The following is a 56,841-nucleotide window of genomic DNA, read 5'->3' on the forward strand; positions in this document are numbered from 1 at the left end:
CGGAGCCGGTCCCCGCGCCCTCCACCCACGGCGTGCGGATCGACGTGGAGTCGCACCGGGCGTGGATGGGGGAGGAGGAGCTCCAGCTCACCGCCAAGGAGTTCGACCTGCTGCGCGTCCTCGTCCGGGACGCCGGCCGGGTCGTCACCCGCGACCAGCTGATGCGCGAGGTCTGGGACACCACCTGGTGGTCGTCGACCAAGACCCTCGACATGCACATCTCCTGGCTGCGCAAGAAGCTCGGCGACGACGCGGCGAACCCCCGCTACATCGCCACCGTCCGGGGAGTGGGCTTCCGCTTCGAGAAGTCCTGACCCGCGTCCCGCCCCGACCGGGCACCTCCGGTCCCCCGAGCTGGTAGGCAGACCCCATGCGCCGCCGTCTGATCAACTCCACGCTCGCCGTGGTCCTCGTCGTCATCGCCGTCTTCGGGGTCTCCCTCGTGCTGGTGGAGACCCGCACGATCAGCAGCAGCGCCCAGGAGAGCGTGGACTCCGAGGCGCTGCGGCTGGCCAGCATCGTCGACTCCCGGCTCGTGGGCGGTGAGCCGGTCAACCCCGGGATCATCGCCCAGCAGGCGGACATCACCCGCTACGCCGAGATCCGCATCCCGGGCCGCTCGCCCATCGAGATCGGCAAGCGGCCCACCGGCAGCGTCATCAGCGCCAGCGCCGAGGGGGAGCAGAACACCGAGATCACGGTGGAGGAGTCCAGCTCGGCGGTGACCCGCGAGGTCGCCAGGTCGCTGCTGATCATCGCGGCCGTGGCCCTGCTCGCCGTGGTGGCGGCCGTCGCCCTCGCCGTGCGGCAGGCCAACCGGCTCGCGTCCCCGCTGACCGACCTCGCCGAGACCGCCGAACGCCTCGGCTCCGGCGACCCGCGCCCGCGGCACCGCCGCTACGGCGTACCCGAACTGGACCGGGTCGCCGACGTCCTCGACGCCAGCGCCGAGCGGATCGCCCGGATGCTCACCGCCGAGCGCCGGCTGGCCGCCGACGCCTCCCACCAGTTGCGCACCCCGCTCACCGCGCTGTCGATGCGCCTGGAGGAGATCACGCTCACCGACGACCCGGAGACGGTGAAGGAGGAGGCGAGCATCGCCCTGACTCAGGTGGAACGCCTCACCGACGTGGTCCAGCGGCTGCTCACCAATTCCCGCGACCCGCGCATCGGTTCCGCCGTCGCCTTCGACCTGGACGAGGTCGTCAAGCAGCAGCTGGAGGAGTGGCGCCCCGCGTACCGCAGCGCGGGCCGGGCCATCGTGCACTCCGGCCGGCGCGGGATGCGGGCGGTCGGCACCCCCGGCGCCGTCGCCCAGGTGCTGGCCGCGCTGATCGAGAACTCGCTGATGCACGGCGGCGGCACCGTGGCCGTACGGACCAGGGTCACCGGCAACCAGGCGGTCGTCGAGGTCACCGACGAGGGGCCGGGCGTCCCCGCGGACCTCGGCGCGCGCATCTTCGAGCGGACCATCAGCGGCCGGAACTCCACCGGGATCGGCCTCGCCGTGGCGCGCGACCTCGCCGAGGCGGACGGCGGGCGGCTCGAACTGCTCCAGCAGCATCCGCCGGTGTTCGCGGTCTTCCTCAGCCGGGTGGCCCGCCGGCGGGGGGACGACAAGCCGACCGTGCGCTGAGCGGCCGCCCGCGACTCAGCGGCCGACCGGTCTCAGCGGCCGACCGGGTCCGGCTCGGCGGGCAGCTCCGCGGGCGTCCGCGGCAGGGGCCGTCCGACGGACGGGGCGACCGGCGGCACGGCGGGGGCGGCGGGCATCGCCCGGAACACCCAGGTGCGGTAGGACCAGAAGCGGAACAGTGTCGCTATCCCGATGCCGAGGAACTTGAAGACATTGCTCTGGAGCGGGGTGTCCCAGCCGAAGCCGTAGGTCGCCGCGTAGAGGATGCCGTTCTCGATCACCAGACCGGCCGCGCTGAACAGCAGGAAGAGCGTCATCTCCCGGGTGCGGCCGCTCTTGTCGCGGTCCCGGTACGTGAAGTAGCGGAAGCCGACGTAGTTGAACGCGATGGCCACCACGGTCGCGAGCACCGACGCCCGCACCACCGGCAGCTCGGTCAGATGCCGCACCACGTTGAACACGGCCAGGTTGACCAGCAGACCCGCACCGCCGACCGCGCCGAACTTGGCGACCTCGCGCGCGAGCTGCCGCACCCGGCCGCGCAGTCCTCCGCGTCGTTCGCTCATGGTGCGTGTCCAGCCTCGTCGGATCGGCGGTGTCGAGCGGCAGTGTCGACACCGTCATGCTATCCAGCCCGCCCGCCGGGCGCCCGGGGGTCGGGAGAAGGGTGTGACGGCCGCTACACCCCTTGTCGGAACATACGGGGGACGGGGCCACCTGCCTCGGCGGATACCCTGAAGGGGTGACGTTCCCCGTAGTCGGCATGGTCGGTGGCGGTCAGCTCGCCCGTATGACCCACGAGGCGGGCATCCCCCTCGGCCTGAAATTCAAGCTCCTCAGCGACACCCCGCAGGACTCCGCGGCCCAGGTCGTCGGTGATGTCGTCATCGGCGACTACCGCGACCTGGAGACGCTGCGCGCGTTCGCCCGCGGCTGTGACGTGATCACCTTCGACCACGAGCACGTGCCGTACGAGCACCTGCGCGCCCTGGAGGCCGACGGCATCGCCGTCCGGCCCGGTCCCGAGGCCCTCGTGCACGCCCAGAACAAGGGTGTGATGCGCGAGAAGCTCGTGGAGATCGGCGCGCCCTGCCCCCGGCACCGCATCGTGTCCGACCCGGCGGACGCCGCCGCGTTCGCCGAGGAGGTCGGGGGCTTCCCCGTCATCCTCAAGACGGTGCAGGGCGGCTACGACGGCAAGGGCGTGTGGTTCGTCCGCTCCCAGGAGGACGCCGAGGCCCCGTTCAAGGCGGGCGTGGCCGTCCTCGCGGAGGAGAAGGTCGACTTCGTGCGCGAGCTCGCCGCGAACATCGTCCGCTCCCCGCACGGCCAGGCCGTCGCCTACCCGGTCGTGGAGTCGCAGCAGGTCGACGGCGTGTGCGACACCGTGATCGCCCCCGCGCCCGGCCTCTCGGACGAGCTCGCCGGGCAGGCGCAGGAGCTCGCGCTGCGGATCGCCAAGGAGCTCGGCGTCGTCGGCCACCTCGCCGTCGAGCTGTTCGAGACCCGCGACGGCCGGATCCTCGTCAACGAACTCGCGATGCGCCCCCACAACTCCGGCCACTGGACCCAGGACGGCGCGGTCACCTCGCAGTTCGCCAACCACGTCCGCGCCGTGCTCGACCTCCCGCTCGGCGACCCCCGCCCGCGGGCCCCGTGGACGGTGATGTGCAATGTCCTCGGCGGCGACTACCCCGACATGTACTCGGCGTACCTGCACTGCATGGCCGGGGACCCGCAGCTCAAGATCCACATGTACGGCAAGGACGTGAAGCCCGGCCGCAAGGTCGGTCACGTCAACACCTACGGCGACGACCTCGACGACGTGCTGGAGCGCGCCCGTCACGCCGCCGGCTACCTGCGAGGAACGATCACCGAATGAGCGCTGTCGTCGGCATTGTCATGGGCTCGGACTCCGACTGGCCCGTCATGGAGCTCGCCGCGCAGGCCTTGGACGAGTTCGAGATCGCCTACGAGGTCGACGTCGTCTCCGCCCACCGCATGCCGCGCGAGATGATCGCGTACGGCGAGCGGGCCGCGGACCGCGGGCTCAAGGCGATCATCGCCGGCGCCGGGGGAGCCGCCCACCTCCCGGGCATGCTCGCCTCCGTCACCCCGCTGCCGGTGATCGGCGTCCCCGTCCCGCTGAAGTACCTGGACGGCATGGACTCGCTGCTGTCCATCGTGCAGATGCCCGCCGGGGTGCCGGTCGCCACCGTCTCGGTCGGCGGCGCGCGCAACGCGGGCCTGCTCGCGGCCCGGATCCTCGCCGCCCACGACGAGGAGCTGCTCGGGCGGATGCGCGACTTCCAGCAGGAGCTGAACGACCAGGCCACCGAGAAGGGCAAGCGGCTGCGGGCCAAGGTTCAGGGCGCGGAGTCCTTCGGCTTCGGCAAGCAGGGCACCGGGAAGTAACCCCGAATGACTTCCCCCACCCAGCCCACGCCTGCCGCCTCCGGCCATCTCGGCCGGGCGCGCGAACTGCTCGCCGCCCACCCGGTCGTCGACGGCCACAACGACCTGCCCTGGGCGCTGCGCCAGCACGTCCGCTACGACCTGGACCGCCTGGACATCGCGGACGACCAGCGGGGCCGGCTGCACACCGACATCCCCCGGCTGCGCGCCGGAGGCGTCGGCGCGCAGTTCTGGTCCGTCTACGTGCGCAGCGACCTGGCGGGCGACGACGCGGTCAGCGCCACCCTGGAGCAGATCGACGTCGTCGGGCAGCTGCTCACCCGCTACCCGGCCGATCTGGCGCGGGCGCTGAGCGCCGAGGACATGGAGATCGCCCGCGCCGAGGGCCGGATCGCCTCCCTGATGGGCGCCGAGGGCGGGCACTCCATCAACAACTCGCTGGCCACCCTGCGGGCGCTGTACGCGCTGGGCGTGCGCTACATGACGCTCACCCACAACGACAACATCGCCTGGGCGGACTCGGCGACGGACGAGCCCGGCGTCGGCGGCCTCTCCGCGTTCGGCCACGAGGTCGTGCGCGAGATGAACCGTGTCGGCATGCTCGTCGACCTCTCGCACGTCGCCGCGTCGACGATGCGCCACGCGCTCGCCACCTCGGCCGCGCCGGTGATCTTCTCGCACTCCTCCGCGCGGGCCGTCTGCGACCACCCGCGCAACGTCCCCGACGACGTGCTGGCGCTGCTGCCCGCGAACGGCGGCGTGGCGATGGCCACCTTCGTGCCGAAGTTCATCCTCCCCGCGGCCGTCGACTGGACCCATGCCGCCGACGACAACATGCGCGCCCACGGCCTGCACCACCTGGACACCACGGCCCGGGCGATGAAGATCCACGAGGAGTTCGAGGCGGCGAACCCGCGGCCGGTCGCGACGGCCGCCACGGTCGCCGACCACCTCGACCACATGCGGGAGGTCGCCGGCGTCGACCACATCGGCATCGGAGGCGACTACGACGGGACCGCCTTCACCCCGTCCGGCCTCGACGACGTCGCCGGCTACCCGAACCTCGTCGCCGAACTCCTCCACCGCGGCTGGTCGGACGCCGACCTGGCCAAACTGACCTGGCAGAACGCGGTCCGCGCCCTGCGCGCGGCGGAGGACGTCGCCCGCGACCTCCAGGAGACCCGCGGCCCCTCGAACGCGACGATCGACCAACTCGACGCGTCCTGACCCCCCGCCGGGGGTGTGTGCCCTGCGTTCGTGGCCCCGTCGGCCGGCCGACGGGGCCACGGTGCGTCCGCGGGGGGCCAGGCGGGGGCGGGGTCGCCACCCGCCCCGGGCCCGGGTGCCCGTGCTGCGCCGGGGTTGTGCGGTACGCCCCGCACGGAGGTTTCCGCCCACGGGGCACGAGCGGTCGCGCCCGTGGGGCGCACCGCCCCGGGCCGGTCGGGGTGCCGGCCCGGGGCTCGCGCGGGCCGCGCCCACGGCCCGTGGGCCACACGCCTGCGGCGCGGGCGGGCATGTCCCGGCCCGGGGCGCCCGTGCTGCGACGGGGCCCGTCGTGCCCGGCGTCTGCGGCACGCCCCCTTCCGGGAGTGTCCGCTCGAGGACTCCGGGCGGGGGGCAGTCCCGCCACGGGGCAGGCAGCCCCGCACCTGGGGGACCCCGGGCCCGACGCGGGGGCGTCCCGCCCGGCGCGCGGGCGGCGCGCCGAAGGCCGGGGCCACCTGTCCGGGCCGCTCACGCGGGCTCCGCCCGCGTACCCCCGAACGCTCCTTCCGCCGCGACCCGCCCCGGCCCCCGTGCCACGGTTGGCGTACGGCCTGCCGTGCCGCGGCGGGCCCACGCCAAGGCAGCGACCGGAGCACCCTCATGGCAGAACCGCAGGACGTCACGTCCTTCACCACCGCCGATCTGCGCGCCCTCGAAGCGATCGAGACCCTCGGCGGGGCGGACGGCGCCGCCGGCCCGGGACAGCCCGCCGCGACCTCGGACGCCGGCGCTCCCGTCCCCGGCGCTCCCGTCCCCGGCGACGTGCCGGACTCCCTCGCCCGTGCCGAGGCCCTGCTGCGCACCCACCCCGTGGTGGACGGACACAGCGGGCTGGCCCCCGTCCTGCGGAGCATGCACTTCCACGACCTCGAAGCGGGCGAGAGCCTGCTGGAGACCGACGTCCCCCGGCTGCGGCGCGGCCGGGTCGGCGCGCAGTTCTGGTCCCTGCACCCGCCGGCCGGCGGGGAGGCCGGCCTCGCGGGGGTCCTCGAACTGCTGGACCTCGTCCGGACGACGACGGTCGCCACCCCGGAGGGCCTGCTCCTCGCGACGGCCGCCGACGACCTCGTCGACGCACGCAACCGCGGCCGCACCGCCGTGCTGCTCGGCCCCGTCCCGGGCCCGGTGCTCGGCGACTCGCTCGCCGCGCTGCGGGCCCTGCACGCCCTCGGCGTGCGCAGCGTGACCCTGGCGGGCACCCGCTGGGCGGGGGAGCGGGGCCTGACGCCGCTCGGCCACGAGATGATCCGCGAGATGAACCGGCTGGGCGTCGTGGCGGACCTCTCGGGCAGCTCGCCCGAGACCGTCCGGCGGGTGCTTGCCGTCAGCCGGGTCCCCGCGTTCGTCTCCCACCCGCCGCAGCCGCTCCCGGACGACCTCCTGCGCGCCCTGCGCGCGGCCGGCGGCGTCTGCACGGTGCCCTGCACCCCCGGCACCCCCGCGCAGACCGCCGACGCGCTCGAACACGTCCGCGAGGTGGCCGGGCCCGAGACCGTGGCGCTGACCGGCGCCTACGACACCGGTCTCCCGCACGCCCTCGGTCTGGCCGACGTCTCCTGCTTCCCCCGCCTGATCGCCCATCTTCTGGAGCGCGGCTGGCCCGAGGCCGATGTGACGGCGCTGACCTGGTCGAACGTGATGAGGGTGCTGCGCGAGGCGGAGTTCGCCGCCCGCGCGGCGGCGACGCGCGAGGCGCCGTCACGCGCCACCCTCGACACCCTGGGATCCTGACCGGCCGGAGCCCGCACCCCCGCCGGACCCCGGCCCGCTCCGCCCCGCCGCTCTCAGCAGGCGCAGAGGCAGAACGGATGCCCCGCCGGGTCGGCGTAGACCCGGAAGCTGCGCGACCGGTCGTCCGTCTCCAGCGCGGTGGCGCCGATGGCCAGCACCTGCTTCTCGGCGGCGTCCAGATCGTCCACCGTCACATCCAAGTGGAACTGCTGCGACTCCTTCGCCGACGGCCACTTCGGCGGCTCGAACCCGGGCGCCGCCTGGAACGCGAGCGGCGCGGCGCCGCCCTTGAGGTCGACCCAGCCGCTGCCGTCGTCCTCGATCTCGCCGCCGAGCAGCTCCGCGTAGAAACGCGCGAGCGCGACGGGGTCGGGACAGTCCAGTACGACGGCTCCCAGCTTGGCGATGCTCATGCCTGCTCCTCCTGTGTCACCGGACGGTTCACTTGGTGCACGGCGTTACCGGTAGAAGGCTCCAACCGGTTACCGTTACTGCATGGTCCCGTAAAGGAGGTAACGTCGCAACCATGAACGACAGGGCATCCGCGCCCGGAGGGCTCGCGCTGATCGAGGCGCTGGTGAACACGCTGGACGTCGAATCCGGCGCGGACAGCCTCGGCACGCCGGAGAACCGGGAGCGCTTCGCCCTCGCGGAGCGGGACGTCGACGCGGCCCGCGCCCTGCGCGAGGCGCTGCGCGGAGCGTGCCTCGCCCACGCCGGACACGGCACGTCCGGCGCCCTGGACACCCTGCTCGCGGACGCCCCGCTGCGGGTCTCGGTCGCCGCGGACGGCACCGCCGCCCTGTGCGCCGCCGGTCCGGACGGCCTGCTCGGCAGGGTCGCCCTGGCGATCGCGGCCGGGGCGGCCGACGGCACCTGGGCACGCCTCAAGGCGTGCGAGGCGGAGGACTGCCGGTGGGCGTACTACGACCGCAGCCCGGCGGGCCGCCGCCGCTGGTGCTCGATGTCCGTCTGCGGCGCCCGCGCCAAGATGCGCACCTACCGCGCCCGCCGCGACACCTGAACCCGCCCGCCCCGCCGCGACCTCCCTGAACCCGCTCCCCTGAACCCGCTCCCCTGAACTCGCCCGCCGCGCCCAAGCGAGGAGCGAGCACCGCCGGAAGCACCGGCGCCCGACGCACCGACGCACCGACGCGCCGACGCACCGGCGTCCGACGCGCCGAAGCGCCGAAGCGCCCACGCACCGGGCACCGGCGCCCCACGCACCGGTGCCCGGGGCGCCCGCGGTGTGCGGGCGCCCCGGGCACCGGGACGGAGGGGGAGCGGTCAGGCCACCGGGCGGCCCATCGCGCGGTAGGTCCAGCCCGCCGAGCGCCACACCTGCGGGTCCAGCGCGTTCCGGCCGTCGAGCACGATGCGCTCGGACGCCACCTCGCCCAGCACCTCGGGGTCCAGCTCCCGGAACTCGCGCCACTCGGTCAGGTGCAGCACCACGTCCGCGCCGCGCACGGCCTCCAGTGCCGAGTCCGCGTAGGCCAGCGTCGGGAAGAGCCGGCGGGCGTTCTCCATGCCCTTGGGGTCGTAGACCGTGACCTGGCCGCCCTGGAGCTGTATCTGGCCGGCCACGTTGAGGGCCGGCGAGTCGCGGACGTCGTCCGAGTCCGGCTTGAACGTCGCGCCGAGCACCGCCACCCGCTTGCCGAGGAACGAGCCGCCGCCCACGGCCTCCCGCGCCAGCTCGACCATGTGACCGCGGCGCCGCATGTTGATGGAGTCGACCTCGCGCAGGAACGTCAGCGCCTGGTCCGCGCCCAGCTCACCGGCCCGGGCCATGAACGCCCGGATGTCCTTCGGCAGGCAGCCGCCGCCGAAGCCGACGCCCGCGCGCAGGAAGCGCCGCCCGATCCGCTCGTCGTGGCCGATCGCCTCGGCCAGCTTCACCACGTCGCCGCCGGCCGCCTCGCAGACCTCGGCCATGGCGTTGATGAACGAGATCTTCGTCGCGAGGAAGGAGTTCGCCGCCGTCTTCACCAGCTCGGCCGTCGGGAAGTCCGTCACCACGAACGGCGACCCCTCCCCGACGGGGGTGGCGTACACCTCGCGGAGCACCTTCTCCGCGTGCGCGCTGCCGACGCCGACGACGATCCGGTCCGGGTGGAGGGTGTCCTCGACGGCGAAGCCCTCGCGGAGGAACTCCGGGTTCCAGGCGAGCTCCACGTCGCCAGGGGCCTGCTCGGCGAGCAGCCGGGCGAGCCGCTCCGCGCTGCCGACCGGCACGGTCGACTTGCCGACGACCAGTGCCTGGCCCGCCAGGTGCGGGGCGAGCGAGGCGAAGGCGGAGTCCACGTAACTCATGTCACACGCGTACTCGCCGTGCTTCTGCGGAGTGTTCACGCACACGAAGTGGACGTCGCCGAACGCGCCGACCTCCTCCCAGGAGGTCGTGAACCGCAGCCGCCCGGTGGACCCCTCGATGCCCGCGACGTGCCGGCGCAGCAGGTCCTCCAGGCCGGGCTCGTACATCGGCACCCGGCCCGTGGACAGCAGCTCGATCTTCTCGGGCACGATGTCGAGGCCGAGCACCTCGAAGCCGAGTTCCGCCATGGCCGCGGCGTGGGTCGCACCGAGGTAGCCGGTGCCGATCACGGTGATCTTGAGGGCCATGCGTGCTCCAGTACTGATGCGCGGGCGAAGGTGCGCGCCCGAGCATATCCGCGCCCGCTCCGCGGTCGAATCCGGCCGTCTCGCGGGTACGGATCCACCTGTCGTCAAGCTCACGTATGCCGGGCGCCGGGCGCCCGTCTAAAATTGGGTTACTTAACGGTAGTTAGCATCAGCTTGGGGAGTGAGAGACCTTGGCAGGATCGGCCGACTTCGATCTGTACCGCCCGTCCGAAGAGCACGACATGCTCCGCGAGACGGTCCGCTCCCTGACCGAGGCGAAGATCGCACCCTTCGCCGCGGCGGTGGACGAGGAGGCCCGTTTCCCGCAGGAGGCGCTCGACGCCCTCGTCGCCTCCGACCTGCACGCCGTGCACGTCCCGGAGTCCTACGGCGGCGCCGGCGCCGACGCGCTCGCCACCGTCATCGTGATCGAGGAGGTCGCCCGCGCCTGCGTGTCCTCCTCCCTGATCCCCGCGGTCAACAAGCTCGGCTCCCTCCCGGTGATCCTCTCCGGCTCCGAGGAGCTGAAGAAGAAGTACCTGGGCCCGCTCGCCAAGGGCGACGCGATGTTCTCGTACTGCCTCTCCGAGCCGGACGCCGGCTCGGACGCGGCGGGCATGAAGACCCGCGCGGTGCGCGACGGCGACTTCTGGGTGCTCAACGGCGTGAAGCGCTGGATCACCAACGCCGGAGTCTCCGACTTTTACACGGTGATGGCCGTCACCGACCCGGAGAAGCGCTCCAAGGGCATCAGCGCCTTCGTGGTCGAGAAGTCCGACGAGGGCGTCTCCTTCGGCGCCCCGGAGAAGAAGCTCGGCATCAAGGGCTCCCCGACCCGCGAGGTCTACCTCGACAACGTCCGCATCCCCGCCGACCGCATGATCGGCGCGGAGGGCACGGGCTTCGCCACCGCGATGAAGACCCTGGACCACACCCGCATCACCATCGCCGCCCAGGCCCTCGGTGTCGCGCAGGGCGCCCTCGACTACGCCAAGGGCTACGTCCAGGAGCGCAAGCAGTTCGGCAAGCCGATCGCCGACTTCCAGGGCATCCAGTTCATGCTCGCGGACATGGCCATGAAGATCGAGGCCGCCCGCCAGCTCACCTACGCGGCCGCCGCGAAGTCCGAGCGCGTCGCCGCCGGAGGTGCAGAAGGGGACCTCACCTTCCAGGGCGCCGCGGCCAAGTGCTTCGCCTCCGACGTCGCGATGGAGGTCACCACCGACGCCGTCCAGCTTCTCGGCGGCTACGGCTACACCCGCGACTACCCGGTCGAGCGCATGATGCGCGACGCCAAGATCACCCAGATCTACGAGGGCACCAACCAGGTCCAGCGCATCGTGATGGCGCGCAACCTTCCGTAGCCCTGGTCTTCGCACCGCGGGGAAGCCCCGCGCGGCCCCCGGCACCTGCCGGGGGCCGCGTGCGTGGTGCGTCCACGCGGGCCGCCCCGGACGGAGCGCCCGCCGTGCCGGGCGTCATGACCCGAGTCGCCGGGAGTGTCCGCCCCCTGCTGTGGATGGGACGGATGGGGCCTGCGTGGCGCCATTGACGCGCGTAGCGAAGACCGCTTCAGTGGTCGGACGCCGACCGGCGTGAACGGTCCTGTCGCCCCAACTCCCGTACCACGGAGGCTCCGTGAGACACCATGCGGCACCGACACGGCACATTCCGGCGGTCCTCACCGCCGTACTCGGGCTCACCCTGACAGCCCTCGCACCCGCAGCCCAGGCGCGCACCGCGCCCCCTGCCCCGCCCACCGTGGCGGCCGCCTTCACGGAGGCCGCCGAGGAGTTCGACGTCCCGCGGGACGTGCTCGTCGCCGTCGGGTACGGCGAGAGCCGGCTCGACGGGCACGAGGGGCGGCCCAGCCAGGCCCGCGGCTACGGCGTGATGCACCTGGTGGACAACCCGCGTCAGCAGACCCTGCGCGAGGCGTCCAGGCTCACCGGCGTCCCGGTCGGGACGCTGCGCCGCGACACCGCCGCCAACATCCGCGGCGGCGCCGCCGTCCTGCGCGCCCGTGCCGACGCCGCCGGGCTCACCGGCGCCGAACGCGACCGCCCCGCCGCCTGGTACGAGGCGGTGGCGCGCTACGGGGGCTCCTCCGACGACCGCGCCGCCCGCTTCTACGCCGACGGCGTCTACGACCTGCTCGTCCAGGGCGTCCACGCCCGCGCGGAGGACGGCTCCGCCGTCACCGTCCGGCCCACGGCGGTCGAGCCCGACCGCGGCGCCTACGCCGACGCGGCGCCGCTGGTCGCCGCGCCCGACTACCCGTCCGCCCTCTGGGTCCCGGCCAGCACCAGCAACTACAAGGTGGGGCGCACCTCCGCGATCACGGCGGTCGTCGTGCACGTCACCCAGGGCTCGTACGCGGGCACCATCAGCTGGATCCAGAACCCCGCGTCCCAGGTCAGCGCCCACTACGTCGTCCGCTCCTCGGACGGCCAGGTGACGCAGATGGTCCGCGAGAAGGACACCGCCTGGCACGCCAGGTCCGGCAACCCGTACTCCGTCGGCATCGAGCACGAGGGCTGGGTCGACCAGCCGTCCTGGTTCACCGACGCGATGTACCGCTCCTCCGCGGCGCTCACCCGCTCGATCGCCGACCGCTACGGCGTCCCCAAGGACCGGGCGCACATCGTGGGCCATGTGGAGGTCCCGGGGAACGACCACACCGACCCCGGCCCGCACTGGGACTGGAACCGCTACATGCAGCTCGTGGGCGGCAGCTCGACGGCCCCGCCGCAGCTCACCTTCTCCTCGTACGCCACGCTGCGCGCCGGTTCGACGGGCGCCCAGGTCAGTGCTGCTCAGTGGCTGCTGAACGCCCAGGGCTTCAACGCCGGTGCGGTGGACGGCGACTTCGGCACCGGGACGGCCGCCGCCGTCCGCGCGTTCCAGACGGCGAAGGGCCTCGCCGCGGACGGGACGGTGGGCCCGAAGACCTGGACGGCCCTGCTCTCGGCCGGCGCCCGGCCGGTGCTGAAGCAGGGCTCCACCGGTGAGGCCGTGCAGCGCCTCCAGCGTGCGCTGACGGCCGCGCTGGCCCGGACGGTCTCCGCCGACGGCATCTTCGGCTCGGGCACCGCGCAGGCGGTCCGCGACTACCAGTCGGCCCGCGGCCTCACCGTCGACGCCGAGGTGGGCCCGGCGACCTGGGGCGCCCTCCAGGCCGGCCGCTGAGGCCCGCGCAGGCCACCGATCCACCGGCCCCGGCAGGGACGCACCGCTCCTGCCGGGGCCTTCGCGCGGGCCGCGCGACGACTTCCGCGCGTGCCGCCGCGACCTGACGGGGGGGCGGGGTGCTGTGCCGTGCGCGTGCGCTGTGCGGCGACCCAGCACGGCAGGGCGCCGTATCGGCGACCGGTCCCGGGGCGCAGCGTGGCGCAGAGTTGCGCGGCCTCGATGGAGGACGCCGGGTACTGGATCGTCGTGCACGGCTTCTAGGCTTCGCGATGCCGGACGACGAGGGAAGCAGGCGCTGTGAGCAGAGGGATCCATGGCTTCGAGCCGACGTTCCTGGTCGGGATCGAGGAGGTGCGGCGGGCGCACGGGCCACGTCTGGCGGCGCTCGCCGGGCGGCGGCTTACGGGGTTCGCCGTGGTCCGGTTCGTCGAGGACGGGGACTGGTTCGCCGATCTTCCGATTGTGCTGGACTTCGACGGCGTCCGGGTGGAGGTCTGCCACTGGAAGCTCGACGAACTCTCGATCGGCTGGAACGAGATCGACACGACGGCGGCCGTCACGGGGTGGGAGTGGTCCGAGTTCACTCCTCGGTGGTCCGGCGACCACGAGTGCCTCGAACCGCTCGTCGGACGTGTCCTGACCGAGGCCCGGCTGCTGGAGTGGCGGCCGAGGCCACCGGGGCGCGACCTGGCGGCCGGGACGGTGGCCGTCGAGTTCGCCTTCGGCGAGGACGTCCTGCGGATCACCAACGGGCTCGACGAGAACTTCCTGGATACCGGTGCGGCGCATCCCGACTACGTCCGGCACGAACTGATCCGCTGAGCGGGGACCCTCGTCGCCGGGGCGGAACACCTGCGGGCGGGATCAGGCGGGCGGCTTGGTGTCGCCGACGAGGCGCAGGGCCGCCGGGCGTTCGACGGCGAACTCGCCGATCTCCAGGGCCGCTTCCCGCCAGTGCCCCGCGAGGTAGTGCAGGTACTCGCTGTCGTGGCGGTAGTCCGGCGGCGGGGACTCCGGTGTGGTCGGCCAGAGCATGGTGACGGCGAAGCGGACCGCGTGCAGGGCCGACCCGACGTGCGGGTCGGCGCCGTTCTCCAGACGCACCAGCAACTGGAGCCGGCTGGCGATGTCGGTGAGCTCCTCGTAGGCCTTGGCGCGCTGGCGCACGCGGGCGGCCTCGATGTCGGCGTTCACGGTGTCTCCCGTACTCGATGGGGCGGTTCGGTGGGGCGGACGGAGGGGCCGGCTCTGTCGGGCGGACGGTTCACGCGGCCTCGGCCCGGGTCGCCTCGGCGGCCAGTCGGCAGTCGCGGCAGGGGCCGGGTTCCGCCGCGCGGATGACGCGCTTGCAGGTGCCGGTGCAGTCGTGCATGGGGTGGACGACCTCGGGTGGGGGCAGGTCGGGGAGCCGCGGAGGCAGGTGGACGGTGAGGCGGTGCGCGAGGAGCGCCGCCGGGCGTCTCACGGGGTGCGGCAGGCCGCCGGTCAGGGTGTGGCGGACGGTCTCGGGGGTGATCCCGCGCTCCAGCCAGGCGGCGACGGCGGGCGCGAGACGCCGGACGTCCGTCTCACCGAGGATCAGGCGGGGATCGTCGCGCCGGAGGCCGGCGAGGAGGTCGGCGGCCGTGCGGTGGATCTCCGGGGCGAGGGGCTGAGGGAGCGGGGGCCGCAGTGGCGCGGGTGCGGGTGCGGGTGCGGGTTCGCGTTCCGGCTCGGCTTCGCGTTCCGGTGCGCGTTCCGGCTCGGGTTCCGGTGCCCGCCGGGGTACCGGCGCCGGTGCGGGCTGCGGCGGCGGTGCGGCTTCCCGTGGCGGCTCCGGGGCGTCCGCGGGCGGCTCCGCCGGTACCGGCGTCCGCTCCGGCTCCGCCGGGGGCTCCGGGGCCGGGGGCACCGAACCGGCTGCCGCGTCCGGGTGGTTGTGCGACACGGTGCGGGTGACCACCCGTCCGCCGGGCAGGCGCTCGACCGTGCGCGCCAGGTAGGAGTGCGCCTCCAGCTCGCGCAGGGCGGCGGCGATGCGCGCCTCGCTCTCCGGGAAGCGGTCGGCGAGCACCTTGATGCCGACCTTCGCGCCGTCGGGCAGCGACTGGATGTGCACGGCGAGCCCGATCGCGGTGAGTGACAACGCGCCGTGCTGGGCGAGGTGGTTGCCGACGATCGTGAAGCGGCTGGTGTGGATCGCGTTCACGTGGATCACGCCGAAGGCGGTGACACGGCGGCGAACGCGGTACTGGGCGCGCGAGGGCGCGCTAATCTGCTCGGTATCCATCGGGAAGCCCTAACTTCCTCGGTGGTCAGGCCCTCGATCGGGATGCCAGTCCCGGCCGGGGGCCGACGCATGTCTGCGGTTGTCGCCGCGAGCATATGCCCGTCAACCCACCCGAAATCCAGCCCGATCGGGCAAAGTCACCCGTGCGAGTGACGAAGCGTCAGGTGACGTCGGTGAGGGTGGGGAGGGGTGGTTTCCCCGGTTCTTTCCGGAGTTCTTTGATCTTCTTGCGTCCCGGGCGGGCGCGTCGCGGCACACCGCGTCGCAGTCCTCCGCGACCCGGTCCGACCTGCTACGGGACGAGGTCCAGCTCCGCCCAGACGGTCTTGCGGGGCGCCGGTCCGAGGGCCACGCCCCAGCGGTCGGCCAGCGCCCCGACGATCAGCAGGCCCCGGCCGGACTCGTCGTCGGCCGGCGCGAAAGGGGCGCCGGAGGCGGGCGGGAGCCGGTCGTCCCGGGTGTCGGTGACGGCGATCCGCAGAAGCTCCCCGTCGTCCCGGACGGCGAGCTCCAGCCGGAAGTCCCGGCCGGGTAGGCGGCCATGGGTCGCCGCGTTGGCCGCCAGCTCGGCGACGATCTGCGCGGCGGCCTCCGATGGCAGCCCCCAGGAGTCGAGTCGGGCGCAGGTCAGCAGGCGGGCGAGCCTGGCACCCCGGCGGGTGGGGGAGAGCAGCACGGTGAACTGCCGGTCCGGAGCGGAGGTTTCGGTTCGGGTGATTTCCTGATGCACGTCACTCAGCGTGGCCGCCCGGTGTCTACGCTGACCACAGCGGCACGTGTACGGACAGTGACTGTCCCGGTGGTGTACGGACGTGTCCACCCGGTACGGCGGACCGCTCACGACACGGTACGGGCGGCGGGCGGAGGCGGATGTCGCGATGGTGGACGAGGGTGCGGACGAGGCGGACCGGGACGTCGAGCTGGAGGACGACGACTCGGGAGCGGTCATCGCGGCCGTGGGGCGGCAGGTCAGGCTGTGGCGGGAGGCGGCCGGCCTGCGCGCGGCCGAGCTGGGCGCTGCCATCGGATACGGCGAGAACCAGGTCTACAAGGTCGAGGTCGGCAAGCGGATTCCGAAGCCGGAGTTCCTGGACAGGGCGGACGAGGTCCTCGGCGCGGGCGGGAAGCTGGCCGCGATGAAGAAGGACGTGGCGGAGGCGCGGTACCCGAAGAAGGTGCGGGACCTGGCGAAGCTGGAGCGCGAGGCGGTCGAGCTCGGCTCGTACAGCAACCACAATCTGCACGGCCTGCTCCAGACCGAGGAGTACGCCCGCGCGCTGTACGAGATGCGGCGGCCGGCGTTCGGCGCGGACCAGATCGCCCGGTACGTGGCGGCCAGGATGGCGCGGCAGGAGATCTTCGGCGCAGAGCCCCTCAGGATGCTGACCTTCGTTCTGGAGGAGGTCACGGTCAGACGGCCTCTCGGCGGCCGGGCGATCGCGCGCCGCCAGCTCGAACGCCTGCTGGATGTCGGTCGGTTGAGGCATGTGGAGATCCAGGTGATGCCGACGGACCGGGAGGACCACGCGGGCATGGGCGGCCAGTTCCAGCTGCTGAAGTTCGACGACGGTACGGCGGTGGCACACTGGGAGGGCCAGCTGTCGAACCGTCTGATCTCCGACCCCAAGGAGGTCCGGATCATCGAGCTGCGGTACGGAATTGTCCGGGCCCAGGCCCTCACTCCGCGGGAGTCCCTGGCCTTCGTCGAGAAAGTGCTGGGAGAGACATGAGCCGCAGGACCGCAGACGGCGACGGCGCGACGCCGGAGTGGGTCAAGAGCAGCTACAGCAGCAACGACGGCCCCGAGTGCGTCGAGTGCGCCGCCACCCCCGGTGCGATCCGCGTCCGCGACTCCAAGGACCCCGCCGGGCCCGAGCTCGGCTTCGCGCCCGGGGTGTGGGCCGCCTTCGTGGTCTACGCGTCCCGAGGCTGACGCCTCAGCGCCCGGCGCCCCACTCGGGGGCCGGGTCCTCGTCGAGGAGTGGGCGCAGGGCGCCCACCACCGCGCCGATGCACACGTCGCGCAGTTCCTCGCGGGTGCAGGTCTCCTCGACGAGCCAGTCCAGGCAGAGGACTTGGACGAAGACCAGCCAGCTCTTGAGCACGCCCGAGACGGCTGCCCGGTTGCGGGCGTCGGTGAGCGGCAGGGCGCCCAGCAGCTTCTCCCGCAGGGCGTCCAGCTCGTCCGTGATGATCGTCTGGATGAGGCGGTCGCCCGCCAGGAACCGGTTCGCGGCCAGGACGGTGTGGCGGTTGGCGGCGAAGTAGCCGATGTGGGCGTCCAGGCCCTCGGTGAGCTGTTCGGTGAACGTCTCCGCGGGGTCGACCCTGGTGCTGGCCAGCAACTGCCCGGCGACCTGGGCGTAGAGCGAGGCGAACAGCTCCCGCTTGCCGGGGAAGTGGCGGTAGAGCAGCGCGCGTGACACCCCCGCCCGTTCGGCGATCTCCTCCATCGTCACGTCCTCGTAGGGCTGTGCGGCGAAGAGGGTGGCGGCGACGTCCAGGAGCTGGGCGCGCCGCTGTTCGGGCGTGAGGCGCTGGCGGGGCATCCGCCGATCCTACTTGACACGCGTCTACTAGCGGCGGAGTCTGGTTGACACACGTCTACTAGTGCGCTTCCGGCGGAGGGCGGCAGGTCATGGCGAAGGCGAAGGCACTGCGGGGGCTCGTGCTCACGATGGGGTACGCCTGTCTGGCGATCGGGCTCGGGCACGTCCTGCTGGGCAACGCGGTCGTGCCGGGCGCCGAGGACGCCGGGCCCACCATGGACAGCCTGGGGCGCTTCTTCGGCGCGGTCTTCGCCGGCTACGGGCTGGCCTGGCTGCTGGCGGCCCGGCGCTCGCCGATCCCCGCGTCCGCCGTGCGCTGGCTCACCGCCGTCTTCCTGCTGGGGGCGGTCGGGCGGCTGCTCTCGCTCGCCGCCGAGGGGCGCCCGCATGTCTTCCAGCTCGTGCTCACGGGCATCGAACTCGCCCTCCCGCCCGTGCTGTTCCTGCTCGCGGACGCCGACGAGAAGGCCGCGGCCGGGGCCGCCCGCGTCACGGGCGCGGCCCCCGCACAGGCCCGCTGATCAGCTCTCCGCCCCGGCCAGGTGCTGCTTCGCGTCCTCGTAGGAGGCGTCCTCGGCCGGCGCGGCGGGCCCGTAGTGCAGGTCCAGCACCCCCAGATCCAGGGGCGTGGAGGAGAGCAGGGTCAGCGGCACGGTGTCGGAGCCGTCGCGGAAGAGGCGGTCTCCCTTGCCGACGGCGATCGGGTGCACCAGCAGGTTGAGGTCGTCGAGCAGCCCCGCGGCCAGCAACTGCCGTACCAGGGAGACCGAACCGCTCACCGCGACGTGGCCGTCGCCCGGCTCGTTCTTCAGCGCCGTGACCGCGTCCACGAGGTCGCCCTCCAGCCGCTCCGAGTTCCGCCAGGCCCCGTCCAGCGGACGGTGCGAGACGACGACCTTGCGGGTGTCGCCGAGCTTCTTCGCGAAGTACGCGTCCTCCCCGCCCTCCGTCTCCCGCCCCGGCCACGCCTCGGCGAAGCCGTCATAGGTGGCCCGGCCCAGCAGCAGCGTGTCCGCCTGGCCGATCACACCGTCCACCGCCTGGCCCATGGCATCGCTGAAGTAGGGGAAGTGCCACTCGTGGGGGTTGTGGATGACGCCGTCGAGCGAGATGAAGAGCTGCGCGATGATCTTCTTCATGGCCGGTCCTCCGGTGTGGTGGGCGGCGGCTGGGCGCCGCGCTCTGTCTGTCTCCTGGTAGACCGGCGCGGTCTCCGGAACTCATCGCCCACCGGCGCACGCGAACCGGAACCCGCCGCCCACCGGCGCACGCGAACCGGAACCCGCCGCCCACCGGCGCACGCGAACCGGAACCCGCCCGCGCCGCCGCTATCCCACCTGGTCGGCGAGCGCCCGGGCGAGGTCGGAGACCTGCTGCTCCCGGGCGGGCGCACCGGATCCGGCCTCGCCGAGACCGACCAGCAGGTAGGCGTCGCCGTCCCCGGTGAGCGCGAGCCGCACCGCGGCGACGTTGCCGCTCTCGGTGACGACCGCGTCCCCGGCCTCGGCGTCACCCGTCTCGCGGAGGTAGGCGCTCAGGCCGTCCGCGGACGCCCCGCTGAGCATCTGGATCACCGGGGCCAGCGGGGCCAGCGCCTGCGGGGAGCGGGTGGCGACGGTGTGCACGGGCACGTCCTCCCCGCCGATGTGGAAGGCGCAGCTCACCAGGACCCCGGGGTTCTCCGCCAGCGGTTCCCCCGCTTCCGCCCGCTTGCCGCCCTCCGCCGTCGCGACCGGCTCGCCCTCGTCCCGCACGGGGCCCGGACCGGCCGCCCCGTCGAGGCCCGCGGTCTTCGCGGCCGCCGCGATGTCGTAGGGCAGCGGGCAGGTGTCGGCCCCCGCGTCCGGCACCTCGTCGGCGGTCTCGGTCAGTCCGCTCAGGCTGAGCGGCGCCGTGCCGCCGCCGGCGTCGCTCCCGCAGCCGGTCACCAGGGCCGGCAGCAGGAGGGCCGCGAGGAGCAGCCGGTGTCGTCGGTGTGTCATGTGTCGCGTCCTCACGAGGTCGGGGCGGAGCAGCCGAACCGGTCGCCGGCGGCTGCGACGAAGCTGTCGAACAGCGGCCGGAGGCGGGGCGTGCCGGGTGTGCCGGTGGCGTCGTGGTACTTCGGGCCGGTCTCCATGGAGAAGTACGTGGGCGTGCCCGCGCAGTCCGTGACCGCCTGGTAGGGATCGAATCCCGACATCGCGTGGCCGGCCGCGGCGGGCTGGGCCTCGTACCCGGGGGAGGACCGGATGCCCTCGACGACGCGGGGCTCCTGGGTCACCGCGTAGGTCGCGTATCCGGCCACATGGCACGCCCAGGTGGGGCCCGGGGCGTCCAGGACCGTCTCCTCGGCGCCGGTCCCCTCCCGTGGTCCGGGGAACGTCATCCCGGCGAGACCACACACGGCCCCGTCCCGGGGCTGCCGCGGAGCCGGGGCGGCGGCGAGCGTGCGGGGCGCCACCAGGGGCTCCCCGGCCGCGCAACCGGCCCTTTCGGCCGCCGCGTTGGCCACGTCGGTCAGGAGCCCGGCCAGCTTCACCGGGTCCGATCCCTCGGGGGCCCAGCCCTCGACGACCGCCGGCCCGCCGTCCGCCGTCGTGCAGGCGGCGGGCAGCAGGACCCAGCCGTGGTCCGCCCCGACCCCGCCGGTGCTGTCTCCGGCGAAGTAGGACACCGTGGCCGGGTTCGGCCAGCGGCCGTCGTCGGTGAAGGGGAAGTCACCGCGCTCACGCGTGCCCGTGACCCGGATGTGCCCGGTGTCCGAACCCGGCAGGAACGACGAACTCTCCACCGTGCAGCTGAAGGCGAGACGGTCGCCCGGCCGGTCGTCCAGCCCCTTGCCGTCGGACACCCGGCCGGACGAGGGGAAGACGGCGGCGGCCGCTGCGGTGGGCACCAGACCTCCGCACACCTCGTCCTCGCCGAGGACGTTGGTGTTCAGCCTCAGGTGCAGTCCCGCCACCAACAGGCCGATCCCCAGCACCGGGGCGAGCACCTTCCGTCCGACGGCCTTCCGCCCGGCCGCCTTCCGCCCGACCTCCGTGCGGTCGCTGCCCTCGCTCATGTCACTTCCTCGTCCGCAGAGCCGAGTAGGCGTCCTCGCGGCCGGTGATGAAGCTCTGCTCGGCCTCGCCCTTGGCGTGCTTGTGGGCCTCGCTGCCCTTGATGCCGTGCTCCGACCCCCAGGCGTCGATGAGTGCGTTCGTCCCGCCGACCCCGGTGGAGGTGTTGGTGCTGTCCTTCGACCTGGCCACGTCCTCCGCCGCGGCGGAGACGTCCTTGGAGTACTCGTAGGTGGCCGCGTCGACCATGCGCTGGATCGGGTCGCCCACCACCGGGATCTGGGTGAAGAGGCCGCCGACGCCGTGGTACGTGTAGCGCATCTGGTCGTTCAGGTTGCCGATCTTCGTGTCCCGGTCGTCGAGGGTCATGTCGGAGCCGATGGCCGTCATCGCCCCGTACACCTCACCGACGTCACGGGCCTTGTTGTCCCAGTCGCCCACGACGTTGTCACGCTGCCCCGCGGGGGCGTCCCGGGCCGTGTCCAGGTACTCGGCCGAGTACAGCTTCTGGTTCTCGTACAGCATGTCGTAGACGAGGACGGGCTCGCCCTCGGGGGTCGCCCCGTACACGCCGTCGGACACTCCGCGCATCACCCGCAGCAGGCTGTGCTTGCTGTTCGTGATGCCGGAGTCCTCTCCGTTGGCGTTGATCCCGGAGCCTCCGCCGGGGCTGGTGGGCTCGGTCCCGCTGAGGATCGCGTGGGTGTCCACGGTGTAGTCGGCGAGGGCGCGTCCGAGGGGGACCTTCAGGTTCTGGTCGATCGTGTCGCCCTTGCCGTCCTTGTCCAGGACGCTGATCGTCTCCTGCATCACGCGCGCCTGGGCCTCCGAGTGCTGGTCGAAGGCGGCCCCGGGCGCGCCCGGCTCGCGCCCCGTCGTCGCGGCCTCCAGCGCGGCGCCGAGGCCGATCCTGCTGGTGTGGTCGTCATAGGTGGTGACCCCGTACCCGGTGATGACGTTCTTGGGCCATTCACGGGAGTCGTCGCCGCTGCCGAGCAGGTACTTCAGGTGGTCGTTGCCGACGTGGTCGCCGGCCGGACCGTTTCCGTCCGGGTCGAGGAACGCCGTCGCGGCGTCCGGGTTCCTGCTCATCACGCCGAGGAGTCCGTCGATCGGGTCGCTCTCGATGCCCCTCTTCTCCCAGCCGCCGCCCCACTTGGTGAAGATGCCCTCGTTCTCCTTCTCGGCGGCGATCAGGTCGTCGCCGAGCTGGTAGAGGAACTGGTCGTCGAAGTCCTCGTCGGCGTGCTGCATCATGCTGACGAACGACTGGTAGCCGTACAGGGGCTGCGTGTTGGAGCCGAAGTTCTTGGTGCCGGACGCGTCGAGGCTCTCGGTCCACTCGCGGTAGAACCTGCCGTCCGCGCTGTTCAGCCACTCGTTGAACTTCTTCGACCCCGGCGGCATGTCGGAGGTCTTGCCCGGGACCTGGGTGGCGCCGGCCACCGTGTTGGCCAGTCCGCGCTCCAGATCCTTCAGGTCCTTGTCGTTCAGCTTGTTGGCGAGCTTGATCGTCCCGTCGGTGCCGAGCCCGTTCAGGAACGTCTGGCTGAAGGCCTTGTTGTCGGAGTTGTCCCGGAAGGACCGCTGGAGCTCGGCCATGTCGGCGGCGGAGACCTTCTCGCCGCTGTTGATCCTGGTGGCGATGTCCTTCGCGTTCTCTGCCTCGTACTGCTCGACGTCGTGCTTCGCGCCGGCGTTGAAGCCGTTGAACGTGCCGTCCTGCGTGTTGCTGTCGACGACGACCATCTCCAGGGCGATCCGGACGCCGTCGTCGGCGTCCGTCACCGCCTTGACCGCCGCCGTGATGGCCTGGTTCCACTCGCCGGCCGCCTTGCGGGCGGACTCCTGGTAGCTGGGGTCGTGGACGTAGGCGCTGCGTTCGCCGTCACTGAGGCGCGCGGTGTCGAAGGAGGCGTGCCCCTGTTCGGAGACGGTCATCCCGGCCTTCACCGCGTCCGCCCGGACGCTCTGCACCTTGCCGCGCAGTTCGGTGAACTGGGTGTGCGCGTCGCGCAGCAGCGAGGCGACGGCCTTGGCCTGCTTCTGGGCCGCCTGGTACTCGTTCAACGTCACGCTGAAGCGGTCGTTCGCGGCGTTGGCGCCCAGACCCGACCAGACGGGCGGACCGAGGGGAGCGCCGAGGGATATCCCGTGGACATCCCGCCGGTACGCGTCCTCCTGCTTCTTGAACTCCGCCGCCATGTCGTCCCACTTGGCGGCGGCGGCGGTGAGCTTGGACAGGTCGGTGGTCATCACTTCGTGGTACGTCGGCATGCTTCCCCCAGGAGCCGGTGTGCGAGCGGGTCAGGCGTCGGCGCGCTCAGAGCTTGTCGAGCGAGGACGACTGGCGGGCCTGGAAGGCGATGCCGATGTCGTTGTTGCGGAAGAGGACAGAGGTGTTCCGCAGCGCGGTCTTCTCGGAGCCGAGGCGGCCCATCAGGGCCTTGACCTGCTTCCCCCACGTCTCGTGCGCCTTCTTCAGCGCCGGGGAGGTGTCCCAGCCCTCGCCGTCCTTGGCGCCGAACTCCTTGACCGCCGCGCCCGTGCTCTCCTCCGCCGTGTCACCGGCCTTCTTGGTGTCGGGTTCGAGGTGCTTCTCGATCGCGTCGGCCGCGGCCTTCTTCTGCGCCGGTGTCGATGCCAGATCCGGCGCCCCCGAGCCCCCGCCGGGCGGGGCGAGTTCGTTGAGCCGCATCCGCTGCCCGCCCTCGGCGCCCGTCGTCCCGTCCCATGCTTCCCCTGCCACCGTTCGCCCCCGTCGTTGCGCGGATCCCGCGCCGCCGTCACAGCAGTTTCTACAGCCACTGTAGACAACTGTGGGGGGCTGTGGCGGGGAAGGGGGCGACCGGGTGCGGCCCCAACGCCGCGTGCAGGGAGGGGGACCCGCCGGAATGATCCACTCCGGCTCGGTTTACGCTTCGCTGCCGCCACCGGGCGGCCGGGGGGTTTCACACGCATGGGGTGGGAGAAGAACATGGGCGCTTCCGACAAGCGGATCGCGTCGCTGCTGCGGCAGATCGCCACGCAGGACGTCGTCGAGCTGCGGCAGGAGGCATCCGTCGCCAAGCGGGTCGCCGCGCAGGCGTACGTCGCCGAGCAGTACGGCTTCTCGTACGGGGAGGCCTGGCGCGAGGGGCACAACAAGTCCGTCCTCGCCGTGCGCCTGTACCGCGACCCCCGTCCCGAGGCCCGCGCCCGCGAGGCGGCGACCATCGCCGCCCACCCGGAGGCCGGCATGGGCGGCGCCGTGCCCGGCCTCAAGCCCGGCACGCTGAACCCGCTGCCCGAGGCGGAGGCCGCCGTCGCCGTGCTCAAGGACCGCATCGGCTACGACGTGATGGCGCAGCCCACCGGCGCGAGCCAGAAGCGGTTCGCCTACGCGATGATCGGCGTCGTGGCCGTGATCTTCCTGGCCATGGGCAAGTGGGTGGAGGCCCTCGCGGTGAGCGCCGTCCTCACCGCGTTCCTCGTCGGCGCGTTCCGGCTGAGCGACGTCCGGCGCCGGCGCATCGCCGACCGCCTCACGGCCGCCGGCCTCACCGCCGTCACCGACGAGCACGGCCGCCGCCGCTTCCTCCCGCCGGGGCAGCAGCTCCCGGGCCACGCCAACCCGTTCGCGTAGCCCCGCGACACCGAGGGGCCCGCACCGCCGACGCGGTGCGGGCCCCTCGTGCGGCCGGCGTCACTTGCCGGTGACGGTCACCGGTTCGTCGTTCTGGATCTGCTTCACGAGCTGCTGCACCTTCGCCTTGTCCCAGACGAGGTTGCCGCCGCGGCTGCCGGAGATCGGGATGTTCATCGACTTCCCGTCGCCGCTGCTGACGCCCTTCATCGCGAAGAACATCGACCCCAGGTTCCACAGGGACATGTCCTTGTCGACGATCAGGGTGTCCAGACCGGCGCCGAGCGTCGGGTACAGCTTGAACGGGTTGAGGATCGTGCCCGGCGTCGCCGCCTGGTTCGCCAGCGTGGAGAGGAACTTCTGCTGGTTCTTCGTCCGGTCCAGGTCGCTGCCCGCGAAGGCGTACCGGGTGCGGACGAAGGCGAGGGCCTGCTCGCCGTCGAGGGTCTGCTTGCCCGCCTGGAAGTCGGCCCCGGACTTCTTGTCCTTGAACCCCTTCTCGATGTCCATCTCGACACCGCCGAGCGCGTCCACGATGTTCGCGAAGCCGGCGAAGCCGATCTCCGCGTAGTGGTCGATGCGCAGGCCGGTGTTGTGCTCCACGGTGCGGACCAGCAGCTCCGGCCCGTCCTCCGCGTACGCGGCGTTCAGCTTGACCCGGCGGCCGGTGCCCGGGAACGTCTTGCCCGACTCCGAGCCGACGAACGTCGGTATCTCGACGTCCGAGTCACGGGGGAGCGAGATCATGGTGTTCCCGCTGCCGCAGGCGGCGAGGATCATCATCGAGTCCGTCCGCTTGCCCTCGGCGGAACCGGTGTGGAGCTTCTTCTTCTCCTCGGCGGACATGCCCTCACGGCTGTCCGAGCCGACGATCAGGTAGGTGGTGCAGTCGCCCTCCGCCGGCCGCTCGACGACCTTGGAGAGATCGACCTCGCGCCGCACCTTGCCGTCGGCCCAGAAGTAGGTGCCGATCGTCGTGCCCAGCACGGCGACCAGTACGACGATCGAGCCGACCTTGAGGCGCTTGCGCCAGTCCGGCGCGGGTCTGCCGGGCCGCCCGTACGGGTCGCCGCCCTGCGGCGGGACGCCGCCGTGGCCCCCGCCCGCGGGGGAGCCGTAGACCTGGCCGGTGTTGTAACCGCTGTCGTAGCCGGGCTCGGCGTAGCCCTGGTCCTGGCCGCGCTGCTGCGGCGGAACCGAGCTGCGCGGCGGGTTCGCCGGGCGCTGGACATGGCGCATCACACGGGCGCTCTCGGGCTGCTGCCCGGCGCTGCCGCGCCCGTAGCCGCGTCCGTCGCCGTTGCCGCCCTCGGCGGTCCATCCGTTCGGCCAGTCGTTCATGCGGAACAGTGTGCCGGGGGTGGGCCCCGGCCCGACAGAGCGGGTGGGAAATCACACCAGGGCTGTAGCGAAGCTGATGCAATGAGGACGGGCCCGCGCCCCGGCATAAGGTGGACGCCATGACAGATCAGGCCCCCCGCCCGGAGAGCGACATCCCGGGCAAGCCCACCGAGGCGTCCCGCACCACCCTCAGCCACATCATGACCGGCAACGACACGAACCTCCTCGGCACGGTGCACGGCGGCGTGATCATGAAGTTGGTGGACGACGCGGCGGGCGCCGTCGCAGGGCGCCACTCCGGCGGACCGGCGGTCACCGCCTCCATGGACGAGATGGTCTTCCTGGAGCCGGTCAGGGTCGGCGACCTGGTGCATGTGAAGGCCCAGGTCAACTGGACGGGGCGGTCCTCGATGGAGGTCGGCGTCCGGGTCATGGCCGAGCGGTGGAACGAGTCGACCCCCGCCCAGCAGGTCGGCTCCGCCTACCTCGTCTTCGCGGCCGTGGACGCCGACGGCCGGCCCCGGCAGGTCCCGCCCGTGGTCCCGGAGACGGAGCGCGACCGGCGCCGCTACCAGGAGGCCCAGATCCGGCGCACCCACCGGCTCGCCCGCCGGCGCGCGATCAGGGAGCTGCGCGAGAAGCGCGCCGCCGAGGGCATCGACGACTGAGGCCGTCGCCGGCCGAGAGCACAGGCTCCCGGGGACGCGGATCCGCGCCCCCGGGAGCGCCGTTCTACGGGCAGACCACCTGGTCGCCCGTGACCGCGCCGAACTCGCCCTGACGGCGGTCCTCCGCCCGCACGGGCGTCACCCCGTCGAAGTCCGAGCCCGCCATCACCTTCATCGTCGGACCCTGGCCCCGCACCGGCCGCAGCTCGCAGCCGCCCAGCGCCGTCCCCAGCGACTTCGCCGAACGGTCCCAGCGCGGGTCGTACGTCACATAGGTGCGCTTCACGGCGCCGTCGCCGCCGTTCAGCGGGGACCGCGTGGTGAGGAAGCCCGTCCCGCGCAGCGCCGTGTCCACCTGCTCGCCCAGACCGTCGGAGCGGGTGCCGTTGTAGACCTGGACACGGATCTGCGAGGGCGAGACGTCGACCAGGGTCGCCTTCGGCCGCCGCGGCCGCTGCACGGCGATCGGCTTGTCGTCCCGGATGAGCTGGAACAGCTTGCGCGACTTCGCGTCGTCCCACTTCACCGTCGAGCCGACGCCCTTGACCACGTGGCTCACGTCACCGACCGGCACCGAGGTGAACTCCGACGACGCCGCGGAGAACCCGCGCATCGCCTTGCCGAGGGCGAGCATCTGGTCCGTGCCGAAGTCCTTGTCCGCGCGCACCGAGCCGAGCACGGTGGAGGTGACCTTGCGCAGCTTCACCGGGTTCAGCAGCACGCCACTGCCGGTGGCCCGGTCGACGAGGGCGGCCACGAAGCGCTGCTGGCGCTGCATGCGCCCGAGGTCGGCCGCCCCGTCGATGTGCCGCGAGCGCACGTACTGCAACGCCTGGCCGCCGGTCAGCTCATGGGTGCCGACGGGCAGGTCGAGGCCGGTGTACGAGTCCTTCATGGGGCGGGCCGTGCAGATCCGGACGCCGCCCACGGCGTCCACGGTCCGCATGAAGCTGGTGAAGTCGACCTCCAGGTAGTGGTCGATCTTCACCCGGGTCATGTGCTCCACCGTCCGCACGGTCAGGGCCGGGCCGCCCTCGGAGTACGCGGCGTTCAGCTTCACCGGGTGCTTCTCGTGGCGCTTGCCGGTGGTCGCGTCGGTGTGCTCGGGGATCTCCGCGTAGCTGTCCCGGGGCAGGCTCACCACACTGGCGCGCTCCCGGTCGGCGGAGATGTGCACCAGCATGATCGTGTCGGTGCAGCGGCACCCCGCGCCGCCGAGCTTGTACTTCTTCTTCTCCTCGGCCGTGATCCAGTCCCGGCCGTCGGTGCCCACCAGCAGGATGTTGGTGCCGTGGCCGCCGCCGGGCCTGTTCTTCATGTCACGGAAGGGATCGACCCGCTCGATGCCCGTCTCCAGGCTCGACACGACCATGTGCCCGATGCCGCCGACGCCGAGCACCAGCACCGAGAGCGAGGTCACGATCCGGGCGCCCCAGCGGGGCCGTCTCGCCCGGGGGGCGGGGCGGCGGCCGGGCACCGGCCGCGCGGGCCGGGGGGCCGGACGCCTGGGACGGGGCGGTGGGGGCAAGGGACACCTCCGCAAAGGACGGGATCCTGCACCGGGACCGACGGCAGGGAATCCTGAGCACCGTAGGCCCATACGATCTGCGACACCGGCCGCCGCGCCTGGGGGTCCCCCGTTCGCGGTAACGTGGCGGGCGATGAACGCCACGCCGCCTGTTTCCGTGATCATGCCGGTCCTCAACGAGGAGCGGCACCTGCGCAACTCGGTCCGTCACATCCTCGAGCAGGAGTACGACGGCGAGATGGAGGTGGTGATCGCGCTCGGACCGTCCACGGACCGTACCGACGAGATCGCCGCAGAACTCGTGCGCGAGGACCCCCGCGTCCACACCGTGCCGAACCCGACCGGCCGCACCCCGGCCGCGCTGAACGCCGCCATCAAGGCGTCGCGCCACCCGATCGTCGTCCGCGTCGACGGCCACGGCATGCTGTCGCCGAACTACATCGCCACCGCCGTGCGCCTCCTGGAGGAGACCGGCGCCCAGAACGTCGGCGGCATCATGCACGCCGAGGGCGAGAACACCTGGGAGGACGCGGTCGCCGCGGCCATGACGTCGAAGATCGGCGTGGGCAACGCGGCCTTCCACACGGGCGGCGCCGCCGGCCCCGCGGAGACCGTGTACCTGGGCGTCTTCCGCCGTGAGGCGCTGGAGCAGCAGGGCGGCTACAACGTGGAGTTCATCCGCGCCCAGGACTGGGAGCTGAACTTCCGGATCCGCGAGGCGGGCGGCCTGATCTGGTTCTCGCCCGAGCTGCGGGTCCAGTACCGTCCCCGCCCCTCGGTGCGCGCGCTGGCCAAGCAGTACAAGGACTACGGCCGCTGGCGCCATGTCGTCGCCCGCTACCACGCCGGCTCCATCAACCTGCGCTACCTCGCCCCGCCGGTGGCCGTGTGCGCCATCGCCGCCGGGCTGGTCGTGGGCGCGGCGGTCACGCCCTGGGCGCTGGTGGTGCCCGGCGGCTACCTCGCGGCCATCGCCGCGGGCTCGGTCCCGGCGGGCAAGGGGCTGCCCCTCGCGGCCCGGCTGAAGATCCCCGTCGCCCTCGCCACCATGCACATGTCCTGGGGCTACGGCTTCCTGACCAGTCCGCGCTCGCTCGCGAAGAAGGTCATCGCCAGCCGCCGTCCCCCGGTGAGCACCGCGGCCTGAGACACCCCCGCCGTACGACGCCGGCCCGCCCCCTGCGCAGGGGGCGGGCCGGCGTCGTACGGCGGGTGCGGGATCAGAAGCGGTAGGGCCAGTAGATGTCCATGCACTCGCCCTTGTTGTCGCCCATGACCGTCTCGGTGTTCTTCGGCGGTCCGGAGGCCGGGTCGGCCTTCGGGAAGGTGTTCCCCGTCCGCCAGTCGGCGCCGACCACCAGGGTCACGCCGGACACGTCGGCCGACTTCTTCACCGCGCTCGTGGGGACGCCCAGGGCCTTGGCCACGGCGTGCGCGTCGCCCTCCAGGTCGGCGCTCGGGAACAGGAGCTGGGTGCGCTTCTGCGACTCGGGGGTGGCGTCCGCCTTGGCCCCCGTGAAGCCCTTCTCCGCCAGCAGCCCGGCCACGGTGGCCGCCCGGCGCTGCGTGGGCTGCTGCGTGGTGGAGCCGGTGCCGTTGCGGACCATGATCCCGATGTCCGCCGGGTCGGCGGCCGGGTCCTTGGGCGCGGCCGGCTTCTTCGCCTCGGACGTGGGCTCCTTGCCGTCCACGGGGAGGTCCTCGCGCAGCATCTCCCAGAGGCGCTCGGCCTCACCCGGGGCGGGCAGCACATGCGCGTTCGGGTTCTGCGGGTCGGGGATGCGCGGCATCGTCAGCATCGCGATACGGCTGGTGGGCACGTCCTTGAGCGTCATGCTGAGGTCGAACAGCTTCTTGACGGTGCCGATCTCCTGCGAGACCTGGAGCGACTTGGTGGCCGTCTCCGCGAGGTCCATGAGCTGACCGGTGTCCGTGAAGGCGTTCTGGTCCTTCAGCTTGCGGATGACCGAGTTCATGTACATGTGCTGGGCCTTGGAGCGGCCGAAGTCGCTCTCGAAGGCGTGGCGGGTGCGCAGCCACTGGAGCGCCTGCTCGCCCTGGATCGGCCAGGTGCCGGCCTTGAGCCGCAGCCCGGAGCCGCCCGGGACACCGGGCTTGGGGCCGTCGTAGACGTTCTGCCGGACGCAGACGTCGGCGCCGCCGATCGCGTCCGCCATCGAGACCACGCCCGCGAAGTCGACCATCATCCAGTGGTCGATGTAGACCCCGGTGAGCTCCTGCCAGGTGGCCAGCGTGCAGCCGGCGCCGCCGCGCTGGAGCGTCGCGTTGATCAGGTCGCGGGTGGCGGGGAAGTTCTCCTTGGTCTTCGGGTCGGTGCACTTGGGGATGTCGACCTTGGTGTCGCGCGGGATGGAGACGACCGACGCGTTCTTGCGGTCGGCCGACACGTGCAGCAGCATCTGCACATCCGCGAGCGGCTTCGCCCCGACGCTCTTCTTCGAACCGCCGAGCTTGAGGTTGGCGGCGGTGTTCCGGCTGTCCGAGCCGATGAGCAGCACGTTGAGCGGGGTCTGCCCGGCCGCGTTGGGCGCGGTCTTGCGCACGTCGGAGTCGGCGGCGCTCCGTTCGCCCTTGCGGATGTTGCTGTTCAGGTGCTCGTAGTACAGGTAGCCCGCTCCTGCGGTGCCGAGGATCAGCACCGCCAGCGACAGCGCGATCAGGCGCCCTATCCGGCGCTTCCCGCGTTTCGCACGGCGTCGCGGAGCCCCGCCGCGCCGGTGCGAGCCGCCCCGCGGATCCGCCGCCGTGCCGTCGGCCGTGTCCTCGCCGTCGCCGTGGCCGTCGCCGTCGGCGCCGGTCCGGGCGCCGCCGGGCGCCCTGCGGCTGCCCGGGACGCGTCCGCCCTCCTCGTACAGGCTCTCGTCCCAGCCGAAATCGCCGGGTTCCGGTTGAGGCCCGCGCTGACGCGTTCCCTCCCCACGGACCTTGCTCTGTCCCACCCCAAGCCCCCCTGTGTTCAGGCTCTCCCCGATGAGCCCGGTTCCGATGTCACGCGGCGCAGATCTTCTTGTCCGCCTGCACCGCGTCGTCCGGCGCCTTTGCCGGACCGGTGATGGGCACCCCCGCGCCCTTGAAGTCCGGGCCGAGGGTCAGCGTCATCGCTTCCAGCCCCTCGGCGTCGGTCGTGCCCGGCTTGAGCGCCGTGGCGGGCAGGCCCATCAGGTCCGCGAGCTTGCGGGCCTGGTCGGCCTGGTTGGGCGCGTACACCAGCGTCGTCTGCGAGACGTCCGCGGGCGCGTTGCCCTTGTTGGTGGACTTCAGGACACCCTCGGTGTTCTGGAGCCAGTCCAGCGTCTTCTGGGCGGCGCCCTGCGGGCCACCGCCGTTGAGCACGTCCACACGGACGCCGGAGGCCTCCGCCCTGGTTCCCTCCAGCAGCTTGGCCTGCTCGGCCTGAGCGGCCTGCTGCTTCTCCTTCTTCTGCGCCTCGACCTCGGTCAGCGAGATGTCGTTCTTGACCATCGAGAACAGCGAGTCCGCCTTGGACGGGTTCAGGATGACCGTGGCCTTGACCTTCTCCGCCGGGTTGTCCAGCACCGGGACGGTGGCGAAGGTCAGGTTCTTCATGTCGAACTTGCCGAGTTCCAGGCCGAGATCGCGGAGCTTCCCTATGTCGTCGATCTTCGAGTCGACCGTCAGCGCCTTGGTGCCCGCCTCGGCGAGCTTGACCAGCTTGGTGGGGCTGGTGAGCGTGTCGTTCGACTTCAGGGTGCGCATCAGCGAACTGAGGAACTGCTGCTGGATCTTGATCCGGTCGAGGTCGCCCTGGTTGCCGAAGGAGTGCCGGGTCCGCACGAACGCGAGGGCCTCCTCGCCCTCGATCGTGTGGTCGCCGGCCGGCAGGTTCAGATGGGAGTCCGGGTCCTTGACGTCCTTGGCGAGGCAGATCGGGACACCGCCGACGGCCGAGGTCAGCGTCTTGACGGCGTTGAAGTCGGCGACCATGAAGTGGTCCATGGTGATGCCGGTCATCTCGGTGACCGTCCGCATGGTGCAGCTCGGCGTACGGCCCGCCTGGCCGAGGCTCGTGTTGAAGCGGACGCCCTGCTGACCGGGGATGACCTTGGTGGAGCCGTCCTCCTGCGTCGTCGGGCAGTCCGGGATGTCCGTGATGAGGTCACGGGGGATGCTCAGCGCCGTCGCGTTGGTGCGGTCCTTGGACACGTGCAGCAGCACGGTGGTGTCCGCGTGGCCGGGGCTGTTCTTGTCGCCGTAGCCCTCGTTGCCCGCGCCGGTGCGCTTGTCCGTGCCGATCAGCAGGATGTTGATCGCCCGGTCCTTGCTGAAGCCGCCGGTGCCCGCGTTGTCGTCCGGGACGGACGTGATGTTCGAGTTCAGGTGCTCGTAGTACAGGTAGCCCGCGCTCGCCGTGCCGACCATCAGCAGCGCGAGGCCGCCGCCGGTCCACAGCAGCACCTTCTTCTTGCGCGAGCCCGCCGGCTTGCGCTTGCGCCGCCCGGCCTGCGGCGGGACGCGGTCACCGCCGCCGGCCCGCCTGCTGCGCTGGACGGGCACCTCGGCGGCCCGCTCCTCCCCGCCCTGCTGCCTGCGGCGGGTGGCCGTGCGCGAGGGCGCGGCCGCCTCGTCCGCCGGAGCGGCGCCCCGCGCGGCTCTTCTTGCGCCCGCGGGCCGGGAGGAGGAAGCTGACGACTGCGGTGCGGATTGGTCCAGTCGCAGTTCGTAGTTGCCGGTCTGCGGGTTCATGACCCACTGGTCGGCGGGGTCGATGTCCTCCGCCCGGCCACGGCTTTGCGCATCCACGGTTGTTTGAGTCCTCCGTCGGTGCCACGCGAGGCGCCTCCCCCCAGGCGCTCGGTCCTTCGATCCAGCAGTGCGCGACATGGGGTCACAAGCACCGGATCGCGTCACACTATCCGCCCAGTTCAGCGTCGAGCGACGTGCGTGACAAATTCCTCACCCCTTACAAGCGGGCAATCCGCCCAATCCCTCCGCGCTTCCGTCCGGTGCTTGGCCATTGCTTTACCCGCAGGTGCCGTCGGCCGCGTTGGTGCCGGAGAACGTCGGGTCCGGCGAAGGGCTCTCGCCCGCCGCGTCGGCCGCCTCCTTCTCCTCCTTCGGGACGACCGTCACGGGGGTGTCCTCCCGCAGCCGCTCGAACAGCTCACTCGCCTCCGGCTCCACCAACTCGTCCCGGTTGGGATCGAGATGGTAGGGCTGGCGCGGGACGGTAAGGAATTGCACCTTTTCCGTCGGAACGTCCCGCAGGGAGCGGGTGAGGTCGTACAGATCCTTCAACGAGTCGAGGCCCGGGTCGGTCGTGATCGACTTGGTGGCCGCGTCGAGCACCGGGTAGAGCCGGGTCGGATTCAGCAGGACACCGTTGCTCTGCACCTTCTTCACCAGGGCGCCGAGGAACTGCTGCTGCCGCTCCATCCGTTCGGTGTCGCTGCCGTCCCCGAGGGTCTTGCGGGCCCGTACGAAGCCGAGCGCCTCCTCGCCGTGCAGCGTCTGCCGTCCGGCCGCGAGCTTCAGCCGGGCCGCCTTGTCGTCGATCGGCTCCGGCAGGCAGATCTCGACCCCGTCGACCGCGTCGACCATGTCCTTGAAGCCCCGGAAGTCGATCACCATGTGGTGGTCGATGCGGACCCCGGTGAACTTCTCCACGGTACGGATGGTGCAGGCCGCGCCGCCGAACTGGAACGCCCAGTTGAACTGCGCGATCTGCTCCCGGGTCCGCTTCCCGTCCGGCTTGCGGCAGCTCGGGATGGTGACCATCAGGTCGCGCGGCACCGACATCGCGGTGGCGCTCTTCCGGTCGGCGGCGATGTGCAGCAGGATCGTGGTGTCGCTGCGCTGGCTCCCGCCGCCGCCCTCGTCCTTGCCGTACCGGTCGTTGCCCTCGCCCTCGCGGGTGTCGGAGCCCATCAGCAGGATGTTCTCCGCGCCGGTCGCGACCGAGGCGGGCCGCTCCCGCTCGTACGTCTTCAGTTCCGCCGCGGCCGAGGTGTCGGTGGTGATGTTGGCGTCGAGCTTCCGGTAGAACCACCAGCCGGCTCCGGCGGCCGCCAGCACGACGACGGACGTCCCGAGCGCTGCCCACCGCAGCCAGTGCCGCTTCCGGGGCGCGCCGCCGTCACCGGCCCCGCCCCCGCCCGCCGGGGGGTCGCCCCCGTCCGCCGGCGGCTCACCGCCGCCGCCGCCGGAGGGGGTGGCGGTGTCCTTGGCGGGGTCCTCGGGGGCCGGGCCGGTGTCACGGGCGTCGGCTCCGCCTTCGGGGGTGGCGGTGTCCTTGGCGGGGTCGTCGGGGGCCGGGCCGGTGTCACGGGCGTCGGCTCCGCCTTCGGGGGTGGCGGTGTCCTTGGCGGGCTCGTCGGGGGCCGGGCCGGCGTCACCGGAGTCGGCGGCCGCGGGAGTCGCGTCGTCCGCGGAGCCGCCGGCCGCCGGGACGGTGGCGTCGCCGGGGGGCTCCTCCGCGGGCTCGGTGTCCTCGGTGGGCTCGGGCGCGCCGCTCGCGTGGGTGTCCGCCGGGCCGGCGTCCGCCGGGGGGCTGGTGTCGGCGGGGGTCTTCACGGAGGCGGGGGCGTCCGCCGCGGGGGCGGGCTCCGCCCCCGCGGCGCCGGAGCCGCCGTCCGCGTCCGCCGCGTCCGCGGTCCCTTCCGCAGGCGTGCCAGCCTTGTCCGTCACGTGTGGGTCCATCCTTCATGGCGTCGGCAGCGCGCTGGGCCGCCGATCGCTGGTCTAGACGGCTGAACCCGGCGCTTGGTTGTGCATGGAAACGTCCTTGTCGCCGATCATCCACCGCAGTTGACCCCCGGGCCGGGAGGGCTCGGCCCTGATGTGCGCCACTTGAGTGGAATGCGGAGGCTTGTCGTACCGCGACCGCACCGCGGGGCACGCCGCACCGCAGGGCACGCCGCACCCACGGGAGGCCGCACCCGCCGTCACCCCAGGAGAAGCCTCACCGCACGGTGAGGCTCACCCGCTCGCTCTCCACGCGCTTCGCCAGCCCGTCGTCCGACAACTCGCCGAGGTTGCGGCACAGTACGACCGAGGCCCCGGCGGCCAGCGGGGCGAACAGTCCGGTGCCGACCCCTTCCCAGGTGTCGTAGCCCAGACCCGACAGCACCCGCCCCCCGGCGTCCAGCCCGAGCCGCCGCGCGTCCGCACGCGCGCGCTCCACGAGTTCGGCCCCCGTCATCGAGACCCCGGCCACCGTCAGCGCCTCGGCCTCCGGGTCCACCGGCGCGTACGGGGCGAAGCGGTCGCCCTGACTCGGCACCTCCACCGCGTAGTCGGCCCAGCCCGCGGGCGGGGTGGTGAAGCGGCGGCCCATCGGCGCGAGGGACAGCGCGATCCGCTCGCCCCGGCAGGCGAGCCCGTCCTCGAACCGGCCGGGCCCGGCGACCACATGGTCCGCGGCGGCCGGGTCGCCGCCGATGTCGGCGACCACCCCGACCGACGAACACGCCAGCAGCCACACGGCACTCTGCCAGTGCGCCGGCACCAGCAGCGCCAGGCGTTCGCCCGGCTCCGCGGACATCTCGCCCTGGAGCAGATTGGCGGTCTTCGCCACCCAATTGGCGAAGGTGGCGACGGACAATTCGACGCGCTCACCGGTGGCGTCGTCGTAGAAAGTGACCAAAGGGCGCGCCGGGTCCGCGGCGAGCGCGGATCGCAGCAGGTCGGCAGGGGTACGGTCGCTGGCGTTCATCCGCGCAACAGTACGCCGGGCGCCGCCCCGCGGCGGCCGTGCCGGCGGACGCGTACCCCGGTCGGCCGGACGCCCGCCCCCGTTCCCGGCGGGCGAAGCCGCCACGCCGCTTCCAGGATCCTTGGCATGCGTGGATACCTGGCATCTTCGATCTCCGTGGCGTGCGCCGCCGCGCTCGCCCTCCCGCTCACCCTCACGACGGGCGCCGCCGCGGCGCCCCACCGGGCGCCGGACGTACCCGGAAGCACCCAGTCACTCCCACTTCGCTCACTCGCCCAAACCCCCTCGGACCGTGCGCGGGGCGCCGCCCCGCAGGGCCTGCCGCGCCGGGCCGTCGAGCCGTTCTCGCTGCTCGGCCTGGTCTGGGAGAACGCCGCCGCCGAACTCGACGGCACCGTCGAGGTCCGCACCCGGGCCGTCGCCACCGGCGCCTGGACGGCCTGGCAGCAGGTCGAGACCCACAACGGCGACCATGCCGCCGACCCCGGCACCGCCGAGAGCGAGTCCGGCCGCGTCCGCGGCTCCACCGCACCCCTGTGGGTCGGCGCGTCCGACGGCGTCGAGGTACGGGTGCGGCAGGCGGACGGCAGCACCACCGAACTCCCCGAGGGCATGCGCCTCGAACTCGTCGACCCCGGCGACGACCCCCCGGCCGCGGGCAACGGCGCCCAGGGCCCCGCCCCCGGCGGCGCGACCGGCCGGACACCCGTCGGCGGCCTGGAGATCCCGGAGCTCAACCAGCTCGACACCGAGGCCGAGGCGGCCGCTTCGGGCGACCTCGTCGTGGACGCGAAGGCCGCCAAGCCCTACATCGGCGCCCGTCCCCGGATCGTCACCCGCAAGGGCTGGGGCGCCGACGAGTCGCTGCGGGAGAAGAGCTTCGTCTACACCTCGACGGTGAAGGCCGCCTTCGTCCACCACAGCGCCACCGGCAACAACTACACCTGCGCCCAGGCGCCCTCCGTTATCCGCAGTATGTACCGCTACCACGTCAAGAGCAGTGGCTGGCGGGACCTCGGCTACAACTTCGCCGTCGACAAGTGCGGAAACATCTACGAGGGCCGGGCGGGAGGCGTGGCCAAGCCGGTGCTCGGTGCCCACACCCTCGGTTTCAACACGAAGAGCACCGGTATCGCCGTACTCGGGACGTACAGTTCGTCCAATCCGCCGGCGGCGGCGGTGACCGCGGTCGCCAAGCTGACCGCGTGGAAGCTCGGGCTGCACGGGATCAACCCCAAGGGCAAGGTGACCCTCACCTCGGGAGGAAGCGGAAAGTACGCCAAGGGCAAGAAGGTCGCCATGAACGCCGTCGCCGGCCACCGGGACGGCTTCGTCACGGACTGCCCGGGCAGCCGCCTCTACGGCAAGCTCGGCACCATCCGCTCGGCATCGGCCTCCTACCAGGGCCGCTGACCCGCCCCTGCGGGGCCGCGCGGAGTGCCTGCATAAACTGGCCGGTCCAACCAGCGACCGTGCCCGGCCCCAGCAGGAAGCAGAGACCGCATTGAACCAGGCCCCAGAAGCCATTCTCCTGGTCGGAGGCAAGGGCACCCGGCTGCGTCCGCTCACCGTCCGCACACCCAAGCCGATGGTGCCGGCAGCCGGTGTCCCCTTCCTCACCCACCAGCTGGCGCGGGCCCGGGCGGCCGGCGTCGAGCACATCGTGCTCGCCACCTCCTACCTGGCCGAGGTCTTCGAGCCGTACTTCGGCGACGGCTCCGACCTCGGCCTGCACATCGAGTACGTCACCGAACGCGAACCGCTGGGCACCGGCGGCGCGATACGCAACGTCGCCTCGCGCCTGCGCTCCGGCCCCGACGACCCGGTGCTCGTCTTCAACGGCGACATCCTCACCGGCCTCGACATCCCGGCCCTCGTGGAGACCCACCGCTCCTGCGACGCGGACGTCTCCCTGCACCTCACCCGCGTCGACGACCCACGCGCCTTCGGCCTCGTGCCGACCGACGGCACGGGACGTGTCACGGCCTTCCTGGAGAAGCCGCAGACCCCCGAGGAGATCGTCACCGACCAGATCAACGCCGGCGCCTACGTCTTCCGGCGCTCCGTGATCGACGCCATCCCCACCGGCCGGCCGGTCTCCGTCGAGCGCGAGACCTTCCCCGGGCTGCTGAGCGACGGCGCCCACCTCCAGGGCATGGTCGACTCCACCTACTGGCTGGACCTCGGCACCCCGCACGCCTTCGTCCGCGGCTCCGCCGACCTGGTGCTCGGCCTCGCGCCCTCGCCCGCCGTGCCGGGCCGCCGCGGCGACCGGCTGGTGCTCCCCACCGCGCGCGTCGCTCCCGGCGCCAAGCTCACCGGCGGCACCGTCGTCGCCGAGGGAGCGGTCGTGGCGGAGGACGCCCGCATCGACGGCAGCGCCGTCCTCGCGGGCGCGGTCGTGGAGGCCGGAGCGGTGATCTTCGGCTCGCTCGTCGGCGAGGGCGCCCGCATCGGCGCCCGTACGGTGCTCTCCGGCGTGGTCGTCGGCGACGGCGCCGTCGTCGGGGCGGACAACGAGCTCAGGGACGGCGCGCGGGTGTGGTGCGACGCGGTGCTCCCCGCGGGTGCCGTCCGCTTCTCGTCCGACCAGTAGCCCGCCCAGTAGCCTGAGGCGCATGGCAGGGCGTTTCGAACCGGGCGTCCGCCGCGCGAGCGTGCGCGGCGGCGACACCCGCGTACCCGCGGGGGTCCCCCGCCAGGCGACCGCCCCGCGCACCAGGAGCTGGACGCCGCCGTGGCCCCTGGACCTCGGTCTGGTCCTCGGGCCGCTGCGGCGGGGCCCCGCCGACCCCACGTTCCGAACGACACCGGACGGCTCGGTGTGGCGGGCCACCCGTACCCCCGAGGGCCCCGGCACCCTGCGGGTCGCCCTGCGCGGCGGCACGGTCGAGGCCGAGGCGTGGGGGGACGGCGCGGTCTGGCTGCTCGACGGGCTGCCGGAGCTGCTCGGCGCGTCCGACGACCCGGACGCCTTCACCCCCCGCCACCGGCTGGTCGCCGCCTCCCGGCACCGCCGCCCGGGTCTGCGGCTGCTGCGCACCGGGCTGGTGCTGGAGTCCCTGATCCCCTCGATCCTCGAACAGAAGATCACCACCGACGAGGCGTACCGCGCCTGGCGGCTCCTCGTCCGCACCTTCGGCGAGCCCGCGCCAGGCCCCGAGACCCGGCTCCATGTGATGCCGGACCCGCGCGGCTGGGCCCTGATCCCCTCGTGGGAGTGGCACCGGGCCGGGGTGGACGACAAGCGCGCGTCGACGATCCTGCGCGCCGTGCGGGCGGCGCGGCGGCTGGAGGAGGCCGCCGCGATGCCCGCCCCCGAGGCCATGGCCCGGCTGGAGCTGATCCCCGGCATCGGCCCCTGGACCTCGGCCGAGACCGTCCAGCGCAGCAACGGCGCGGCGGACGCCGTGACCGTCGGGGACCTGCATCTGCCCCGCATCGTCGGCTACGCCCTCGCGGGCGACCGGGACGCGGACGACGCGGCGATGCTGGAGCTGCTGGCCCCGTACGAGGGGCAGCGCCACCGGGCGGCCCGGCTGATCCTCCTCTCGGGCCGCACCCCGCCCCGCCGCGAGCCCAAGATGCGCCGCGTCGACATCGCCCGCTGGTGACCTGACGGCCCCGCGGGCCGGTACGGCCGGGGACCGCGCGGCGCCGCCGCACCCGAGTTCCGCGTCGGGGCACCGCCGGCCGGGAACCTCCGCCGCGCCGGGCCGCGTCTCCACGGCCCGAGCGCCGCCCGAGCGCCGCCCGAGCGCCGGCCCGAGCGCCGGCCCGAGCGCCGGCCCGAGCGCCGGCCCGAGCGCCGGCCTGGGCGGCCTGAGCCGCCCGGGCGCCGGTCCGAGCCGGCCCGAGCGCCGGTCCGAGGCGGTCCGAGCCGCCCGGGCGGCCTGAGCCGCCCAGGGCGCCTCCGGCGCGGCGAGGCACCCCCGCCGCCGGAGGCCGCCCCGGGCCCGGTGCACCCTCCGGCGGGCCGCCCGAGCGGATCTCCCCGCGGCGCGCGATGCCTCAGCGGACCTCGACGAAGGACTCCGCGGCCCGTCCCGCGCGGGGCGGCGGGACGGACGCGGGGTGGCCGATGGCGACCGCGCCCATCGGGTCCCAGTCGGCGGGGAGCGACAGCACCTCGCGCACCACGTCCCGGCAGAACATCGTCGAGGACACCCAGGCCGACCCCAGCCGCTCGCCCGCCAGGGCGACCAGGAAGTTCTGCACGCCCGCGCCGGTGGCGACCACGAACATCTCGCGTTCGGCGGCGTCGCGCCGCTCGTCGCCGTAGGTGTGGGCGCCGTCCGCGACCAGGCAGGGCACCGCCAGGTACGGCGCGTTGCGCAGCACGTCCCCGCGCCGCACCCGCTTGGCGATCGACTCCTCGGACTTCCCGTCGCGCCGCAGGTCCGCGATCCACGCGTCGCGCATGGCGTCCAGCAGCCGCAGCCGGGAGGACGCCGACTCCAGCAGCACGAAGCGCCACGGCGTCGTGTGGTGCGGCGCCGGGGCCGTGACCGCCGCAGCGACCGCGCGGCGCACCGCGCCGCCGTCGACCGGCTCGTCGGTGAACTCGCGCACCGTGCGCCGCTGCGTCACGGCTTCGCGGACCGCCTCCGAGGTGCCGAGCCGGAACATGTCGTCCCGGGAGTCGCGCACCAGCGCCCGCGCTCCCGCCGCGCGCTCCGTGGCGGGGGCTTCGTCGTCGGTGTCGGTGGTGGGCTCGTCGGTCACCAGACGCGCCAGACCGCGCACCACCGCGACCGGCAGCCCGGCGGCCTTGCCCTTCACCAGGTCGCCCGCCGCGGCGAGTTCGTCGGCGAGGGCGACCACGGTGGCGCTGAGGGGGTTGCCGTGCGCGTCGGTCCCGCCGCGCAGATCGTCCAGCACGCGGACGCCCGCCGCACCGATGGCGACGTCGGTGAGCCCGGCACGCCAGGGCCTGCCGAAGGTGTCGGTGACCACGACGCCGACCCGGACACCGAGCGCCTCGCGCAGCCCCCGCCGGATCGCGCGGGCCGAGGCGTCCGGGTCCTCGGGGAGCAACAGCACGGTGCCGGCCGGGGTGTTGGAGGCGTCGACACCGGCGGCGGCCATGACGAGGCCCTGCCGGTTCTCCACGATCCGCAGGGTGCCGCGGCGCGCGACGACCCGGACGGTCTCCGCGTCGATGGCCGCCTCCCGGTCCGCCGCCTCGACGACCCGGCCCTCCGCCTTGCTGACGATCTTCGAGGTGACGAGCAGGATGTCGCCGTCGGCCAGCTCCGGCACCGCGGCGGCGATCAGCTTGGCCGGATCGTCACCGGGGCGGACCTCGCCGATGCCCGGCGGCGCCCACACGGTGAGCGAGGGCGCGCTCACGCCCGGACCTCCTCGGCCAGTGCCAGCGCGGCACGGGCCATCTCGGCGGTCGCGTCGGTGTCGGTCATCATCAGCGGCACCGCACGGCAGCGGATGCCCGCCGCCTCGACCTCGTCCACCACCGAGGCGTCCACGGAGTCGACCAGCCAGCCGTCGAGCAGCCCGGAGCCGTAGTGGCGGGCGACCGCGGACGCGGTGGCCTCGACGCCCACCGCCGCGAGCACCTTGTCGGCCATGCCCCGCACGGGAGCGCCGCCGACGATGGGCGAGAGGCCCACGACCGGCACGCCCGCCTCGGCGATCGCCTCGCGGATGCCGGGCACGGACAGGATCGTGCCGACGCTGACGACGGGGTTGGACGGCGGGAAGAGGATGACGTCGGCCGCGGCGATCGCCTCCAGCACGCCCGGCCCCGGCTTCGCCTGCTCCGCGCCCACCGGCACCACGGCCTCGGCGTCCACCGAGGCGCGCAGCCGGACCCAGTACTCCTGGAAGTGGACGACCCGGCGCTCGCCGTCGAGGGTGACGGCGACATGCGTCTCGACCCGGTCGTCGGACATGGGCAGCAGCCGCACGCCGGGCTTCCACCGGGCGCACAGCGCCTCGGTGACCGCGCTCAGCGGGTAGCCCGCGGCGAGCATCTGGGTGCGGACGATATGGGTCGCGAAGTCGCGGTCGCCGAGGCCGAACCACTCGGGCCCCACGCCGTAGGCGGCGAGTTCGCCCTTGACCCGGAAGCTCTCGTCCTCGCGGCCCCAGCCCTGTTCCTCGTCGATGCCACCGCCGAGGGTGTACATCACGGTGTCGAGGTCGGGGCAGACCTTCAGCCCGAACAGATGGATGTCGTCACCGGTGTTGCCGATCACCGTGACGTCCGCCCCGGGAGCCGCCTGCTTCAGGCCGCGAAGGAAACGGGCGCCGCCGATACCGCCGGCCAGAACCACAATGCGCATGCACACAGTGTCGCAGGCCGGTCACGGCCGCGGACCGGGTGGTGGCCGGGACCGGCCGCCGCCGGGGGTGCGCACCGGCTGCCGGGTCAGACGACGGCCGGTTCCGCGGTGCAGTGCGCCGCCGTGTGCATCGGCATCTGCGTCAGGCCCGGGTAGTAGACGTGGAGGCTGACGGCGCCGTCGAGGGAGTCGTTGACCACCTCGTGGGTGTAGCCGGGCGCGAAGACCCGCTGGGCCCCCTCCCGCAGCGTCCGCTCGCCGTGCGGCGTGCGCTCGGTCAGCTCGCCGGCGAGGACGGTGAGCACCCCGGAGGAGTCGCCGTGCCCGTGCAGACCGCTGCCCTGGCCGGGCACCCAGCTCAGCAGCCAGACCTCGTAGCCGGGGCCGGTGTGGAGCCGGTGGTACCACCGGGAGGTCGCGTCGTACTCGACGAGGTGCTCCCAGCGCGCCCGGTCGGCGGCGACGGAGCGGGCGAGCCCGGCGAACTCGGCCACGGTGGCCGGGTGCTCGCGGGCGGGCTGGAGCAGGTGCTGGACGGCGAGGATGTCGCCGGCGATCTGGAGGTCGCTGTCGCTGTTCATGGTGCGGGGGTCCTCGGCAGAAAGTGCTGGGTGCCGCTCGGGATGTCGGCAGACGGCCATGCGAGAGAAATCGGCAGACGGCGGTGCGAGAGGGCGTCAGTGCCCGGGTGCGGAGAGGCGGCCGGAGCGCGGGGGCGTCAACAGCCGGAACAGCAACAGCAACAGCGCGCCTGGACAGCGCCGCGGTACCCGCGGTGGCGGGTCGCGAGGTGCGCTGAGGTCGCTGGCATGGGACCAAAGGTGACGGGTCCGCTCATCGGCTGTCAACTCGATGGGCGATGTGGCGGCAATGTTTCACCCCTTTCGGTACCAGGCTCTGGAGAAAGGTTTGTGCAGCCCTCGACGAGGACAAACGCGCCAGCAGCCGGGTCCCTGGACGCGGTTGGTGCCGGGTGGCCCCGCTGTGATCCGTATCGCTTCGACGACTCGATCGCGACAGGATCACCGGGTGTGACGTCTCCCTCCCCGGAAGGGACTTCCTGCCGGGCCGTGGGCATGTGTCAGGTTTTTGGTGATTTGAACACTTTCCGCATAGCCTTGGTTCCGGAGAGTGAATACCGGGGCCAGTAGCAGATCGTGGCTTGACTCGCTCGGAGCCACACACTTGTAATTTCACTCGTGTCGTTCGGCCGAAAACGATCGCGGCAACATCACGGGGACGCATAGACAGACGAGGGGCGCACATGACCGAGCTGTTCCAGCAACTGCTGGTCGAGGACGCGGACGAGGAACTCGGCTGGCAGGAGCGCGCGTTGTGCGCCCAGACCGACCCCGAGTCCTTCTTCCCCGAGAAGGGCGGTTCCACCAGAGAGGCCAAAAAGGTCTGCCTGGCCTGTGAGGTGCGGTCCGAATGCCTGGAATACGCCCTCAACAACGACGAACGCTTCGGTATCTGGGGCGGACTGTCCGAGAGGGAGCGCCGCCGCCTCAAGAAGGCGGCGGTCTGAGCCCCCGCCGGCCGGCGGGGACCCCACGCCCGGGAGGCCGTACCACCGGCACCCGGCCGCCCCTGCGGCAACGGCCGCGACCGCGCCCGGGACCACGGCCGGGGCAGCGTTCGGGACCGCGCCCGGGACCACGGCCGCGGCAAAGAAGGACAACAGCGGACATAGCCCACGGTCCGCCGCCTGAGCCTCGCGCACAGGCGGCGGACCGTTCGTATGTCAGCCGTTAGTGTGGGCCCCCGTCCGTGACGCACCCCGCCCCTTCGGGGCGACCCCCCGGCCGGAGGCCCCGTACCTCAATGTCCGCCACCACAGCAGCGTTTGTCCCGGCACACGCGCCCGAGTTCCCGCGGCACGTCGTCACCGCCGTGCTCGTCTCCCACGACGGCGCGCGCTGGCTCCCCGACGCCCTCGCCGGGCTCCTCGGCCAGGAACGACCCGTGCAGAACGTGGTCGCCGCCGACACCGGCAGCGCCGACGCATCGGCCCAGCTGCTCACCGAGGCCCTCGGCCCCGACCGCGTCCTCCACCTCGCCCGCCGCACCGGCTTCGGCGCGGCCGTCGACGAGGCGGCCCGGACCGCCGGCGTCCTCACCCTCGACGACCTGCCGTACCTGAAGCGGCCGAGCGGCTGGGACCCGGCCACCCGGACCTGGCGGGACGACGCGTACGACATGCCCGAGCTGCCGCACGGCGAACCCGTGCAGTGGCTGTGGCTCCTCCACGACGACTGCGCGCCCGAGCCCACCGCGCTCGCCGAGCTGCTGCGCGTCGCCGACTCCGACGCGTACGCCGCCGTCGTCGGCCCCAAGCTGCGCGGCTGGTACGACCGCAAGCAGCTCCTGGAGACCGGGGTCTCCATCGCCAACAGCGGCCGCCGCTGGACCGGCCTCGACCGGCGCGAGCAGGACCAGGGGCAGCACGACCAGGTCCGTTCCGTCCTGTCGGTCTCCTCCGCCGGCATGCTCATCCGGCGCGACGTGTACGAGGAGCTGGGCGGCTTCGACCGCCGGCTGCCCCTGATGCGCGACGACGTCGACCTCTGCTGGCGCGCGCACTCGGCGGGCCACCGGGTCCTCGTCGCCCCCGACGCCGTGCTGCGGCACGCCGAGGCCGCCGCCCGCGAGCGGCGCACCGTCGACTGCGCGGGACGGTCGGTCGCCAGCCCGCACCGCGTCGACAAGGCCGGCGCCGTCTACACCCTGCTCACCAACGTCCGCGGCGTCGCCCTGCCCTGGGTCCTGCTGCGGCTGGCCGTCGGCACCGTGCTGCGCACCCTCGCCTACCTGGTCGGCAAGGTGCCCGGCCAGGCCGTGGACGAGGTCATGGGCCTGTTCGGCGTGCTGCTGCGGCCCGAACGGATCCTCGCCGGGCGCCGCAGGCGCTCCCGCAGGGCCGTCGAGGCGAGCGAGCTGCGCCCCCTCTTCCCGCCGCCCGGCGCGACCGTGCGGGCCACCGTCGAGCAGGTCGTCTCCAACTTCGGCGGATCGGACTCCGACTCCGGCGGCTCCCGGCACGGCGCGGTCGAATCGGGCCCCGGCGGCGACGACGCCGACTTCCTGGAGATCGAGCAGTTCGCCCGGCTGAAGAAGATCGCCCGCAAGCCCGGGCCGCTGCTCTTCGCCGTCCTGCTCCTCGTCTCCCTGGTCGCCTGCCGCGGACTGTTCGGCGGCGGCGCGCTCTCCGGCGGCGCCCTGCTGCCCGCGCCCGCCGACGTGTCCGGCCTCTGGGCCCGCTACGCCGACAGCTGGCACCCGGTGGGCACCGGCGGCACCCAGACCGCCCCGCCCTACCTCGCCGTGCTCGCGGTGCTGTCCTGGCTCTTCCTCGGCTCCACCGGCCTCGCGCTCACCGTGCTGCTGGTCTGCTCGGTGCCGCTCGCCGGCCTCACCGCGTACTTCGCCTCCCGGCCCATCGTCGAGTCCCGGCTGCTGCGCGCCTGGGCGAGCGTCGCCTACGCCTTCCTCCCGGCAGCCACCGGCGCCCTCGCCACCGGCCGGCTGGGCACCGCCGTCCTCGCGATCGTGCTGCCGCTCATCGCCCGCGCCGCCGTCGCCGCGCACGGCCTGCGGGCCCGCGCCGGCACCCGCGGAAGCTGGCGCGCGACCTGGGCCTACGCCCTGCTGCTGACCTTCGCCATGGCCTTCACCCCCGTGGTGTGGCCGCTGGCGCTGATCACCGGCATCGCCGTCCTCGTGCTGCGCCGCGGCGACCTCACCGCCCACCTGCTGCGCTTCCTCGCGGTCGTCGGCACCCCGATGCTGGTGCTCGCGCCCTGGTCGCTGGAACTGCTGACCAGCCCCTCGGGCTTCCTGCGGGAGGCCGGTCTCGACCTCGGCGGCGGCTCGGCGGGCGCGCTCGACCTGCTCGGGATCAGCCCCGGCGGTCCCGGGGCGGCCGGCGGCCTGCTGATGCTCGGCATCGTGGCGGCGGCGCTCGGCGCCCTGCTGCGCGGCGAGCGCACCTTCGCCATCCGCACCGCGTGGGCCGTGGCCCTGCTGGCGCTCGTGTTCGCCGTGCTCACCAACGGCTCGGGCTACGCCGGACCCGCCACGCTCGTCTACGGCATCGCCCTGCTGGCCGCCGCCGTGATCGGCGCCGAGGGCGGCCGCAGCCGCGTCGCCTCGCAGAGCTTCGGCTGGCGGCAGCCCGTCGCCGCCCTCGTCGCGCTCGCCGCGGGCCTCGCCCCGGTCGCCGCAGCGGCCGGGTGGATGCTCGACGGCGCGGCCGGCCCGCTGGGCCGCCGCGACCCCGTCCAGGTGCCCGCGTTCGTCGCGGAGGAGAGCGACACCCGCGACCAGCCCCGCACCCTGGTGCTCGGCGGCACCTCGGCCGCCACGGTCTCCTACACCCTCGTGCGCGGCTCCGGCGGACGCCTCGGCGACGCCGAGCTGGCCGAGGCCGCCGGCGGGGACCCGAGCCTGGACCGGGTCGTCGCCAACCTCGTCGCCGGCTCCGGCGCCGACCAGACCAGCCAGCTCAGCGGCTACGCGATCCGCTACATCCTCGTCCGCGACGGAGTGCCCCGCGAGACCGGCCGGGTCCTCGACGCCACGCCCGGCCTCAGCCGCCTCAGCCAGCTCGACGGCAGCGCGCTGTGGCGGGTGGACCGGCAGGTCGCCCGCGCCACGATCGTCGACGGCACCGCGGACCCGCTGCCCGTCGCCTCCGACACCGTCGGCGCCCGGGCGGACATCCCCAAGGGCGGCGCGGGCCGTGTCCTGCGCATCGCCGACCACGCCTCCGAGGGGTGGCAGGCCACCGTCGGCGGCCGGGTGCTGGAGAAGAAGACCGTCGACGGCTGGGCGCAGGGCTTCGAACTGCCCGCCGAGGGCGGCAAGCTCGTGCTCACCCACGAGGACCCGCTGACCCACACCGCCTGGGTGTGGACGCAGGGGTTCCTGGCGCTCGTCCTCGTGGTGCTGGCCCTGCCGGGCAGGCGGCGCGAGATCGACGACGACCTGCCCGCGGAGGAGGCCGCCGCGGCCGTGCCCGAGCAGGCGGAGCCGGGCGAGGGACGCAGGGCACGCAGGCTGCGCGCCCAGGCGGAGGCCGACGCCGAGGACGAGCCGCAGGGCGCGGAGCCGGAGGCGGAGCCGTACGTGCCGCAGCAGGCCGCCCCGCAGCCGCCCGACCCCGCGGACGCCTACGCGGCCGTGCCGCCCCAGCAGCAGTACGGCGGGTGGAGCGACGGCACCCAGGAGCCGTACGCGTACGGCGACGGCTACGCGAACGCCCCGGGCGCCGCGGGCGACCCGTACGGGCAGTACCCCGCGTACGGCGACGGCGGACAGCAGGGCGGCGGGCAGGGTTACCCCGGCGAGCAGTCCTACGGCGCCGACGGGTACCAGCAGCACCCGCAGCACCCGCAGTCCCCGCAGCAGAGCTACCAGGACGGCTCCTGGACCCACGGCGCGGACGGCTACCCGCAGAACGGCGCCGACGCGTACCCGCAGGGCGGGGCGGACGGCTACCCGCAGGGCGGCGGTGACGGCTACCCGCAGGACGGCCGAGGCCACGACCCGTACGGATACGGCGACCAGTACCCCGAGCCGCCCTCCCAGGCTCCCGGCACCACGCGAGGCGAGTGAGAGTGAAGCGCACCACCATCTCCCTGATCGCGGTCGCCACCGCGCTGGCGGCGGTCACCGGCATCGCGTCGCTGACCTCGCCCGAAGGCGACGCGGCCCCGCAGAACAAGGCGGCGGCCCGGCTTCCGGTCGAACGCTCCAGCCTGATGTGCCCCGCGCCCAGCACGTCCGAACTGGCCGAGACGCTGTACACCTCCTTCACCCCCGCCGGCGCCGGGGGCGGCGGCGACGCCGAGAAGCCGACCGCCGAACTGCGCCCGTCCGCCTCCGTGTTGGCGGACACGGACGCGGCCCCCGCGAAGGACGACAAGGACGCCGACGCGGACAAGGACGCCGACGACGAGAAGGAGGCCGGGGACTCGGCCGCCGCCGCGCGGAAACCGGCTCCGGACAAGCCCGTTGTCGTCCTCGAAGCGCCCGGCAAGCCCGTCGCCGCCGATGCCGACGGCGGCGAGGCACCCGCCCTCGTGGGCACCGCGACCGGCGCGCTCGCACCCGGCTGGACCGCCCAGCAGACCACGACCGTCCCCGCGGGCGGCGGCCGCGGCCTGCTCGGCGTGAGCTGCACCGCCCCGGACACCGACTTCTGGTTCCCCGCCGCGTCCCTCGCGGAGCGGCGCCAGGACTACGTCCACCTCACCAACCCCGACGACACCAGCGCGGTCGCCGACATCGAGCTCTACGGCAAGGACGGCGAGCTCAAGAGCACCCTGAGCGAGGGCATCACCGTCCCGCCCGGCGGCACCGTGCCGGTGCTGCTGTCGACCCTCACCGCCGACAAGGCCGACGACGTCACCGTCCACGTCGCCACCCGCACGGGCCGCGTCGGCGCGGTCGTGCGCTCCGCCGACGAGACCGACGGCAGCGACTGGCTCGCGGCGTCCGCCGACCCCGCGGGTACCGCGGTCCTCCCCGGCATCCCGGCGGACGCGACCTCCGTCCAGCTCGTCGCCTTCGCGCCGGGCCAGGAGGACGCCGACCTCAAGGTCCAACTCGCCGGCCCCACCGGCACGATCACCCCGGCGGGCTTCGAGAAGCTCCGGGTGAAGTCGGGGATGACGGCCATGATCGACCTGAAGGACGTGACCAGGGGCGAGGCCGGGACGCTGATCCTCAGCCCCGCCGAGAAGGGCCGCGAGACCCCCGTCGTCGCCGCGCTGCGGGTGGTGCGGGGCAAGGGCGAGAAGAAGGAGGTCGCCTTCATCCCCGCCGCCGCGCCCGTGGGCGCGCGGGCGACCGTCGCCGACAACCGGGACAAGGGCTCGTTCCTCTCGCTCACCGCCCCCGGCAAGGCGGCGCAGGTCAAGGTGTCGGTGTCGGCGGGCACCCGCGGGGGCACCGCGGCGGTCAAGACGTACACCGTGAAGGCCGGCAGCACGCTCACCATCACCGCCCCCGTGCCCGAGGGGCTCCGCGGCACCTTCGCCCTGACCGTGCAGACGGTCTCCGGCGGCCCGGTCCACGGCTCGCGGATGCTGGAGGTCCCGGACGACGGCATCCCGATGTTCACCGTGCAGAACCTCTCCGACGACCGGGGGACGGTGTCCGTCCCGGTGGCGGAGCAGGACCTGTCGGTGCTCGACGACTGACCGCGCGCACCGGGGCCCGTCCACCGGGCCCCGGCGGGCCGTCAGTCCTGGCCGTACCGCGGATCGACCGACTCGGGCGAGAGCCCGAGCAGCTCGGCGACCTGCTCGACGACCACCTCGTGGACCAGCAGCGCCCGCTCGTCGCGGCTCTTCGTCCGGATCTCGACGGGCCGGCGGTAGACCATGATCCGCGCGGGGGCGTCCTTCCCCGCCGGTTCGGCGCTGCCCAGCGGCACCGAGTCGTCCACCGAGCGGGGCACCTCCAGGACGAGGAAGTCGACCTCGGCGAGCTCGGGCCAGCGCCGCTCCAGCCGCTCCACGGAGTCCAGGACCAGGTCCCGGAAGCTCTCGGCACGACTCGCGGCGAGCGGCACCTGCGGCGGCGCGACGGGCCCGCGCATGCCCCGGCCGTGGCGGTCGCGGCGGCGCGGTCTCGGCTCGCCCGGGGGCGGCGGTACGGGGCTGTCCTTCACTCACGCAGGGTAACTCTCCACGCCGTCCCGGTCCCGTCCGCCGGGCTCGGAGCGGTCGGCTTGTCGCCAGTTGAACGATCCGGCCAAGCTTGGGCTCGAATCCGCGTCCCCTCCGATCGGTGATCTCGTCACGAATGACCTCATTCGCCCCAAGTCGTGACCGTCCGGGGTGCGGTCGCCGTCCATGTGGTTCTCTTTCCGTGCAGGTCAGGCCAGTTGCCGGAACTGCCGAATTGTCGGACGCCGCAGCACGACACGGGGGAGTGACCTGGTGGAGAGTCGTCGCAGCCCGCTCAAGAGTGCGGTACCGTCCAACGTCGTGAGCCCTGTACGTCGATGTTCTCGCACCGCGTGCGGCCGCCCTGCCGTCGCGACACTGACGTACGTCTATGCCGACTCGACTGCGGTCCTCGGCCCGCTCGCCACCTACGCCGAGCCCCACTGCTACGACCTGTGCGCCGAGCACAGCGAGCGGCTGACCGCCCCGCGCGGCTGGGAGGTCGTGCGGCTCACCGACGGGTCCGGCCCCGCCCGCCCCAGCGGCGACGATCTCGAAGCCCTGGCGAACGCGGTCCGGGAGGCGGCACGCCCGCAGGGGCGCACCGCGGAGGCCGGCGGCCAGGGCGGACGCAGGCCGGCGGACCCGATGGAGGTCGCACGCCGCGGCCACCTGCGCGTGCTCCGCTCCCCGGACAACTGACCCTCCCTCCTCCCGCCGCACCGCACGCCGGCCCCAAGGCGCCCCGGAACACGCCCGGTTGACGCCGTGGCGCCCCGCCCGCACAGCCCGGCGGGCACCGCCGCCCGCCGGGGTCGCCGACCCGCCGTGGCGGCCGCGCGCCGTACGGGTACTTTGATGCGACTGCCGAGACTTCAGGAGGATTGGGCCCGTGGCTGCTGATCTGTCGCAGATCGTGAAGGCGTACGACGTCCGCGGCGTGGTGCCGGATCAGTGGGACGAGCGGACCGCCGAACTGTTCGGCGCCGCCTTCGTCCGGGTGACGGACGCCGGCGCGATCGTCGTCGGCCACGACATGCGGCCGTCCTCGCCCGGTCTGGCCGGGGCGTTCGCCCGCGGCGCCGCCGCGCTCGGCGCCGACGTCACCATGATCGGCCTCTGCTCCACCGACCAGCTCTACTTCGCCTCCGGCCGGCTCGGCCTGCCCGGCGCGATGTTCACCGCCTCGCACAACCCGGCGCGGTACAACGGCATCAAGATGTGCCGTGCCGGAGCCGCGCCCGTCGGCCAGGACACCGGTCTCGCCGACATCCGGGCGCTCGTCGAGGGCTGGACCGCCGACGGCGCCGCCCCGCTCCCCGCCGAGGTGCCCGGCACCGTCACCGAGCGGGAGACCCTGGACGACTACGCGGCCCACCTGCTGTCGCTGGTCGACCTCTCCGCGATGCGCCCCCTCAAGGTCGTCGTCGACGCGGGCAACGGCATGGGCGGCCACACCGTCCCCACCGTCCTGCGCTCCCTGCCGGTCACCCTGGTGCCGATGTACTTCGAGCTCGACGGCACCTTCCCCAACCACGAGGCCAACCCCCTCGACCCGGCCAACCTCGTCGACCTCCAGGCCCGGGTCCGCGAGGAGGGGGCCGACCTCGGCCTCGCCTTCGACGGCGACGCCGACCGCTGCTTCGTCGTCGACGAGCGCGGCGAGGGCGTCTCCCCGTCCGCCGTCACCGCCCTCGTGGCCCGCCGCGAACTGGCCAAGCACCCCGGCGGCACGGTGATCCACAACCTGATCACCTCCTGGTCCGTCCCCGAGGTCGTCCGCGAACACGGCGGCAACCCCGTCCGCACCCGCGTGGGGCACTCCTTCATCAAGGAGGAGATGGCCCGCACCGGCGCCGTCTTCGGCGGCGAGCACTCCGCCCACTACTACTTCCGCGACTTCTGGAACGCCGACACCGGCATGCTCGCGGCGCTCCACGTCCTCGCCGCCCTCGGCGCCCAGCCGGAGCCGCTGTCCGCGCTCGTCGAGGAGTACGACCGCTACGCGGCGTCCGGGGAGATCAACTCCGAGGTCGACGACCAGGCGGCCCGCGCCGCCGCCGTCCGCGCGGCCTTCGCCGGCCGCGACGGCGCGGGCACCGACGAGCTCGACGGGCTCACCGTCACGGCCGCCGACTGGTGGTTCAACCTGCGCGCCTCCAACACGGAGCCGCTGCTGCGCCTCAACGTCGAGGCGCGCGACGAGGCGACCATGGCCAAGATCCGCGACGAGGTCCTCGCGCTGGTGCGCGGCGCCTGACCCGGCCCCCGGCGGGCCCCACGGGGCCCTCCGCACGGTCCCGCCGGGGCGGCGCGCACCCGGCCCGGCGGGCCCCCGGGCACGCTCCGGAACGCAACCCCCGGCACCCCCGCCCAGAACGAGCCGCACCCCACCGCCCGGCGGTAGGCTGACGAGGCCCGATCCGTACGACCACGACCGCGCGACCGGCCCGGGAACACCGCCCGGACGGCCCGCGACCGCCCCGAAGGGACACCGCTGTCATGCCGCTCGAAGCCGGCCTCCTGGAGATCCTCGCCTGCCCGGCGTGCCACGCCCCCCTCGACGACCGCTCGTCGGCGGACACCCCGGAGCTGATCTGCACCGGCACCGACTGCGGCCTGGCCTACCCCGTCCGGGACGGCATCCCGGTCCTCCTGGTCGACGAGGCACGCCGGCCCGCCTGACGCGGCCGGAGACAACCACACACCGACCCCCTCGCACGCGTACGGCGATCGGAGGCCAACCCCATGCTCGACGAGTCGCTCCTCGACGCGCCGGACGCTCTCGCACGCATCGACCACAGAGGGCTCCTGCGGGGAGCCGCCGAGGCAGGGGCACGCGTGCGCACCGCCGCCCGGCACGCGTCCGAGGCGGGCATCGCGTCCCTCACCCCCGAGGGACGGCCGAGGACGGTCCTGGTGGCCGGCCCCGGCACCGCGGCGGTCGGCGTCGCCGACCTCATCGGCGCCCTGGCCGGCGCGTCCGCCCCCGTCATCGCGCTGCGGCCCACGGGCGTGGCGCACGCCGCCGGCGCCCTGCGCTGGACGCTGCCGGGCTGGGCCGGCTCCCTCGACCTGCTGCTCGTCGCCACCACCGACGGCAGCGAGCCCGGCCTCGCGCTCCTCGTCGAGCAGGCCCACCGGCGCGGGTGCTCCGTCGTCGCCGTCACCCCCGGCGCCTCCCCGCTCTCCGAGGCCGTCGAGGGCGCCCACGGCCTCGTGGTGCCCATGGCCACCTCGCCCTACGAGCTGTACGAGGAGGGGCAGGCGGCGAGCCCCAGCGCGCTCTGGGCGCTGTTCACCCCGCTCCTCGCGCTCCTCGACCGGGTCGGCCTCCTCGAAGCGCCCCCGGAGGCGCTCGACAAGGTCGCCGACCGGCTCGACCGCGCCGCCGAACGCTGCGGGCCCGCCATCGCCACCTACAGCAACCCGGCCAAGACCCTCGCCGCCGAACTCGCCGACAGCCTCCCGCTGATCTGGACCGAGGGCGTCGGAGCGGCCCCCGCCGGCCGCCGGTTCGCCGCCGTGCTCGCCGAACTCGCCGGACGCCCCGCCCTCGCCGCCGAACTGCCCGAGGCACTGCCGGCACACGGCGTGCTGCTGGTCGGCGACTTCGCGGCCGGTGCCGACCCCGACGACTTCTTCCGCGACCGGGTCGAGGAGCGGCAGGCGCTCAGGGCCCGCGTCGTCCTGCTGCGCGACCGTCCGGCGGGCGGCCTGACGGCCGCACCCGCCGCGCGCGAGCTGGCCCTCGGCCACGACACCCCCGTCAGCGAACTCGAACCGGAGGAGGGCAGCGAGCTGGAGTGCATCGCCGAACTGCTCGCCGTCACCGACTTCGCCGCCGTCTACCTCTCGCTGGCCGAGGCGGGCGGCGCCGAACCGTCGTAGCGGGAACCACCGCCCCGCGCCCGACGCCGTGCGCGGGGCCCCCGCACGCGCCCCGTCCCGTACCGCCCACCGTTTCCCTCCCGTTCCGTTCCGTCCCGTACAGTCCGGGCGGATCCCCACCGCACCGGCCGTCCCGCCTGCCCGGACCCGTCCGCCCTCACGGCGGCACGGCAGGGCCGGGGCAGGGCGACCGGGGCCGGGGGAGGGACGACCGAGCCCGCCCCCGAAGAACCGAGCCCGCCGCGGAACAACCGGGCCCGCCGCAGAGCGACGCGGCACGACCGGGCCCCCCGCAGAACGACCGAGGAAGAACAGGACCATGGACCGCCTCGACAACACCGTGCGCCCCTACGCCTGGGGGTCCACGACCGCCATCCCGGAACTGCTCGGCACCGCCCCCACCGGCGAACCGCAGGCCGAGATGTGGATGGGCGCCCACCCCGGAGCACCGTCCGGGACCGACCGCGGCACCCTCGACCAAGTGATCGCCGCCGACCCCGAGGGCGAGCTCGGCCAGGCGGCCGTCGGCGCCTTCGGGCCCCGGCTGCCCTTCCTGCTGAAGCTCCTCGCGGCCGGCGCACCGCTCTCCCTCCAGGTCCACCCCGACCTGGCACAGGCCGCCGAGGGCCACGCGGCCGAGGAGGCCGCAGGCGTCCCCGCCGACGCCCCGCACCGCAACTACAAGGACGCCAACCACAAGCCCGAACTCGTCTGCGCCCTCACGCCGTTCGACGGCCTGTGCGGCTTCCGGCCGCCGGTGGAGGCCGCCGACCTGCTCGCCGGCCTCGACGTCGACTCCCTCAAGCCCTACGTGGACCTGCTCCACGCGCACCCCGAGGAAGCGGCGCTGCGCGAGGTGCTCACCGCCCTGCTGAGCGCGGACCGCGACGAGATGGCCGCCACCGTCACCGAGGCCGCGGCCGCCGCCGAACGTCTCGGCGGCCCCTACGCCCCGTACGCCTCGATCGCCCGGCACTACCCCGGTGACCCGGGCGTGGTCGCCGCCATGCTCCTCAACCACGTGCGACTCCAGCCCGGCGAGGCGCTCTTCCTCGGCGCCGGCGTCCCGCACGCCTACCTCGACGGCCTGGCCGTCGAGATCATGGCCAACTCGGACAACGTCCTGCGGTGCGGACTGACCCCCAAGCACGTCGACGTCCCCGAACTGCTGCGCATCGTCCGCTTCGAGTCGACCGAGCCGGGCGTGCTGCGCCCCGAGGTCTCGCCCACCGGCGAGGAGGTCTACGACACCCCGACCGACGAGTTCCGCCTCTCCCGCTACGTCCTCGCCCCCGGCTCCGAGGCACGCGACCTGACGGCCTTCGGACCGCAGATCCTGCTGTGCACCGCGGGCGGGGTCACGGCGGGCGAACTCCCCCTCACCCCAGGCCAGTCGGTGTTCGTCCCGGCGGGCGAGCAGGTGTCCGTGACGGGCACGGACGGCCGCTCCGGGACACTCTTCCGGGCGACCGTGACGGCCTGAGACGGGGCGGTCCGCCGGTGCTGCAACAATGGCGCACCGCAATGGCCGGGCCGGGACCTCCGGGCGACCGATGTCAGTACGAAGGGACACCCCGAACTCATGAGCGCGTCAGGCGGAACCAAGGCCATCGTGGCCGCGTTGTTGGCCAACCTCTCGATCGCGGTGGCGAAGTTCGTGGCGTTCATCTTCAGCGGTTCGTCCTCGATGCTCGCGGAGAGCGTCCACTCGCTCGCCGACTCGGGCAACCAGGGACTGCTGCTGCTCGGCGGCAAGAAGGCGCAGCGCGAAGCCACCCCCCAGCACCCCTTCGGGTACGGGCGTGAGCGCTACATCTACGCCTTCCTCGTCTCGATCGTCCTGTTCTCCGTCGGCGGCATGTTCGCCATCTACGAGGGCTACGAGAAGATCCGCCACCCGCACGAGATCACGGCCTGGTACTGGCCCGTCGGCGTCCTCGTCTTCGCGATCATCGCCGAGACCTTCTCCTTCCGGACGGCGATCAAGGAGTCCAACACCCTGCGCGGCAAGCTGACCTGGTCGCAGTTCGTGCGCCGGGCGAAGGCCCCCGAACTCCCCGTGGTCCTGCTGGAGGACCTGGGCGCGCTCGTCGGTCTGATCCTGGCCCTCGGCGGCGTCGGCCTCGCCCTGCTCACCGGCGACGGCGTCTGGGACGGCATCGGCACCCTGTGCATCGGCATCCTGCTCATCGTGATCGCCATCGTGCTCGCGGCCGAGACCAAGTCGCTGCTGCTGGGCGAGGCGGCCGGGCTCGACGACATCGAGAAGATCAAGGACGCCACCGTCGACGGCGAGACCGTCACCCGGATCATCCACATGCGCACGCTCCACCTGGGCCCCGAGGAACTGCTCGTCGCCGCCAAGGTGGCCGTCCGGAAGAACGAGACGGCCCAGGAGGTGGCCTCCGCCATCAACGCCGCCGAGGAGCGCATCCGCGCGGCCGTGCCGATCGCCCGGGTCATCTACCTGGAGCCGGACATCTACAGCGAGGCGGCGGCCGCCGCCGGAACCAACCCCGGCAAGGCCCCCGGCGGTCAGGAGCACTGACCTCCGGCCCGGCACGGCGAAGGCCCCCGACCCCACCGGGCGGGGGCCTTCGCCGTGCCCGCCGCCCCACGTCGCCCGACCCCGTGCCGCGCGCGCCGGGCTCTTGGCCGTCGCCGCGCAGGACCGCCGCACGACCCGGGCCCGGCCCGTCGGCGAGCGGGACAACGGCCGGATCCGGCCCCTGCTGACTGGGGCGGCCCGAGCCGATCGGTGTAGATTCGACACCGGAGTCAGACGTCGCTGCTGATGGCGGTCGGGCGGTCCGCGAAGGCACGGGGACCGGCCGAGGGAGAGAGGGCCTCCGACGGACTGTCCTGCCGATGCCCGGGCATTCGTATGCCCAGGCCGCAGCAGTGCCAGCCCATCCACCTCGACCCGAACCACACGAGGAGCAGTTCGCATGTCGACTCGTCCCACCGGCCAGGACTTCAAGGTCGCCGACCTCTCCCTCGCGGCCTTCGGCCGCAAGGAGATCACGCTCGCCGAACACGAGATGCCCGGCCTGATGTCGATCCGCAAGGAGTACGCGGCCGCCCAGCCCCTGGCCGGCGCCCGGATCACCGGCTCGCTGCACATGACCGTGCAGACCGCCGTCCTCATCGAGACCCTGGTCGCCCTCGGCGCCGACGTCCGCTGGGCCTCCTGCAACATCTTCTCCACCCAGGACCACGCCGCCGCCGCCATCGCGGTCGGCCCGGAGGGCACCCCCGAGAACCCGCAGGGCGTCCCCGTCTTCGCCTGGAAGGGCGAGACGCTGGAGGAGTACTGGTGGTGCACCGAGCAGGCGCTGACCTGGCCGGACACCGCCACCGGCGGCCCCAACATGATCCTCGACG

Annotated in this window: 51 protein-coding genes (2 of these 51 running past the window's edge); 29 read left to right on the forward strand and 22 right to left on the reverse strand. The window is 73.4% G+C overall.

Features of this window, described 5'->3' with window-relative positions; translation table 11 throughout:
- Both JE024_RS21105 and JE024_RS21110 read left to right on the forward strand, forming a co-directional pair.
- Window positions 1–314, forward strand: partial view of a response regulator transcription factor gene (locus tag JE024_RS21105; RefSeq protein WP_205375087.1) — the end only. 364 nt of this gene lie to the left of the window's left edge; only the last 314 of its 678 coding nucleotides appear in the window; the start codon falls outside the window, past its left edge; the stop codon is at window positions 312–314.
- 56 nt (window positions 315–370) lie between these two features.
- Window positions 371–1,636 carry a sensor histidine kinase gene (locus JE024_RS21110; protein ID WP_205375088.1) on the forward strand — a complete coding sequence of 422 codons (1,266 nt, stop codon included), beginning with the start codon at window positions 371–373 and terminating at the stop codon, window positions 1,634–1,636.
- A gap of 32 nt (window positions 1,637–1,668) precedes the next feature.
- On the opposite strand, the gene JE024_RS21115 is transcribed toward JE024_RS21110, so the two are convergent.
- Window positions 1,669–2,202 carry a GtrA family protein gene (locus JE024_RS21115; RefSeq protein ID WP_205375089.1) on the reverse strand — a complete coding sequence of 178 codons (534 nt, stop codon included), beginning with the start codon at window positions 2,200–2,202 and terminating at the stop codon, window positions 1,669–1,671.
- A gap of 176 nt (window positions 2,203–2,378) precedes the next feature.
- Here JE024_RS21115 and JE024_RS21120 point away from each other — a divergent pair, with 176 nt between their 5' ends.
- The 4 genes from JE024_RS21120 (at window position 2,379) to JE024_RS21135 (ending at window position 7,051) form a co-directional block, all read left to right on the forward strand.
- A complete protein-coding gene (locus JE024_RS21120; RefSeq protein WP_205375090.1) occupies window positions 2,379–3,518 on the forward strand; it encodes a 5-(carboxyamino)imidazole ribonucleotide synthase in 1,140 nt (379 codons plus the stop codon).
- A complete protein-coding gene (purE, locus tag JE024_RS21125) occupies window positions 3,515–4,051 on the forward strand; it encodes a 5-(carboxyamino)imidazole ribonucleotide mutase (RefSeq protein ID WP_205375091.1) in 537 nt (178 codons plus the stop codon). The genes JE024_RS21120 and purE overlap by 4 nt, the downstream gene beginning before the upstream one ends.
- Before the next feature lie 6 nt (window positions 4,052–4,057).
- A complete protein-coding gene (locus tag JE024_RS21130) occupies window positions 4,058–5,278 on the forward strand; it encodes a dipeptidase (RefSeq protein WP_205375092.1) in 1,221 nt (406 codons plus the stop codon).
- A 642-nt stretch (window positions 5,279–5,920) separates the two neighbouring features.
- Window positions 5,921–7,051: a membrane dipeptidase gene (locus JE024_RS21135; RefSeq protein ID WP_205375093.1), complete on the forward strand. Its 1,131-nt coding sequence runs from the start codon at window positions 5,921–5,923 to the stop codon at window positions 7,049–7,051.
- 53 nt (window positions 7,052–7,104) lie between these two features.
- Here JE024_RS21135 and JE024_RS21140 read toward each other — a convergent pair whose 3' ends face one another.
- Entirely contained in the window at window positions 7,105–7,464 is a 360-nt protein-coding gene (locus JE024_RS21140; RefSeq protein WP_205375094.1) for a VOC family protein, read from the reverse strand.
- A gap of 113 nt (window positions 7,465–7,577) precedes the next feature.
- On the opposite strand from JE024_RS21140, the gene JE024_RS21145 reads away from it, so the two are divergent.
- A complete protein-coding gene (locus JE024_RS21145) occupies window positions 7,578–8,075 on the forward strand; it encodes a CGNR zinc finger domain-containing protein (RefSeq protein WP_205375095.1) in 498 nt (165 codons plus the stop codon).
- A gap of 263 nt (window positions 8,076–8,338) precedes the next feature.
- On the opposite strand, the gene JE024_RS21150 is transcribed toward JE024_RS21145, so the two are convergent.
- Window positions 8,339–9,676, reverse strand: a complete 1,338-nt coding sequence (locus JE024_RS21150) for a UDP-glucose dehydrogenase family protein (RefSeq protein ID WP_205375096.1) — start codon at window positions 9,674–9,676, stop codon at window positions 8,339–8,341.
- A gap of 191 nt (window positions 9,677–9,867) precedes the next feature.
- Between JE024_RS21150 and JE024_RS21155 the strand changes: the two genes are divergently transcribed.
- The 3 genes from JE024_RS21155 (at window position 9,868) to JE024_RS21165 (ending at window position 13,690) form a co-directional block, all read left to right on the forward strand.
- On the forward strand, window positions 9,868–11,040 hold the full coding sequence (locus JE024_RS21155) for an acyl-CoA dehydrogenase family protein (protein ID WP_187740794.1): 1,173 nt from the start codon (window positions 9,868–9,870) through the stop codon (window positions 11,038–11,040).
- Between the two features lie 274 nt (window positions 11,041–11,314).
- Entirely contained in the window at window positions 11,315–12,865 is a 1,551-nt protein-coding gene (locus JE024_RS21160; protein WP_244883016.1) for a peptidoglycan-binding protein, read from the forward strand.
- Between the two features lie 300 nt (window positions 12,866–13,165).
- Window positions 13,166–13,690, forward strand: coding sequence for a hypothetical protein (locus tag JE024_RS21165; RefSeq protein ID WP_205375097.1), 525 nt, complete (start codon window positions 13,166–13,168; stop codon window positions 13,688–13,690).
- Between the two features lie 42 nt (window positions 13,691–13,732).
- Here the strand turns inward: JE024_RS21165 and JE024_RS21170 are convergent, their stop codons facing one another.
- The 3 genes from JE024_RS21170 to JE024_RS21180 all read right to left on the reverse strand — a co-directional run bounded on the left by JE024_RS21170 (window position 13,733) and on the right by JE024_RS21180 (window position 15,867).
- A complete protein-coding gene (locus JE024_RS21170; protein WP_244883017.1) occupies window positions 13,733–14,062 on the reverse strand; it encodes a hypothetical protein in 330 nt (109 codons plus the stop codon).
- A gap of 70 nt (window positions 14,063–14,132) precedes the next feature.
- Complete coding sequence (locus JE024_RS21175; RefSeq protein WP_205375098.1) at window positions 14,133–15,137, reverse strand: helix-turn-helix domain-containing protein; 1,005 nt, start codon at window positions 15,135–15,137, stop codon at window positions 14,133–14,135.
- Between the two features lie 292 nt (window positions 15,138–15,429).
- Window positions 15,430–15,867: an ATP-binding protein gene (locus JE024_RS21180; protein WP_205375099.1), complete on the reverse strand. Its 438-nt coding sequence runs from the start codon at window positions 15,865–15,867 to the stop codon at window positions 15,430–15,432.
- Between the two features lie 148 nt (window positions 15,868–16,015).
- On the opposite strand from JE024_RS21180, the gene JE024_RS21185 reads away from it, so the two are divergent.
- Window positions 16,016–16,867 (forward strand): helix-turn-helix domain-containing protein, encoded by an 852-nt coding sequence (locus JE024_RS21185; protein WP_205376651.1) that lies wholly within the window; start codon window positions 16,016–16,018, stop codon window positions 16,865–16,867.
- Window positions 16,864–17,070: a DUF397 domain-containing protein gene (locus JE024_RS21190; protein WP_205375100.1), complete on the forward strand. Its 207-nt coding sequence runs from the start codon at window positions 16,864–16,866 to the stop codon at window positions 17,068–17,070. The genes JE024_RS21185 and JE024_RS21190 overlap by 4 nt, the downstream gene beginning before the upstream one ends.
- 4 nt (window positions 17,071–17,074) lie before the next feature.
- On the opposite strand, the gene JE024_RS21195 is transcribed toward JE024_RS21190, so the two are convergent.
- A complete protein-coding gene (locus JE024_RS21195) occupies window positions 17,075–17,686 on the reverse strand; it encodes a TetR/AcrR family transcriptional regulator (RefSeq protein ID WP_205375101.1) in 612 nt (203 codons plus the stop codon).
- A gap of 89 nt (window positions 17,687–17,775) precedes the next feature.
- Between JE024_RS21195 and JE024_RS21200 the strand changes: the two genes are divergently transcribed.
- Window positions 17,776–18,207 carry a DUF4345 domain-containing protein gene (locus JE024_RS21200; protein ID WP_205375102.1) on the forward strand — a complete coding sequence of 144 codons (432 nt, stop codon included), beginning with the start codon at window positions 17,776–17,778 and terminating at the stop codon, window positions 18,205–18,207.
- Here the strand turns inward: JE024_RS21200 and JE024_RS21205 are convergent, their stop codons facing one another.
- The 5 genes from JE024_RS21205 to JE024_RS21225 all read right to left on the reverse strand — a co-directional run bounded on the left by JE024_RS21205 (window position 18,208) and on the right by JE024_RS21225 (window position 23,479).
- A complete protein-coding gene (locus JE024_RS21205) occupies window positions 18,208–18,825 on the reverse strand; it encodes a dihydrofolate reductase family protein (protein ID WP_205375103.1) in 618 nt (205 codons plus the stop codon).
- 189 nt (window positions 18,826–19,014) lie between these two features.
- The gene (locus tag JE024_RS21210; protein ID WP_205375104.1) at window positions 19,015–19,668 is read right to left on the reverse strand and encodes a hypothetical protein; all 654 of its coding nucleotides are present in this window, start codon (window positions 19,666–19,668) and stop codon (window positions 19,015–19,017) included.
- A gap of 11 nt (window positions 19,669–19,679) precedes the next feature.
- Complete coding sequence (locus JE024_RS21215; RefSeq protein ID WP_205375105.1) at window positions 19,680–20,732, reverse strand: hypothetical protein; 1,053 nt, start codon at window positions 20,730–20,732, stop codon at window positions 19,680–19,682.
- Between the two features lies 1 nt (window position 20,733).
- Window positions 20,734–22,986, reverse strand: a complete 2,253-nt coding sequence (locus tag JE024_RS21220) for a DUF6571 family protein (protein ID WP_307840705.1) — start codon at window positions 22,984–22,986, stop codon at window positions 20,734–20,736.
- A gap of 67 nt (window positions 22,987–23,053) precedes the next feature.
- The gene (locus tag JE024_RS21225; RefSeq protein WP_372449822.1) at window positions 23,054–23,479 is read right to left on the reverse strand and encodes a hypothetical protein; all 426 of its coding nucleotides are present in this window, start codon (window positions 23,477–23,479) and stop codon (window positions 23,054–23,056) included.
- A gap of 228 nt (window positions 23,480–23,707) precedes the next feature.
- Here JE024_RS21225 and JE024_RS21230 point away from each other — a divergent pair, with 228 nt between their 5' ends.
- The gene (locus tag JE024_RS21230) at window positions 23,708–24,355 is read left to right on the forward strand and encodes a hypothetical protein (protein ID WP_205375107.1); all 648 of its coding nucleotides are present in this window, start codon (window positions 23,708–23,710) and stop codon (window positions 24,353–24,355) included.
- 60 nt (window positions 24,356–24,415) lie between these two features.
- Here JE024_RS21230 and JE024_RS21235 read toward each other — a convergent pair whose 3' ends face one another.
- Entirely contained in the window at window positions 24,416–25,696 is a 1,281-nt protein-coding gene (locus tag JE024_RS21235; RefSeq protein ID WP_205375108.1) for an LCP family protein, read from the reverse strand.
- 119 nt (window positions 25,697–25,815) lie between these two features.
- Here JE024_RS21235 and JE024_RS21240 point away from each other — a divergent pair, with 119 nt between their 5' ends.
- Window positions 25,816–26,364: an acyl-CoA thioesterase gene (locus JE024_RS21240; RefSeq protein WP_205375109.1), complete on the forward strand. Its 549-nt coding sequence runs from the start codon at window positions 25,816–25,818 to the stop codon at window positions 26,362–26,364.
- A 64-nt stretch (window positions 26,365–26,428) separates the two neighbouring features.
- On the opposite strand, the gene JE024_RS21245 is transcribed toward JE024_RS21240, so the two are convergent.
- The gene (locus JE024_RS21245; RefSeq protein ID WP_443742866.1) at window positions 26,429–27,892 is read right to left on the reverse strand and encodes an LCP family protein; all 1,464 of its coding nucleotides are present in this window, start codon (window positions 27,890–27,892) and stop codon (window positions 26,429–26,431) included.
- A 133-nt stretch (window positions 27,893–28,025) separates the two neighbouring features.
- Between JE024_RS21245 and JE024_RS21250 the strand changes: the two genes are divergently transcribed.
- Window positions 28,026–29,039, forward strand: a complete 1,014-nt coding sequence (locus JE024_RS21250) for a glycosyltransferase family 2 protein (protein WP_205375111.1) — start codon at window positions 28,026–28,028, stop codon at window positions 29,037–29,039.
- A gap of 73 nt (window positions 29,040–29,112) precedes the next feature.
- On the opposite strand, the gene JE024_RS21255 is transcribed toward JE024_RS21250, so the two are convergent.
- The 4 genes from JE024_RS21255 to JE024_RS21270 all read right to left on the reverse strand — a co-directional run bounded on the left by JE024_RS21255 (window position 29,113) and on the right by JE024_RS21270 (window position 35,585).
- A complete protein-coding gene (locus tag JE024_RS21255; RefSeq protein WP_244883018.1) occupies window positions 29,113–30,852 on the reverse strand; it encodes an LCP family protein in 1,740 nt (579 codons plus the stop codon).
- A 49-nt stretch (window positions 30,853–30,901) separates the two neighbouring features.
- Window positions 30,902–32,674, reverse strand: a complete 1,773-nt coding sequence (locus tag JE024_RS21260) for an LCP family protein (RefSeq protein ID WP_205375112.1) — start codon at window positions 32,672–32,674, stop codon at window positions 30,902–30,904.
- Between the two features lie 219 nt (window positions 32,675–32,893).
- Window positions 32,894–34,570, reverse strand: coding sequence for an LCP family protein (locus JE024_RS21265; RefSeq protein WP_205375113.1), 1,677 nt, complete (start codon window positions 34,568–34,570; stop codon window positions 32,894–32,896).
- 262 nt (window positions 34,571–34,832) lie between these two features.
- Entirely contained in the window at window positions 34,833–35,585 is a 753-nt protein-coding gene (locus tag JE024_RS21270; protein WP_205375114.1) for a TIGR03089 family protein, read from the reverse strand.
- Window positions 35,586–35,711: 126 nt separating this feature from the next.
- On the opposite strand from JE024_RS21270, the gene JE024_RS21275 reads away from it, so the two are divergent.
- From JE024_RS21275 to JE024_RS21285, 3 genes are all read left to right on the forward strand, one after another.
- Window positions 35,712–36,998, forward strand: coding sequence for a peptidoglycan recognition protein family protein (locus JE024_RS21275; protein WP_205375115.1), 1,287 nt, complete (start codon window positions 35,712–35,714; stop codon window positions 36,996–36,998).
- Between the two features lie 91 nt (window positions 36,999–37,089).
- Entirely contained in the window at window positions 37,090–38,181 is a 1,092-nt protein-coding gene (gene manB, locus JE024_RS21280) for a mannose-1-phosphate guanylyltransferase (RefSeq protein WP_205375116.1), read from the forward strand.
- A gap of 22 nt (window positions 38,182–38,203) precedes the next feature.
- Window positions 38,204–39,199, forward strand: coding sequence for a DNA-3-methyladenine glycosylase family protein (locus JE024_RS21285; RefSeq protein WP_205375117.1), 996 nt, complete (start codon window positions 38,204–38,206; stop codon window positions 39,197–39,199).
- A gap of 397 nt (window positions 39,200–39,596) precedes the next feature.
- Here JE024_RS21285 and JE024_RS21290 read toward each other — a convergent pair whose 3' ends face one another.
- From JE024_RS21290 to JE024_RS21300, 3 genes are all read right to left on the reverse strand, one after another.
- Window positions 39,597–40,937 (reverse strand): coenzyme F420-0:L-glutamate ligase, encoded by a 1,341-nt coding sequence (locus tag JE024_RS21290; protein WP_205375118.1) that lies wholly within the window; start codon window positions 40,935–40,937, stop codon window positions 39,597–39,599.
- Complete coding sequence (cofD, locus tag JE024_RS21295; RefSeq protein ID WP_205375119.1) at window positions 40,934–41,890, reverse strand: 2-phospho-L-lactate transferase; 957 nt, start codon at window positions 41,888–41,890, stop codon at window positions 40,934–40,936. Before cofD ends, JE024_RS21290 begins: the two co-directional genes overlap by 4 nt.
- A gap of 86 nt (window positions 41,891–41,976) precedes the next feature.
- Window positions 41,977–42,471: a cysteine dioxygenase gene (locus JE024_RS21300; protein ID WP_205375120.1), complete on the reverse strand. Its 495-nt coding sequence runs from the start codon at window positions 42,469–42,471 to the stop codon at window positions 41,977–41,979.
- 683 nt (window positions 42,472–43,154) lie between these two features.
- Between JE024_RS21300 and JE024_RS21305 the strand changes: the two genes are divergently transcribed.
- The 3 genes from JE024_RS21305 to JE024_RS21315 all read left to right on the forward strand — a co-directional run bounded on the left by JE024_RS21305 (window position 43,155) and on the right by JE024_RS21315 (window position 49,095).
- The gene (locus tag JE024_RS21305; RefSeq protein ID WP_018846780.1) at window positions 43,155–43,418 is read left to right on the forward strand and encodes a WhiB family transcriptional regulator; all 264 of its coding nucleotides are present in this window, start codon (window positions 43,155–43,157) and stop codon (window positions 43,416–43,418) included.
- 296 nt (window positions 43,419–43,714) lie between these two features.
- Window positions 43,715–47,506 (forward strand): glycosyltransferase family 2 protein, encoded by a 3,792-nt coding sequence (locus JE024_RS21310; protein WP_205375121.1) that lies wholly within the window; start codon window positions 43,715–43,717, stop codon window positions 47,504–47,506.
- A gap of 2 nt (window positions 47,507–47,508) precedes the next feature.
- Window positions 47,509–49,095, forward strand: coding sequence for a DUF5719 family protein (locus JE024_RS21315; protein ID WP_205375122.1), 1,587 nt, complete (start codon window positions 47,509–47,511; stop codon window positions 49,093–49,095).
- A 41-nt stretch (window positions 49,096–49,136) separates the two neighbouring features.
- Here the strand turns inward: JE024_RS21315 and JE024_RS21320 are convergent, their stop codons facing one another.
- Complete coding sequence (locus tag JE024_RS21320) at window positions 49,137–49,568, reverse strand: metallopeptidase family protein (protein ID WP_205375123.1); 432 nt, start codon at window positions 49,566–49,568, stop codon at window positions 49,137–49,139.
- A 271-nt stretch (window positions 49,569–49,839) separates the two neighbouring features.
- Here JE024_RS21320 and JE024_RS21325 point away from each other — a divergent pair, with 271 nt between their 5' ends.
- The 7 genes from JE024_RS21325 to ahcY form a co-directional block, all read left to right on the forward strand.
- A complete protein-coding gene (locus JE024_RS21325) occupies window positions 49,840–50,268 on the forward strand; it encodes a DUF3499 domain-containing protein (protein WP_205375124.1) in 429 nt (142 codons plus the stop codon).
- Between the two features lie 190 nt (window positions 50,269–50,458).
- Entirely contained in the window at window positions 50,459–51,826 is a 1,368-nt protein-coding gene (locus JE024_RS21330) for a phosphomannomutase/phosphoglucomutase (RefSeq protein ID WP_205375125.1), read from the forward strand.
- Window positions 51,827–52,068: 242 nt separating this feature from the next.
- The gene (locus JE024_RS21335) at window positions 52,069–52,251 is read left to right on the forward strand and encodes a Trm112 family protein (protein WP_187740756.1); all 183 of its coding nucleotides are present in this window, start codon (window positions 52,069–52,071) and stop codon (window positions 52,249–52,251) included.
- Between the two features lie 63 nt (window positions 52,252–52,314).
- On the forward strand, window positions 52,315–53,457 hold the full coding sequence (locus tag JE024_RS21340) for an SIS domain-containing protein (RefSeq protein ID WP_205375126.1): 1,143 nt from the start codon (window positions 52,315–52,317) through the stop codon (window positions 53,455–53,457).
- Between the two features lie 319 nt (window positions 53,458–53,776).
- A complete protein-coding gene (manA, locus tag JE024_RS21345; protein WP_205375127.1) occupies window positions 53,777–54,940 on the forward strand; it encodes a mannose-6-phosphate isomerase, class I in 1,164 nt (387 codons plus the stop codon).
- Between the two features lie 99 nt (window positions 54,941–55,039).
- Window positions 55,040–56,005: a cation diffusion facilitator family transporter gene (locus JE024_RS21350; RefSeq protein ID WP_205375128.1), complete on the forward strand. Its 966-nt coding sequence runs from the start codon at window positions 55,040–55,042 to the stop codon at window positions 56,003–56,005.
- Window positions 56,006–56,405: 400 nt separating this feature from the next.
- Window positions 56,406–56,841 carry the 5' end (the start) of an adenosylhomocysteinase gene (ahcY, locus tag JE024_RS21355; protein WP_205375129.1) on the forward strand. It continues 1,022 nt past the right edge of the window, so the window shows 436 of its 1,458 coding nt (coding positions 1–436); its start codon is at window positions 56,406–56,408; the stop codon falls past the right edge of the window.

Origin of the sequence: Streptomyces zhihengii, from assembly GCF_016919245.1 — a bacterium.
GTDB lineage: Bacteria > Actinomycetota > Actinomycetes > Streptomycetales > Streptomycetaceae > Streptomyces > Streptomyces zhihengii.

Coding starts and splice junctions, on each gene's coding strand:
- JE024_RS21110 (WP_205375088.1), top strand. CDS start 371: ATGCGCCGCCGTCTGATCAACTCCACGCTCGCCGTGGTCCTCGTCGTC.
- JE024_RS21115 (WP_205375089.1), bottom strand. CDS start 2,202: ATGAGCGAACGACGCGGAGGACTGCGCGGCCGGGTGCGGCAGCTCGCG.
- purE (WP_205375091.1), top strand. CDS start 3,515: ATGAGCGCTGTCGTCGGCATTGTCATGGGCTCGGACTCCGACTGGCCC.
- JE024_RS21130 (WP_205375092.1), top strand. CDS start 4,058: ATGACTTCCCCCACCCAGCCCACGCCTGCCGCCTCCGGCCATCTCGGC.
- JE024_RS21135 (WP_205375093.1), top strand. CDS start 5,921: ATGGCAGAACCGCAGGACGTCACGTCCTTCACCACCGCCGATCTGCGC.
- JE024_RS21140 (WP_205375094.1), bottom strand. CDS start 7,464: ATGAGCATCGCCAAGCTGGGAGCCGTCGTACTGGACTGTCCCGACCCC.
- JE024_RS21145 (WP_205375095.1), top strand. CDS start 7,578: ATGAACGACAGGGCATCCGCGCCCGGAGGGCTCGCGCTGATCGAGGCG.
- JE024_RS21150 (WP_205375096.1), bottom strand. CDS start 9,676: ATGGCCCTCAAGATCACCGTGATCGGCACCGGCTACCTCGGTGCGACC.
- JE024_RS21175 (WP_205375098.1), bottom strand. CDS start 15,137: ATGGATACCGAGCAGATTAGCGCGCCCTCGCGCGCCCAGTACCGCGTT.
- JE024_RS21185 (WP_205376651.1), top strand. CDS start 16,016: ATGGTGGACGAGGGTGCGGACGAGGCGGACCGGGACGTCGAGCTGGAG.
- JE024_RS21190 (WP_205375100.1), top strand. CDS start 16,864: ATGAGCCGCAGGACCGCAGACGGCGACGGCGCGACGCCGGAGTGGGTC.
- JE024_RS21195 (WP_205375101.1), bottom strand. CDS start 17,686: ATGCCCCGCCAGCGCCTCACGCCCGAACAGCGGCGCGCCCAGCTCCTG.
- JE024_RS21200 (WP_205375102.1), top strand. CDS start 17,776: ATGGCGAAGGCGAAGGCACTGCGGGGGCTCGTGCTCACGATGGGGTAC.
- JE024_RS21205 (WP_205375103.1), bottom strand. CDS start 18,825: ATGAAGAAGATCATCGCGCAGCTCTTCATCTCGCTCGACGGCGTCATC.
- JE024_RS21210 (WP_205375104.1), bottom strand. CDS start 19,668: ATGACACACCGACGACACCGGCTGCTCCTCGCGGCCCTCCTGCTGCCG.
- JE024_RS21215 (WP_205375105.1), bottom strand. CDS start 20,732: ATGAGCGAGGGCAGCGACCGCACGGAGGTCGGGCGGAAGGCGGCCGGG.
- JE024_RS21220 (WP_307840705.1), bottom strand. CDS start 22,986: ATGACCACCGACCTGTCCAAGCTCACCGCCGCCGCCGCCAAGTGGGAC.
- JE024_RS21230 (WP_205375107.1), top strand. CDS start 23,708: ATGGGCGCTTCCGACAAGCGGATCGCGTCGCTGCTGCGGCAGATCGCC.
- JE024_RS21235 (WP_205375108.1), bottom strand. CDS start 25,696: ATGAACGACTGGCCGAACGGATGGACCGCCGAGGGCGGCAACGGCGAC.
- JE024_RS21240 (WP_205375109.1), top strand. CDS start 25,816: ATGACAGATCAGGCCCCCCGCCCGGAGAGCGACATCCCGGGCAAGCCC.
- JE024_RS21250 (WP_205375111.1), top strand. CDS start 28,026: ATGAACGCCACGCCGCCTGTTTCCGTGATCATGCCGGTCCTCAACGAG.
- JE024_RS21265 (WP_205375113.1), bottom strand. CDS start 34,570: ATGGACCCACACGTGACGGACAAGGCTGGCACGCCTGCGGAAGGGACC.
- JE024_RS21270 (WP_205375114.1), bottom strand. CDS start 35,585: ATGAACGCCAGCGACCGTACCCCTGCCGACCTGCTGCGATCCGCGCTC.
- JE024_RS21275 (WP_205375115.1), top strand. CDS start 35,712: ATGCGTGGATACCTGGCATCTTCGATCTCCGTGGCGTGCGCCGCCGCG.
- JE024_RS21285 (WP_205375117.1), top strand. CDS start 38,204: ATGGCAGGGCGTTTCGAACCGGGCGTCCGCCGCGCGAGCGTGCGCGGC.
- cofD (WP_205375119.1), bottom strand. CDS start 41,890: ATGCGCATTGTGGTTCTGGCCGGCGGTATCGGCGGCGCCCGTTTCCTT.
- JE024_RS21300 (WP_205375120.1), bottom strand. CDS start 42,471: ATGAACAGCGACAGCGACCTCCAGATCGCCGGCGACATCCTCGCCGTC.
- JE024_RS21305 (WP_018846780.1), top strand. CDS start 43,155: ATGACCGAGCTGTTCCAGCAACTGCTGGTCGAGGACGCGGACGAGGAA.
- JE024_RS21310 (WP_205375121.1), top strand. CDS start 43,715: ATGTCCGCCACCACAGCAGCGTTTGTCCCGGCACACGCGCCCGAGTTC.
- JE024_RS21335 (WP_187740756.1), top strand. CDS start 52,069: ATGCCGCTCGAAGCCGGCCTCCTGGAGATCCTCGCCTGCCCGGCGTGC.
- JE024_RS21340 (WP_205375126.1), top strand. CDS start 52,315: ATGCTCGACGAGTCGCTCCTCGACGCGCCGGACGCTCTCGCACGCATC.
- manA (WP_205375127.1), top strand. CDS start 53,777: ATGGACCGCCTCGACAACACCGTGCGCCCCTACGCCTGGGGGTCCACG.
- JE024_RS21350 (WP_205375128.1), top strand. CDS start 55,040: ATGAGCGCGTCAGGCGGAACCAAGGCCATCGTGGCCGCGTTGTTGGCC.